The sequence below is a fragment of the Alteromonas sp. DY56-G5 genome, from assembly GCF_041414725.1.
In the GTDB taxonomy this organism is placed as follows: domain Bacteria; phylum Pseudomonadota; class Gammaproteobacteria; order Enterobacterales; family Alteromonadaceae; genus Alteromonas; species Alteromonas macleodii.
In genome coordinates, this window is record NZ_JANHZQ010000017.1 from 1 (window position 1) to 57,671 (window position 57,671).

The following is a 57,671-nucleotide window of genomic DNA, read 5'->3' on the forward strand; positions in this document are numbered from 1 at the left end:
TGAACACTCCGAATTTCACTATGCCTATTAGATCAAAGCCCCAGACTTTCGTCTAGGGCTTTTTCAACAGTCTGAGCTGCCTCAATGGAGGCAGCTTTTTTATTGGTACTCTTTTCAATGACAATCTGTGTAGTAACCGTTATGCTTTAACAGCTACCACACCGACTAAGTCAGCAGCGTTACTGTCATCCACCTCAATGCCGATTCGGCTTATGTACTGATCGCGCTTTTCAGCCTGGGTTGGCGACAAGTCACTACTTAAGAGAAGCTTCGCCGCTTTATGGGCCGCTTCCATCTGCTCGTCTGTTAAATTATCCCCTAAGTGGATTTGAGTAATAACTTTTAACAAGCTAAGTGCAACTTGTTTGTCTTTAGGCGACAGTGTTAGTGCCTGACGTAAATTGTTGAAAGCTGGCGACAACCGGTTCTCTTTGTAGTTAACCGCAGCCATTTGCTTAAGCTCTTTTGTGGTAAATTGAATTTCAGTACGTTCAATCGACTCTTGATTCAGGTATTCATTTACCACTTGAGAAGTAAACGTGTCCCCTTCAATTTGCTTTCTAAGCTTATCTAAAATACTCACACAGTGTTCACGCATTCCTAACTCGTGAAATGCTTTCATTTTATCGAGGCTATCTTCCATTGAGAGGCCGTCGGTAGATGCCGAACGATTCTTCATCAACTTTTCAGCCCCTTTTTTGTCGTCTCGCAAGCAAAAGACACGCGCTTTTACGACGTCAATCTGCTCGCCAAGCTGAGACTGCATGCCCTTTTGTTGCTTCAATTCTTCCAGTTCAGATTCTGCGCGTTTCATATAGCGTTCGCCTTCTGTACTGCCAAGACTTGTGGCTAAATCAATGGTTGAACGAATAACATTGAGCGTTAGCTGAGGTGAGTCATGGATAGAATTTTTAGCAAACTTTGCCATATTTTGAACGGCTGAAAGTTGTCCTGCCTTATCGTGGTTCAATCGAGCAAGATCCCATAACCGTTTGTTACGCTCAATATTGCGAGGTGCTAGCCTACTCGCCTCTTTCATTTGTTCGTAGGCAATATCGAACTGCTCTTTTTCAATAAAATACTGAGCAAGCAAGTCAAAGGTTAAGAATCGCGTGTCGTGGCGCTGCAATAAGTCATCAACCAGTAGCTGGGCTTCTTCTAATTCATCTTGTCGAAGCAACGACCGGGTTAAACCAATGTGAACCCACGCATGATCCATGCTCTGCAATAAGCTTCTAAAGTAGTCTTCCGCAGTTTGATAATCGCGAAGCTGCAATAAGCAATCACCAATTAAGCGTTTAATTCTGGTGTGATACTCCGATAGCGAAGGATCTTTTAACTGGCGCTCTGCATAATACATAGCAGTGGAATAGTCCCCTACCTGCATACAATGAAGCATTTTATGTAGCTTTAACCTTATCTGGATAAGGTATTCCAAACGCAGCTCAATTTTGTTGCGCTGAAGAGGTTTGACCCAAAAGTCATCCGGTTGCAATTCAACAATACAATTAACCAATTCAGGCGATGTCTCTGCACTGAGAAAAATGACCGTGGTGGTGTCGTTGATGTGATTGAGGTGTTTTAATTCTTCAAAAAGGTGAAAGCCATCTTTGTCGTGACTGACGTTAAACGCCAGTAAAACAAAGTCGTATTGTCTTGCAGCACATAACCTTTTCGCGTGAAAGGCATTAAAAGCACTGCTTACGTTTTTTATTCCAATTTCATGCAAAGCTGATGACACTACATCATGTACAAGCCCCTGGTTATCGATAACCAGCACATGTAATTCTTCTCTTGGGGTTGGGGCAGGTATTTTTTCCAGCATTTACCAATCACTTCTAACGTCTTTTCCCTAAGCGTCGTAATAGAATACTTGCTATTGCGACGGCACAATGTTGCGCGAGCTGTGCGCGAGAGGAGCTGGCCCATAATTCAAACCAGTTTTGTAATAATAGCGCGCATACAGCCTAAACTTATTATACATAAGTCTTGGTTTTTAGATACACGTGCGTTTCACAACGTGATTAGTGCTTTTAGCGAGGCGGATCAATCGCGTCGTTAACGCTTCCGTTAACCCTAAACCAACCTGCAACCGAGTGACGGCTGCGGGCAGCAGGTAATACTTCATGAGGGAATTGTTCGCTCAAAAAGACAACAAAAGTGCCTTTCGTTGGCAGCACCCTTGTTCCAATTAGATCACTTTCATCAGCGTAGAGCACGAGTTCTCCCCCATCTTCTGAAGTCCAGTCGTCATTCAAATAGGCGACTAAAGACAACACGCGATTGCCCTGACCTTTAAACGCATCTACATGGCGTTTGTAAAATTTACCTGGCTCATAGCAGGCAAAATGACTTTCAAAAGAAAAAAGCCCCATAAAAAGCGAACGATTTACATATTGCTGCATGGCTTCACACCATGAAAGCCACAAAGCGCCTTCGCTAGATGAACCTGTAATCCAGCAAATCTCGTCCCCTCTTACTTTTTCAGCTTTTTGATAATTCTCTGCGCGACCAATACCTGCCGCTTGATATTCAGCTTCAGAGATTGAACGCTGGCAGGCCAAAAGTGCTTGTGTAATGAAATCAGGTAAACCATGCTCTTGAATAGAAAAGCCTTTCGTGACTAAGTCATCGACGATATTTTCAAATATGGCTTCATCGAAAACGTGAAGAGGCTGATACGATGCAAGTTGTTCTCTATTCATCAGAGCATTTCTACCTTTGAGCGGTTAACTAATCGTGTAGTTAGGAGCGGGTTGTGTAAGTTAAAAAACTAGCGAACTTATACGCGGGGTTGAATCCTATAGCAATTGCATCACCACGCATTTTCCGCGCTATTTTTTTATCGATAAAAGAAAAATTATTTGTCGTTAAGAAGTCGCACGCTTCTTGCTTATTTAATATCAATTATAAAGTGAGCAAATGACGGTAAAGGTAAACTAAATCAATAAGTAAACCGAGGTGTATATTTTAAGAGGGTTGATTGAAAGACTTTTCTTCTGCCCTTGTTTCCGTTGCCATTACGTCTGCACATACGGATTGTAATTAACAGTTGAAAAACGCATGGCAAGGCGGTTTAGTAAAGATATACGCAATGTACGTATTAAATTTTTTAGCAAAAAGAGTAACCCATGAGTCAAGATCAAACACAAATAGAAGAAACGGAACATCATCTAGACTTAAGAAACTTGAGACTGGACGACTACAACGATGTTAAAGCGTTAATGGATGAGGTATACGCCAACGTTGGAGGCGCATGGCCTTACTCTAACTATAAAGCCCAAGTTACTACATTTCCCGATGGGCAAATATGTATTGAAGATAAAGGCAAAGTGGTCGCTTTCGCCATTTCAGTGATTGTAGATTATGACCAGTTTGGGGATAAACACAGCTACGATGAAATTACTGGTGATGCTTATTTGACCACACACGATCCTAACGGTGATGTGCTTTATGGTGTTGAAGTAATTGTTTCACCCGAGTATCGAGGTCTACGCCTTGGTCGTCGTCTCTACGAAGCGCGTAAAGAGCTCTGTCGTAATTTGAATCTAAAATCCATTATGGCAGGCGGTCGAATCCCGAACTATAAAAACCATGCGCATGAGCTGTCGCCTTATGAATACATTGAGCAAGTAAAGCTCAAAGACATCTACGACCCCATTTTAACTTTTCAACTTTCAAATGGATTTGAAGTCAAGCAAGTCATGTCGGCTTACCTTCCAGAGGATGAGGCCTCTCAGGGTTATGCGACGCTACTTCAGTGGCACAATATTTATTATGAACCGGGCACGCCTTCCCTCATCGCCAGCAGGAAGACCAGCGCGCGAATCGGATGTATTCAATGGCAAATGCGTTACTTCAATAATGTAGAAGAACTTTTACAACAAGTAGAGTACTTCGTCGATGCCTTGTCTGACTATTCTTGCGACGTTGCCCTGTTCCCTGAGTTTTTCAACGCGCCATTAATGGGCCTAAGCCCGTCAGATTCATCAATTGATGCAATTTGGCATTTAGCGACCTATACCGATGAGATTTTAACTGCCGTGTCTCATTTGGCCGTATCGTACAATATTACGATTATCGCAGGTTCGATGCCTGTGGTAGAAGAGGAAGAGCTCTATAACGTCAGCTACATTTGCAAACGCGACGGCACGATTGAAAGCCAGTATAAACTTCATCCAACACCTCACGAAAAAGAAGATTGGATAATGAAAGGCGGAAACAGCCTTAAGACATTTGATACCGACTTCGGCAAAATCGGCGTTTTGATCTGCTATGACGTGGAGTTTCCAGAGCTTGCGCGTATTCTTGCCGATCAGGAAATGCAAATTTTGTTTGTCCCCTTCTGGACAGATACCAAAAACGGTTATTTGCGCGTGCGACGCTGTGCGCAGGCCCGCGCTATTGAAAACGAATGCTACGTGGCAATTGCAGGTAGCGTAGGTAACTTACCCAAAGTGGACAATGTAGATATTCAATATGGGCAAACCGCGGTTTTCTCGCCAAGTGATTTCGCGTTCCCACATGACGCAATTGTCTCTGAGACCACGCCAAACACAGAAATGACGCTCATTGTTGATTTGGATTTGGATAAACTCACTAAGCTTCAAAATGAAGGTTCTGTGCGGAATTACCTTGATAGAAGACGAGATTTGTATCGCGTTGAATGGATCGGCGATAAGCAGTAGCGCTACGCTTTAAGGGAATTCTCGGATTTTATGGCTTATGTATAATTGACATTGAGCATAAGCCGTAGAATTTCCTTTAATTTAGCGATAACATGCCTGAGCGCGCAAATATAAATGTGCTGTCTTCTTATTGAGTTAAAGCATCTAAATGCGATGAAGTTAGCACTACATAACGAGATTATAAATTTACTATGGCAAATAATTCGAAAAACGATGAGTTTCCAACCATTAGATTGGATGAAGAAGACCGTCGTGATTACCAAACAAAACGTCAGGCGGCGCCAACAAAAGCAACGCCTCCACCTTCATCTGCCCCATCAGCAAACCGCCAACCCTCTGGTGGTGGAAACGGTAGTGGAATCTGGGTTGTACTCGTTGCCGTCGTCGCCTTGGCTGCCTGTGGTGGTTGCTATTACCTGTACACCATGCTTGAGCAACAGAAAGCAGTTGCTGAGCAAGCGGAGCAGCGCATTTTGCAGTTAGAAAACAAATTATCTGCTACAGGTGAAGAAATTGGTGAATCTACTGTTGCCCTGCAAGTTAAAGTTACTGAGCTAACCAACAAGACAAACGAGCTTTGGGAACAAATGGATAAGTTGTGGGCGTCAGCTTGGCGTCGTAATCAACAAGAGATTGCTGATCTTGGCGACCGCGTAGGTAACGTTCAAAACGCCTTGAATAAGAACATCAACTCAGTTTCAGAAAATGTAAAATCGCAAGCGGCGGCCATTGGCTCGGTTAAGAATCAACTTGCTTCGTTAGCTGATGAACTGCTCGCTGTTAATGTTCAACTTGAGCAAGCAGCAAGCGATAAACAAAGCGCTCAGCAAAGCGTACGCAATTTAACCGACAAACTGTCTGTGTTAGAGCAACGCAATACGACCTTATCTGGCCGCATTACCAGTTTGGAAAACGAAATTCGCGATATAGCCACCAAAGTAGTATCTAGCGGTGGTTCAACGGGTGGAAGTGGCTCGGCTCCTTCAGCTGCAGGTAACCAGTAAACCTGATTAAATCTGTTGTAATAGTATACAGCCGAGAATAAAAACCACGGTTTAACGCATAAAAAAGAAAGGGGCGAATCGCCCCTTTCTTTTTGCCGTGATAATATTCCCTCTTTTGAAATCAATAGGACCTAATGCACAATGAGTGAGCAAGCGCCCAAACGTTTAAATAAATATATTAGCGACACTGGCCTGTGTTCTCGCCGTGAAGCGGATAAACTCATTGAGCAAAATCGCGTTACCGTTAATAACCAACCACCTGAACTGGGTACGAAAGTGGGGCCTGGTGACACTGTAAAGGTAGACGGTAAAGTTGTGGGCGCAGTTGCCTCAGACAAGTCAGATCGCGTATATATTGTCTATAACAAACCCATTGGTATCACCTGCACGACTGAGCGTCATGTCAAAGGCAACATTATTGACGCTATCGGTCACAAAGAACGTATTTTCCCCGTAGGAAGGTTAGATAAACCATCGGAAGGCTTAATCATTTTAACCAGCGATGGGGACATCGTGAACAAGATCCTGCGCGCTGAAAATGCTCATGACAAAGAATACGAAGTTACGGTTAACCAACCAATCAGTGAGCGCTTCGTCAACCGTATGTCTCGCGGAGTACCAATTTTAGGGACGGTAACGAAGCCTTGTGTGGTTAAACCCACGGGCAAAAATACATTTACCATTATTCTAACTCAGGGTCTTAATCGACAAATCCGCAGAATGTGTGAGTTTTTAGGGTACGAGGTCACCAAACTAAAACGAACCCGAATCATGCACCTTGAACTCGGTTCACTAAAACCTGGCCAGTGGCGTAACCTTACAAGCCGTGAACTAGCTATTATGCAAAATGCAGTTCGCTCTTCTACAAAAACAGCGAGCAAAGTTGAGTTGCGTAAATAAATGAAACTACTACATTTAGTAGTAGTTTATTGATAAGACAATTTAAGACTTTGAAAAACTGACATTATCATTTTTTTTCGGTAAAGGACTTTCCCCCTAGTGCTGAAATATTGGCTAACTACGATGTATTTTTCGTGGTGGCTTCTGTTGTTATTGCGATATCTGCCTCCCTTATCTCTTTCGTTCTTTCTGCAAAGATGTCGCAAACAGAATTACAAAATGAGCGAGCATTTTGGTCGCTGGCATCAGCGTGCTTTCTCGGTTTTGGCATTTGGGCGATGCATTTTGTTGGAATGCTTGCCTATCAGCTTCCTCTTGAGGTTTCGTACGACCCTTTCATAACCCTACTCTCAGTGTTACCCGCGATTCTTGCGAGTATTGTTGTGATGAGTAAACTGCCACATAAAGCTAACTCGCTTTTGCTTCGCAGTTTGTATATGGGGCTTGGCATTGGCAGCATGCACTACATCGGCATGATGGCAATGCAGATGAATGCCATCATGGCGTACGATGGCTGGTACTTCTCTTTGTCTATTGTGGTTGCCGTCGGTCTAGCAGGTATTGCTTTAAAAACCCATGAATATGTCACCACGTCGCAACTGCGAATACTTAAACAAATTGTTCCCGCCATTATAATGGGCAGTGCTATATCCGGTATGCATTACACCGGTATGCTGTCTATGCACGTATATTCACTGCCCTCCACGCAAATACTACAAGAGCCAGAAACCAAAAACCTCGCTTATTTGGTCATGCTAATGGTGATGCTTTTCGCGTTTACTATTCTTATTTTTATTGAGCTACGAGCACGTACGTTACTGCTGGAACGCTATAACGCGGTGTTAAATACAGTACAAGAAGGCGTTTTGACCTTCGACAGTGCCGGCATGGTTGAATTCGCCAACCCTGTCGCGTTAGGCATGTTTGGTCTCGACAGTTTTTCTCCTCAGACCATTCACATACGCGAGCTTGTGTGCCCTTCTGAGCATGCTCATGAGCCACTCCTGATAGGTTTAAAAAAAGCGGCAAAGAATAGCGCAGCGCACAACGTGCCTTTAACTCTGGACGGTATTCGGAAAAGCGGAAAGGTTTTTCCTTTGACACTTCGCATTAATTTGCTGCCGGGAAACCATATTTCATATGTGTGTACAGTTAAAGATTTGTCTGACGTAAAGAACCAAGAAGTTTTTGCACAAACGGTGTTTGACGCACTCCCCAATATGTTGATTGTGAAGCGTGCCGACAGCCTTTCGATTACCCATGTAAATGATGCGGGAAGTAAAATATTGGGCACCGACAAAGCGTCACTCGTGGGGCTATCTGACTTTGATATATTCGACGAGGCGGAGGCCAGGAAATTTATATCTGACGACAAGCAATTACTTTCAAGTTCTGAAAAGCAAATCGTTAACGAATTCAAACTCAATATAGGTGGTGTTACGCGCTTTTTTGAGACGAAAAAGATCGTCATTGATGACAACTACGGCACCCCTCAATACATATTGGCACTATCCGAAGACGTAACAAAATGGCGGGAAGCTCAACAGACGCTTAAAACGTTGAACCGCCGCATGTCTATGGCCGCTGACGCAGCACACATAGGTGTATGGGAGTGGGACATTGCTACTAACGAGCTCATTTGGGATGAGTGGATGCATAAAATCTACAATGTCTCCAAAGCTGGTTTTAGTGGTCAATTTAGTGACTGGGAATACACAGTTCACGATGACGATATTGCCAATGTGAAGCAAAAGATAGAGCAATCAATAAAAGATAGCTCAGGATTTCACGCAATTTTTAGAGTGAAAGCCGCTGGCGACAAATATCGTCATGTTAGCGGTTATGGTCGCATTGAAGGCAACAAGATGTTTGGTATTAATGTTGATATCACCGAGCAAGTGGAAGCAGAACAGAAAATTAGAAAACTGGCAAATAGCGATACGCTAACAGGTTTAGCGAATAGGCTTGCCCTATCTACCTATATGCGAAATGAGCTTCCTCGATTAGAGAGAAACAATAAGGTGTGTACGCTACTTTATCTGGATCTCAATCGATTTAAGCCCATTAATGACGAATACGGCCATACAATCGGTGACGAAGTTCTTGTTGAGCTTGCACAAAGGCTTCAATCCATGTGTCGCGTGTACGATATTGCATCACGGGTTGGTGGTGATGAGTTTATCGTAGTAATCACCGAGCTAAGCACTGAATACAATGTAGAGACACTTAAAGCCCGACTTGCTAAAAAGCTTACACAGCCTATTACTACCACACAAGGCGCGTTCAGCGTTGGCGTCAGCATAGGTCACGCGAGCTATCCAGAAGAAGGCAAGACGCTAGAAGAGTTAATTTACATTGCAGATGAGCGGATGTTTGAAGATAAAAAGCAAAACATACCGTCGAACTAACGCGTCGCACAAACACAAGGTTAATTGGCTGGCTTCATACATGTACTAGGGCGTATTGCACTTTGCTGTACATTTTTGCAAAAAAAAAGCGCCCATTGGGCGCTTTTCTTGAAACCTAGTCTTATCGACGTAGACCTAGACGCTTGATAAGGTCAAGGTAACGCTCTGCGTTCTTGCCTTTAAGGTAGTCTAGAAGCTTACGACGTTGGCTAACCATACGTAGAAGACCACGACGTGAGTGGTGATCTTTCTTGTGATCAGCAAAGTGACCTTGAAGCTTGTTGATGTTGTGAGTAAGCAAAGCAACTTGAACTTCTGGTGAACCAGTGTCGCCTTCTTTAACGCCGTACTCAGCAATGATTTTTGCGGTTTCTGCTTTAGTTAGTGACATATCATTCTCCTAATATTAATGCTTCGCCGATCACTAATTCAGCAAAGCGGAATGAGCGCCGTATTATAATGACGTTTACAGACTTAGCAAGGACGGAACGACGTAATTTCATTAATTAACCCGTTTAAGGTTCGATTCCACCTTATTAATACGTTTAGCTAACTCACTTTTGTATTCGACACCGTTTAGAAAATCCCTTGCCTGCTGGTCACTTTTGTATCCGTATGCAGAATATACCGAGTGAGCTATGCTTATCTTAGCGTCGTGATCTACGACTAAATCTAAATTCTGCTCTACAAATTGCGGTGATCTGTAAACTGCTCCTTGTAATAAGGTAATCACTACTTGCTTAGTATCAATATTCGTTTGACGTTGTGCCCAACTTAGCGCAGTGTCGGGCTCAAAGTAAGCGATAGTTCTGGCAGCGTGTTCAACATCAGATTGATAGTTTTCACTACTGCTATGTCTTACAAACCAGGAAGCAGCTTCACTAGGTGATTGGTTTACATAACTATCAAAGACAGCGCGCTTTATCTCTTTTTTTCGTTCGTTGTCATCTAGCGTGTCGAACCAAGCTTTAGTGCTTTCAACGTCTTTGCGTACCCAAACACTTATTAAATTAGTTTCTAACCGTTTATCATCCGAACGTTTTATTAACGATAACGTGTCTCGAAACTGCTCTGATGTTTCTAAGACACTAAAAATGCCGCTATAGGCCGCACTTTTTAAATTCTCTGATTCAAGCAGAGCGATAGACTGAAAGGCGCTATCAATATCCTCACTTGCCATTTCTCTAAAAATAAGTAAAGGGTAAATGTTGTTTTCGAGCATGCCTGAGGTAAGTGAGGAATTATTAATATACCAATCAAGGGCGTCAGAAGGCGATTGATTAGCCCAGTTAGCTATAACTGATATGCGAAACTGCTGCTTCGATTCCAAGTTAATGTTCATGTTATCAACAAGGTCCCAGGCTTTTTCGGGGTTCAGCTCTACTAAGCGAGAGACCATTGTTGACAAAATCATGGCAGCATCTGGGTCGCTAATAGACGTATCGATGCTTGATAACATATCGATAATCGCCTGCTCGCCCATCGTGCTTATAGAGATAATTAAGGCGCCTATTTGTTTTAAGCTAAGCTTGGGCTTGTCGGAAAACCAGGCTTCTAGGCTAATATTATCAGATTTACTCGCAGAGTCTTTGGGTGACTGAGCACGCTTGGTCTCCCCTTGCTGAGGGAGTAAGGCTGTTTGTGAGACGTGTTGCTCTTTACCGTCGCCTACATTGGTTATGTGAACAGAATCTTCTGAGGGGACTGTAGGGCGTTTATCATTGACATAGTAACCCGCAGCAAATACTAGGCATAGCGAACAAAGCCATAAGCCAATCCATTTGATCATTAATAATCCCTTAATTAAAACACCACGCCAGCTTAAGACGTTTCGCAGAAAGTAGAAATCTGTATGAGTGATAAAGAACCTACCACTAAATAGTGCACCTTTTATACTACTTTATTTGCCATTAAGAAAGCCTTGCGTTAACCGCAAGGCTTTAAACGAGTATAATCTGCTAGATATAGGTCATTGCAAAGTACTAACTATAAACAACTCGACGTTTTGGGTTAACAAACACTTCCTGTTTAGGGATACCTTGGTCTTTCGGGTCAAGAACCCCTTCCCCTACGCCTAAGAAAATACCACTGGTATCGACGCCATGGTAAACGCGGTAAGACACGCCTTCACTCAGCACTTCGCTACAAATCCCTTTTACAGATTGGCCGTTATCAAAACGGTTTCTTTCAGCGTCGTTAATGGTCACAAATGGCAAACGACTTACAGCGGTATCCATAGGAATCAATAAGTCATCCAGCGCTTTAAAGTCACCTTCTTCCAGTGATTCCTGAATTTCAATTAACTTATCCAGCGAGACCATTTTATCCGTAGGATAGTCTGCTACTTCCGTACGGTGTAAGCGAGTCACGTAGGCGCCACAGCCAAGGTTCTGACCTAAATCATCTACGATAGAGCGAATATAAGTGCCCTTGCTGCATTTAATGCGCATTTCTACAAACGGCAGTTCAATACGCAGGACATCTAATTCATACACTTCAATATCACGAGGTTCACGCTCAATCTCTATACCTTGACGTGCATAGTGATAAAGTGGCTTACCTTGATGTTTAAGCGCTGAAAACATGGACGGGATTTGTTTACTCTTACCTAGAAACGCCAAGCACGCATCACGTACTTGTTCTTCGCTTACATCAACAGGCTTTTCTTCAACCACTTCGCCATCGGCGTCAGACGTGGTGGTGCGAACACCTAGTTGAGCAGTTACCTCGTAGGTCTTTTCTGCATCCAGAAGAAACTGAGAAAACTTTGTAGCTTCCCCCAAGCACAGCGGCAACATGCCACTGGCAAGTGGATCAAGTGCGCCTGTATGCCCAGCCTTCGCAGCTTTGTACAGCCAGCGCACTTTTTGAAGCAGTTGGTTAGATGACCCACCAAGCGGTTTATCAAGCAATACTATGCCGTTAATCTCACGGCCTTTACGACGTCTTGCCATTTACTCCTGCTCTTGTGGATCGTCTTTATCGCGCTTTGACTCATCTTTTGCGATGGTCTGAGACACAAGATTAGAGATACGCATACCTTCAACAATCGACTTATCCTCAAAGAAGTGAAGATCAGGCACTGAGCGCATGCGAATACGTTTAGCTAGAATACTGCGGATAAACTTTTTGTATTCTGCCAGTTGTTTAATTTGCGCTTTACCTTCTTCTTCGGTGCTGTTGTAGATAGTCACAAAGATTTTTGCATGCGCTAGGTCGCGCGACACATCTACGTCAGAAACCGTGATCAAAGGCATGTCGCCAACGCGGTGCTTGTATTCATTTTGCAGAATGCTCGCCACTTCTTTATGGACTTGCTGAGCGACTCTGTCGGTACGTGAAAATTCACGGGCCATTATACTCTCCTTTCCTTATTTAACGCAGGGCATGCGTGAAATCTGCTTACTGTATACAGACAAAAACGGGAGCACTCGGCCCCCGTTTTTCACATGCCGAATTAACTAAGGCAATTAAATTTCGCGCTTAACCTCAACGATTTCGAAGACCTCGATTTGGTCTCCTACTTTCACGTCGTTGTAGTTCTTAACGCCGATACCACATTCCATACCGTTACGTACTTCTTGTACGTCATCTTTAAAGCGACGCAGTGATTCTAGTTCACCTTCGTAAATTACTACGTTGTCGCGAAGTACACGGATCGGGTTGCTACGCTTAACGTTACCTTCAGTAACCATACAGCCCGCAATTGCGCCCAGTTTCGGTGACTTAAATACGTCACGTACTTCTGCAAGACCAATGATTTCCTGCTTGAATTCTGGTGCAAGCATACCACTCATGGCCGCTTTCACTTCGTCAATTAGGTTATAGATAACGCTGTAGTAACGTAAATCAATTTCTTCAGCTTCTAGTACGCGACGCGCTGTTGCATCGGCACGAACGTTAAAGCCTAGTACGATAGCGCCTGATGCAGCCGCAAGGGTTGCGTCGGTTTCAGTGATACCACCTACACCACTACCTACAATGTTCACTTTCACTTCAGACGTAGAAAGCTTCACAAGTGACTCAGAAATTGCTTCTACAGAGCCCTGTACGTCAGCTTTAAGTACGATGTTAAGTTCGCTAACGTCACCTGATTCCATGTTCGCAAACATGTTTTCAAGTTTCGCTTTTTGCTGACGAGCAAGTTTAAGTTCACGTTTCTTCTGATGACGCTTAGCTGCAACTTCACGCGCTTTACGCTCGTCTTTAACAACGGCTGCGTCTTCACCCGCTACTGGCACACCTGAAAGACCAAGTACTTCCACAGGCGTAGAAGGGCCCGCAAGTTTAATTTCATTACCGTTCTCGTCACGCATTGCACGAACACGGCCGTACTCTTCACCACAAAGTAGAATGTCACCAGCGCGTAAATGGCCTTCTTGAACCAATACAGATGCTACTGGACCACGACCTTTATCAAGGCGAGATTCAATAACAATACCGCGACCTGGGCCCTCAGCTACTGCTTTAAGGTCAAGGAGCTCAGCTTGTAGAACGATAGCTTCAAGCAGTTCGTCTACGCCCATACCTGTTTTCGCAGAAACGTTACAGAACTGGTGCTCACCGCCCCACTCCTCTGAGATAACTTCTAGTTGAGATAGCTCAGTTTTAACGCGATCAGGGTCAGCTGTTTCTTTATCCATTTTGTTCACTGCAACGATAAGAGGTACACCAGCAGCGCGAGCGTGCTGTACCGCTTCTTTCGTTTGAGGCATTACGCCGTCATCTGCAGCAACAACAAGAATAACGATATCCGTCGCCGTAGCACCACGAGCACGCATTGCGGTAAATGCGGCGTGTCCAGGTGTATCTAGGAACGTGATTTCGCCATTTTCTGTTTCTACTTTATATGCACCAATGTGCTGGGTAATACCACCGGCTTCACCGTCTGCAACTTTCGCGCGACGAATGTAGTCAAGCAATGACGTTTTACCGTGGTCAACGTGACCCATGATGGTTACAACAGGTGCACGTGTGGTTTTTTCACCGCCAGTGCCATCTGCCAACAACTCATCTTCAAGTGCGTTGTCGTTTACAAGCTCGTACTTATGACCCATTTCTTCAATTACTAGTACCGCTGTATCTTGGTCTAGTACTTGGTTAATGGTTGCCATTTCGCCCATCTTCATCATCGTTTTGATAACTTCGTTAGACTTAATTGCAAGTTTACTTGCAAGTTCGCCAACGGTGATGGTTGCGCCAAGCTTAACTACACGCTCTACAGGTGCAGCTGGCTTGTTAAAGCCTTGCTTAAGATGCTCACCCGCATTTTTCTTCGACTTACGACGACGGCGTGATGAACGCTCAACCTGCATGTCTTCTTCGTCTTCAGCTTCTTGAGCATAACGGTTAGAGTGCAAGTGAACTTCTTCAGCTTCTTCTTTCTTACGACGCTCTTCTTCTTCCTTCCAGCGACGCTCGTTCTCTTCAGCAAGTTTGCGCGCTTCATCAGCCGCTTTCTTCGCGTCTTCTTCAAGCTTCTTCTGCGCTTCTTCTTCTTGCGCTTTGCGCAGACGCTCTTCTTCCTGACGAGCCGCTTCAGCTTCCGCTTTTTCAGCTTCAGTTAGCTCAGGTTCGTCGGCCTTACGTGCTTCAGCTTCTTTTTTCGCTTGTTCTGCACGACGAGCACGCTCTTCTTCAGCAGCTTTCTTCGCTTCTTCAGCTTTACGTGCTTTCTCTTCAGCTGCTTTTTTCGCTTCAGCTGCTGCTTTTTCTTCCGCTTCGCGCTTCAGACGTGCTTCTTCTTCAAGACGCTTCGCCTCTTCTTCCGCTTGACGCTGCTGTTCTTCAACATCGCTACGCTTAACGTAAGTGCGCTTTTTACGTACTTCTACTTTCACTTCTTTAGACTTACCAACACTTAGCGTGCTGGTTGTCTTACGCTTAAGTGTCATACGTGTCGGTTCAGCTGCGCTGCCGTGTTGCTTACTTAAATGATCCAATAGTTTTTGTTTCTCGTCTTCGTTTACCTGATCGCCGGCATTCTTAGTGATACCCGCGTCTTTAAACTGGCCAACCAATCGGTCAACGGTCGTACCAATGTCGCTGGCGAGCTTTTCAATAGATACATCTGCCATTACGTAATTTTCCCCCTGTTGACCTTACTCTTCTTCACTGAACCATACGATGTTACGAGCCGCCATGATTAACGCTCCGGCTTTCTCTTCGTCTAGTTCATCGATATCACTGATATCATCGGTACCTTGTTCTGCTAATTCTTCCAGGTCGGTAACACCGCGGCTGGCCAACACATAGGCCACGTGTTTACTCATACCTTCAAGATTTAATAAGGCTTCTGTAGGCTCTGCACCTTCAAGCGATTCTTCGTTCGCAAGTGCACGCGTGGTTAGGAAAGCGCGCGCTCTGTTGCGCAGCTCTTCAACCATTTCTTCATCTAACCCTTCAACCGCTAGAAGCTCACTTGCTGGCACGTATGCCACTTCTTCTAACGTTGTAAAGCCTTCATCTACCAAGACAGACGCGAATTCTTCGTCAATGTCCAAACCAGCAGTAAATAGATCAAGTACCTTCGCGTTTTCTTCTTCGTGCTTCTTGTTGAGATCTTCAACCGTCATCACGTTAAGTTCCCAGCCTGTAAGCTGGCTAGCTAGGCGAACGTTTTGACCACTACGGCCAATTGCCTGTGCTAGGTTGTCTGCTTCAACCGCTACATCCATGCTGTTGCTGTCTTCATCAACAACGATTGACGCCACTTCGGCGGGAGCCATAGCATTGATAACGAATTGCGCTGGGTTTTCGTCCCACAACACGATATCAACACGTTCACCGCCAAGCTCACCTGATACGGCTTGTACACGTGAACCACGCATACCAACACACGCACCAACTGGGTCTAAGCGCTTGTCGTTAGTTTTAACCGCAATCTTTGCACGAGAACCTGGGTCACGCGCTGCAGATTTAATTTCTAGTGTCTCTTCCGCAATTTCTGGTACTTCCAGACGGAAAAGCTCAACTAGCATGTCTGGGTGCGTACGGCTAATAAATAGCTGTGCGCCACGTGCTTCTGGACGAATAACGTAAAGAAGACCACGTACACGGTCGCCCGGACGGAAAGTTTCACGAGGAAGCATGTCATCGCGGTAGATAACACCTTCAGCGTTGTTACCTAAGTCGATGATGATGTTGTCGCGGTTTACTTTCTTAACCGTACCCGTAACCAACTCACCTACTTTGTCTTCGTACTCAGCAATCATCTGCTGACGCTCAGCTTCACGTACTTTTTGTACAATCACTTGCTTTGCGGTCTGCGTAGTTATGCGGTCGAATTTAATAGATTCAATCTGTTCTTCCACATAATCGCCGAGTTGTATCTCTGGTTCGTCGATTTGTGCAGCAGAAATCGTAATTTCAGCAAATGGGTTTTCCTGTTCTTGATCATCAGGGATAACCAACCAGCGACGGAATGTATCAAAGTCACCAGACGTTCTGTCGATGCTTACACGAACTTCAATTTCGCCTTCGTTTTTCTTTTTTGTTGCACTAGCGATCGCAAACTCTAGCGCTTCAAAAATTTTCTCTCTAGGCACTTGTTTTTCATTTGAAACGGCTTCCGCCACTAACAAAATTTCTTTATTCATTTTCGCCTCTCTTTTGCTTTCGTCGATGAAAGCAGAGCTGTTCCGTTAATCGAACGTGGGAACAACGTTACCTTTTTCGATATTCGCCACAGCTAACTGGAACTGCTGGCCATCCACTTCAATACTTACGATGCCATTTTCGCACGCGAGTACTTTGCCTTTAAAATTACGTCTGTCATCCATTGGCATAGACAAACGAATTTGAACCACTTCCCCCACAGACTCGATATAGTGCTTCTCTTTGAAAAGCGGTCTGTCCATACCCGGTGATGACACTTCCAAGTTGTATTCAGTGCTAATTGGATCTTCAACGTCCAAAATTGCGCTAACCTGATGACTTACATCTGCACAATCATCAACGGTAATACCGTTTTCATGATCAATAAAAACGCGAAGAATAGAATGCTTCCCCGCTCGTACAAACTCGATCCCAACCAACTCAAAACCCAGTGCTTCAACACCTGGCTCTAGCATTTCGGTTAGTTTCTCTTCAAGTTTTGCCAATGCAAACCTCCAAAAACGAAAAAAGGGCCTAAAGCCCACCTGTCATCACCCGGCTCAGCGAGGCTGACTCCAGGTTTTAATACAACAAAAAGCCCCGGACTAGCGGGGCTTTTTTTAAAATTCTGAACCCATACCTGCCAACAAGGGCAGTTGCAAACCTATGGGTAAAACCACCGTTAGGTGATAGCTTGCTAATGATAAGTGCGTTACTTTCCTGTTCTGAGGGAGCCCGCTCTCATCACCTTATGAGCACATTATACGTATAGCCGTCGCATTAAGCAACAGCCAATAGGCGCAGACACTGGAGGGTGTCGATTTTTTCTGTGCAAAATTCGGCCTGCATGAAAGTATTTTAATTGCGGTTTAGTCCTGTAGACTTAGTCTTCGTCTCTAAATGTCGCTTTAATATCAAGAATTTTAGGCATAATTTCTATCATCAAATCGACAAGTCTGGGTTCGAAATGCTTTCCTTTTTGGCTTTGGAGAAAATCGACCGTTTTTTCAATACTCCAGGCGTCTTTATAAGGACGTTTGCTGGTTAAGGCATCAAACACGTCTGCAATGGCGCAAATACGCCCCTCAATGGGAATATCTTCACCCGCAAGCCCTTTAGGATAGCCTGACCCGTCCCATTTTTCATGGTGGGTTAGCGAAACAGACTTTGCAACTTTCAACAACAAAGAATCGCCGCAATCGCCAATGATTTCCGCACCAATCTCAGGGTGGTTTTTCATGGTGGCAAACTCTTCGTCTGTCAGCTTCCCTGGTTTCAACATTATATTATCAGCGATACCAATTTTGCCGATGTCGTGCATCGGTGCAGCATGAAGCAGAATTTCAGCCTGTTTATCTGTTAGCCCATAGGCAAGCGCAAGCTCTTTCGAATAATGGCTCATGCGCATGACATGCATGCCCGTCTCATTGTCTTTATATTCCGCTGCTCTACCTAAACGCTGTACAACTTGTAAACGGCTATCAAGTAGCTCGTCAGCTTGCACCAAACTGAGGTGGGTTTTAACCCGCGCTTTTACGATGGCCGGAGATATAGGCTTAGTAATGTAGTCCACAGCACCTGCTTCGAAGCCTTCCGTTTCTTCGTGCTCATCGTTTAAGGCGGTGACAAATATAACGGGGATGTGCCTTGTATCTGCTTGCTGTTTAAGCTGGCGGCATACTTCAAAACCCGTCAGTCCCGGCATCATAACGTCAAGCAATATCAAATTTGGCTGTCTAGTCTCAGTGAGCTTTAACGCTTCTTCGCCATTTCTCGCAAAAATAAGCTGATAATCATTAGCGAGAAGTTGCTTTAAAACCCTTAGGTTTACTGGCTCATCGTCAACGAGTAATAAAGTAGGTTTTGTGATTTCAATGTTTAACATGCCGCGTCTCTTGGCTACTTTAATTCTTGTATCAATGTAGAGATGCGCTCATGCGCCAACTCGAACTCAAAATCATCGATATCTAAGAGAATTTGAGTTATCTGTTCTTTGTGACTAGCACACCCAACCTCGCGTAAAAATGACAATTCATCTTCATCTACCATGTTTTGCTCTACACTATCGAGCATAGCCTCCAAATGACTCAGCAGCAATGCATTATCGATACTTTCATTAATGGCATTTTCGGCATACAGTGGCGATTCGCTAAGCATCAACTCGATTTTATCTAAGGCATCACGAAGACGGTTAACGTCTTCAATATTCACCTCTGATTTCAAAGCCTGAGCTTCAATTTCCCTGGTCGTATGATAGAAGGTGGTTAAGCAAAGATTACCCGATGTACCTTTCAAACCGTGTGAAAGTGTAGCAACCGTTTTATAGTCTTCACGAATTGCCGCCCCCATTAAGTCGTCGACTTTATCCCTGCAGGTAGTAGAGAATTTATCCACCTCTTGTAGGACGGCCTCTTCACTCCCCCATAAATCGACGGCCTTCTTCAAATCCAACACGTTTTTATCAACTTTAAGCGTAGATGCTGGAGCATTTACTTCTAATGTGTCTGGTACCGAGTCGACCTGAAGCGTATCTATGTTAAGCACGCGAGCAATCTCGTCCATCAATTGAGGGAAATCGACGGGCTTGTTGGCGAACCCTTCCATTCCCGCCTGCTGCGCGGCATGTTTGTCCTGTACTAACACGCTAGCGGTCAGCGCAATAATGGGCGTAGGTGGTAAGCTATTTTCTTTTTCAAACTCTCGACGCTGTTTGGCTGCCTCTAAGCCATCTAACTTAGGCATCTGTAAATCCATCAGTACCACGTCATACGACTTAGCGCGCATTTTATCCAATGCAACCTGTCCATCTGTTGCCGTTTCTACACTGTGGCCAGCGCGTTTTAGCAGCAACGAAAGTAACTCAAGGTTTTGCTGCACATCGTCAACAACCAGTACGGTTAACGAGGTTTCAATACGTGCTGCTTTAGAGGAGAGCTCACAAGATACGTAATCATCAATTTCTACAACTTCTAGAGGAAGTCTGAAAGTAAAGGTCGTTCCTTTACCTTTTTCACTAGTTGCACAAATATTACCGCCCATCAGTTCAACTAACTGCTTGGAAATAGTTGTTCCCAGCCCCGTGCCGCCGTACTTTCGACTCATCGATGCATCTGCTTGAGAGAACGGGTCGAATACTCTTCCTACTTGCTCTTGCGTCATACCAATGCCGGTATCTGTCACGTCAAAATACACAAACTTTTCATCACTTTTGACATTGATAGTCACTTCACCATCGTGAGTGAATTTAACGGCGTTGCCTATCAGATTATTAAGTACCTGTCGCATTCGCTCCGGTACACCTCTGTATCCGTTAGCTACCGAATCATCGACATTAAGTACAAGTCCAACTTTTTTGCGTTTGGCTTCTAACCAAAATGTTGAAATAACCAAATCCAACTCTTCGCGAATAAGGAAATCGCGATAATCTAAATCAAGCTTACCTTTATCTAACTTCGCGCTATCAAGTATGTCATTAAGAAGATGCAACAATGAACGTGCGGAACGGTTTATCGTGGTTAAGTGAGATTTTTGCTCTTCGCGTAGTGCTTCTCCTAACATAAGGTCGCTAAAGCCTATGATTGCATTCATAGGCGTACGGATTTCATGACTCATATTAGCAAGAAATGCGGTGCGCGCAGCGGCAGCTTGCTCTGCTTTTTCCTTAGCCGCTTTTAACTCATTTTCCATCACTTTTCGATGTGTTATGTCAGATATGAAGCCGTCAACATAAAGCACCATGCCATCATCGTCCTTAACCTGCACTCCATGCTCGATAACCCACTTCACCTCTCCAGATTTTGCGACGATTCTATATTCATATGAAAAGGCATCTACATCAGGACTAATAGATGATAGGCGCTCTACGTCATCAGGATGGTAAAGATCTGTGAAAGAGCGCTTAGGATTGGGCAGTATGAAATCTTCAGGCGGGTATCCGGTTACTTCTATTACAGCGTCACTAATAAATACCATGGGCCACCCTGGCATACTTAAACAGCGATAAGCCATACCAGGAATATTTGAAATGAGGCTTCTAAATTTAGCTTCGCTCTCGCGCAATGCATCTTCCATTTCCTTGCGTTTACGTAAATCAGAAGCGAAAGAGACAAAAACGGGTTTACCATCAATTTTTGTGTAGCCAACACCTAGGCGCACTGGTATGCGCTCACCATCTTTGCGAAGTACTTCTACTTCTCTTCCTGTACCGATAATTTGCTCAGTTGGCACTACTCGCTGACTGAAAAAGTCATCACCGTATAAATGACGTCTTTCAGGAGTTACTACCTCAGCTGCGTGCATACCGATTATTTCTTGCTGGGTATAGCCATAGATACGCTCAACAGCGGGGTTAGCGGTTTTGATAATGCCTTTGTCATCTACGGTTAGGATGGCGTCGACGGCTGTATCGGTTATAGCACTTTGAATTCGCTCACTTTCAATGGCGCGTACCATTACATCGCGATATTTAAACAGAAGACTAATGCCCAATACCATGGTAATTAATACCAACGTAACGATAGCAATCGAAATTGCTAGAAAAACAGCAATATCTGAAGACTGACCCGACGTTTCCATTCCTGGTGGCAATACGAATCTTGCTGCCGCCATCCCAGTATAGTGCATGCCAGAAATAGCTAGTCCCATGACGATACTTGCAAGTAATACATGTTTTCCTAACAGCTTTTTACTTTTCGTAGCAGCTGTAATGCCGAATTTAATCCACAGCGAAAGCATGGCTAAACACACAGCGACCACAATAGAAAGGGCAAACATACCAAGGTCATAACGCAGGAGAGGTGCCATTTCCATAGCGGCCATACCACTATAGTGCATGGTGCCAATACCGGCACCTACCAGTACACCACCAAATATTATTTCAGCGAGGCTAATACGGGACTTAGTTAAAAGGTGAAGCGCCACCCAAGCAGCGGCAATCCCGGGAATGGCAGAGAGTCCAGTAATCAGTGGATCATAGTCAACGGGCAGACATAAATCAAAAGCGGTCATCCCCAAGAAATGCATAGACCAAATACCACCGCCTAATGCAACGCTGCCGGTGCCTAATAAGATATTTCGTCGAAGTTTGTCTTCGGTGATCGCGGCTTGCCCTGCCACATTAAACGCCATAAATGAGGCAAAAATTGCTACCATCAGCGAAAGAATAACCAAAGGAAAGTGATACGCACCTTCTAATAACGTGGCGTGTTCTTCAAAAGTAAAAAAACGGGATATCATAACGCGGCCATACTACCTATTGATCTAATTTCTAATGGTGCGACAGCTATAACTTAGCACACTCAGATATGAAGTGCGGTTATTAATTCGTAGCAATTAATTCAAGATTATCGTGTAAAACAAGAAGTCACAGTGTTTTGTTTGCTGAAAAGAAAAAACCCAGCAAAAGCTGGGTTTTTAAAGTGGTTGCGGGAGCAGGATTTGAACCTACGACCTTCGGGTTATGAGCCCGACGAGCTACCAGACTGCTCCATCCCGCGACTGTACGGTAAAGCTTGCGATTGCAATGCTTTGTAATTCTGGTTTTCAAATTGGTTGCGGGAGCAGGATTTGAACCTACGACCTTCGGGTTATGAGCCCGACGAGCTACCAGACTGCTCCATCCCGCGCTTGTACGGTAAAGCTTGCCTTTGCAATGCTTTTAAATTCTGGTTATTTTCTGTGGTTGCGGGAGCAGGATTTGAACCTACGACCTTCGGGTTATGAGCCCGACGAGCTACCAGACTGCTCCATCCCGCGCCAGAAAATTATTGTTGTGAGCGCTTCATTTAATGCCTCGCTTCAACGTGGTGCGTATTATACATAGGGACTTCCGCAACACAAGTACCAGCATGCGAAATATTTCATTTTTCTGACTGTTAGCGGTTTAATTGACCAACATGAACAAAGTTAATACGAATTAACCGATTTTTAGCTCCTATTTACACGCGTTGGTTCAAGCTATTTAAATTTTTCCATTTTTTCAGCCAACGAAAAATCTAATTCTGTGAGCCCACCAGCGTCGTGCGTAGTCAATGTTACCTCTACTTTATTATAAACATTGAACCACTCCGGATGATGTTTTAGCTTTTCCGCCCAAATCGCAATTTGAGACATCCACCCAAAAGCTCGGATAAAGCTCTTAAACATAAACGTCTTTTTGATAGTGTCTCCACTTTGCTCCCATGGTGTGTCATCGGAAACCAGTTCATTGAGCGCTTTCAATTTTTCGTTAATTTCATTATCAGACAGCTTTGTCGCCATTCTTATCTCCTTCAATCACTGATGATTACGTAAAAGTCTTACCTACTACGAGGTACTTTAATCGATTGGTTTAACATTAGAAGAGACTGGAGACAAAATCACAAAGAGGAGTGGAGGCTAAGGTTTACAAAAAAGCCACCCTTTAACTTCTATAGTCAAAGGGTGGCTATACTTCTACCTTATTAACCGATTAGAACTCGATAGCTAAGCGCGCATAGATTTGACGACCTCGTGGATCGTGAACCTTAGAGTCAAACCCGCTGTTAGTGAATAGCTGTGGAGGCTCTTCGTCGAACATGTTAATTGCGCCTAACGTCAACACATAACTTTGTTCTGTATCATATAAGCCGCCTAAGTCGATGTTGTATTGAGCATCTACCGTCAAGTGACTATCCACTTCGTAAAAGCCACCTGAACAACCACCCACATTTGCAGTACCGTCCGCACAATTTTGATCATCATCATATGATGAGATGTAGCGAAGGAAGATATTGGCTGCATGGATATCGTTTTGCCAAGCCAGCCCCAAGTTCGCGCGCAATTCAGGAGAAGACACACCAATGTTATTGAAGTTACGGCGTCCCGCACCATCAATGTTCCCTGCCTGTGGGTCCATCAAGTCATACTTAGTGATGTAGGTCGCATTCAACGTAGGTGTAAAGTTACCGAAGTCTGTCTCTATTTTATAACTGGTTACAAAATCAAGACCCGATGTTTCCAAAGAACTCGCGTTAACATACGTGTTATTTACTTGAAGAACAGGCCCAGTCAGCGGGTCTCCAGCACGGATGACGCGGTCTGGGTTAGTCGGATCATCATTTAGTACCGCCTGCGCGTTCTCTTGAATGATCAAGTCTTCAAACTCGAAATTCCAATAATCAACTTCAACAGAAAAGTCTCTGAAAGGCTCGTATGAGAAGCCAATATTATAGGCTGTCGACTCTTCAGGTTTTAGCTCTTCATTACCCGATGTTCTAACAGCCACAAATGCCGTAGCACCTTGAACGGGGTCAATAAGCTGTTGCAACGACGTTGCACCACCTTGTGCTAAGAACACTGTTGGCGCTCTAAACGACGTAGATATCGAGCCCCGAAGTGAAAACTCATCAGTCGCACGCCACGAAATCGCTAACTTTGGATCCACCGTACTTCCAATGGTACCGCCGTAATCTTCATAACGAACCGCTAGCTGAACATCTAATTCGTCATTTATTGGTAATGCAAGTTCACCGAACGCTGCCCATACATCCTGGCTACCATCAATATCAGGGTTGCCGATAACGAATGTGAAACTGTCTTGGTTAGCAAGGTCATCGTAATCTTGGCTAAGCTGGTTTTCACGATATTGAACACCCAATGCTAACGCAGCAAAGCCACCGCCCATTTCGAACACATCAAACGATGTAAACGCTTCGAAAACTTCAAGGTCAGCTTTAGAGTCAATCACTTCGGTTCCCGTAAAGGAGCTAACCACGTAATCAGAGTTAGGTGCCGTTGTGTAAGACGTTGCAAATGGATTGAAGAATTCGCAATCCCCTACCCCTGGCGTTCCAGCGATAGGGTCACAATTAGAGCCACCTAGACCGTATAGCGCAAGCTGAAACTCGGTATTTAGTACGTCAGGAACCCTAAATACAAAATCGTTAACCGCACGTGTATAGCTTACTTCCCAGAATCCAGTGTCTGTCACACCTTGTAAACTGGTGCTAAAGCGAAAGGTATCTGATTCGGTATTCGCTGGGTCACCAGGGAAGCCGTTACCTTCAGCGCGGCCGAAGAAAGCGACAGGCTGACCAAATGGATTCTGCGGATGATAATCAGGAACAATTGGAGAAGTTAAAATTGGGAAGCTCGGTGCTCCACCACGTTCAGCACGGTTTCTCGCTAAACTGAATTCAGCCGACCATGTAATATCGTTATCGAACTCGTAGTCTGCACGTACATAAGCATTTGTTCGGCTCTCATCGGCAACATATGAATAGAATTTACCGAAATCAAAGCCACAAAAACCAATTTCTAAACCTGGCACTGTACCACTTGGCGCAAGTAAATTGGGTGCACCACCAAACTCCTCACATCCGTACGGGTCGATAATGGGCAGTGCCCCTGCACCTGGAATATTTAAGAAGAAAGAGCCTGGGTTACCCAGAGCACTTGTATCGTCTTGGGGACGACTTAGTCGTCTATCGCTGAGAAAAAGCGGCGAACGGTTGGTATAGCTTATCGCCGCTAGTACGCTTCCGTTATCACCGGTTGCGCCCCATAAACCTTGTAAAATGTATTCTTTGTTGTCGCCATGCGCACCATCTTGATAGTCAAGGCTTACCATTGCTCCGTCATAATTGCGTTTGGTGATAAAGTTAACGACACCTGCAACGGCATCAGAACCATACAGAGCCGACGCACCATCTTTAACCACTTCCATACGATCAATGGCAATCATTGGCACAAGTGAACTGGTATCGACGAAGTTCAGGCCTTCGTTCGTTGGTTGCGCTGTAACGACCTGACGCTTGTTGTTAAGTAAAACCAGAGTAGACGCTACGCCTAAACCACGAAGGTTAATATTCGACGTACCCGCTGTTGCGTTTTGCGTAAAAGCATCTGGGTTGTTTTCAGCACCCGTGTTAATAGTGAGTGTTTGTGTAATATCCGCAATATTTTTTGCGCCAATCGCGTCGATAGCCACGCTATCTACCACCGCTAGTGGAGAAGGAGATTCGAAGTTTTCGCTACGGCGAACAAAACTACCGGTAACCAAAATGAGTTCTACGTCTTTCTTAGCTTCTTGCTCACTTTCAACGTCTGCTTCTTGGGCTGATGCGATATAAGGAGAGCAAAATAAAGCAGTACCGACCATTGCCGCCACTGCTGTCTTACGCGTTTTAAATTTCATAGTGTGATTCCAAATCTGGGCTTATCACTACCGGCATTACTACCCACACTTTCCGCTAGCGACAGGCTGTTCGATTTCGTGTTGTTATTGTCTGAGGCCATGAACAAATATTGACCTACGCAATTGATACTATGCTTGAATTTCACCTTTGTAAATTTATTGTGAATAATATGTTTACATTAATTTTACACATGGTCTGACCAGATATCCTTTAGGATAAATCGAAGCCTTTCCACCGAATTTAGCCATATCCCAATTGAGAATATGTTTCCCAATATGGGAAATTTATTCATTACACTTGATTGATCGCGCACCTCAAAAATCAGGCATACCCTCTAACTTTCAATACGTTACAAGATTATTTTGAAAGGAATGATTCTTGAAACATCAGGAACACTTTATATGAAGGTGCACGAGGTCTATGGAGTTTCCAAAAATAGATGAGGTTTATAAATTACTCAGCGAAAAGCTAGAGTCTTGGGTAGAGGGCGGCATTACGCTTCTTCCTAACATTGTTGTCGCATTTTTTATTGCAATAGCCTTTGGCATTATCGCCAAAGTGATCGGCAACGTTGCTGGCAAGATTATGCGCAGAACGTTTGAGTCTCGACAAATTGCAAGCCTCCTCACCTCCATAATCAAATCTATCGTTTTAATAGCGGGAATTTTCATTGCGCTAGACTTTGTTGGCCTCAAAGGTACTGTCACCTCTTTACTTGCAGGCGCAGGTATCGTCGGGTTGGCCATTGGTTTTGCGTTTCAGGACATGACGGAAAACTTCATTGCCGGTGTGGCCATGGGAATTCGAAAACCCTTTGAAATTGGTGACGTCATTGAGGCAGAAGGTGTATTTGGTAACGTAAAGGAAATAAACCTTAGAAACACCTTAGTTGAAACCTTTTATGGTCAACTTGAAGTTATACCCAACAAGATTCTTTTCCGAAATATATTGACCAATTATTCATATCTTGGTTATCGAAGAATAGAGGTCCCTGTAGGCATTTCTTATGCTGATGATATAGAAGAAGCCGCTAAAGTTATTACGGATGCTATGAATGAAAAAGATTATGTCATCAAAAAAGAAGAAACCGCGGTATACGCAGAGTCTTTTGGCGATTCAAGTATCAACCTATTACTGTGGTTTTGGATTCGATATCCAGGAGAGCCTGGATTTATGGTCGTACGCCACGACGCGATCAGTACAGTAAAAACGGTATTAGAAGAAAACGATATTCTTATTCCTTTCCCTATCAGAACATTGGATTTCAATGCTAAAGGGGGAGATAAGCTTAATAGCATGCTTAAAAAGCAGGATGAGAGAAGTTCAAGTAAAGGTAATACAAATTCATCAACTGAGCAGTCTGATGTGAAAGCGGGTGATAACCCTGAGCAACCCGCAGAAGAATGAAACTAACGGAGATGCAAATGGAAATGTTAAATTCAAAAACACTTAAACACGCTTTTTTAGTACTTATACTCGCAGCCAGTTTTGGGAGTTTAGGCGGTTGTGCAACAGTTGAAGGGGCCGGTAAAGATATTCAAAGTGCTGGAGAAGCCATTGAAGAAGGTGCCGAAGAAGCGTCTAACTAACTCGTTTCTGTCGACATAGGTCTTGCCGATAAAGTAGGACTGTGTAGGTAAAAGCCTGACGATCGCTAAACTAGGCCCTGTTGACCTTTGCTATATATCAAAGGTCAACAAACGCCAGCATCTCAGGCTTTTTTATTTTGTGGCACCATGTTTTTGCAATACACGGTGCGACATATCAACTAGACAACGACGTAGCACACGCATCGTCATACGCATTTGGCAATATGCCGTACCAGTTTGTACAGCCACTTTTACTGCGTGAAACAACAATCTATCAAGGCTTAAGCACCGCGAGCATGAGAAAGCCACCTATTAGCGCTGGGTTCCCATTCGATTTAAGTAAGCAACTTGCCTCTACTTTATAAAGCTTCCCTTGCGCCTTTTCAGTGATTTCGACAAGTTTGAATCGGTATTTAACGGCATCATTACTTTTTACTGGTTCAAGAAAACGTAACTTATCAATGCCATAATTGATCATAGACGCGATACGTTCGTCTGGCGCGATTACCTCAGCGAATGCTTTAGGCATGAGACTGGCAGTCAAGAAGCCGTGAGCAATTGTTGTTTTAAAGGGACTTTCTTTTTCACAGCGCGCAGCATCTAAATGTATCCACTGGTGATCGCCGGTAGCGTCTGCAAACTGATTGATCATGTCCTGCGTAACCGTCAGCCATTCAGGTTGTTCAAGGGTATCTCCCACTGCTAAGTCTAAAAGTGTTCTCATTTTTCAGTCCAATCTCCATTTATTGACGATAAAACTACTATTATTACCTTGAATGTTTCAATTAACTTTTAATAATAGGTATTTATAAATATTCTTGTTACACTAACGTAAATTATTCGTAGATGCTATGTAGCATTGGATCACAGTTTTCTATTAAACGCACCGTGATACAAACTAGCGCCTCTTCATCTATTGGCTTTTTTCAGGGCACTCGCTCTTAAAGGATTAGTTATGAATCTCAATAGAATCGATTTGAACCTTTTTGCAGTATTCGACGCCATTTACACGGCAGGAAGCTTAACCAAGGCAGCAGATGTCTTATGCATTACTCAACCAGCGGTAAGTAACTCTTTAGCGAGACTAAGGGAAATGCTTAACGACCCGCTGTTCGTTCGTACTGGCCACAGTATGACGCCTACCCCCGTAGCGCAAAATATTATTGTTCCAGCTCGACAAGCTTTAGCCTTACTACGCAGAAGCGTGCAAGAAAGTCATACATTCGACCCTCTCACAGCCGAGAAGTCCTTTAACTTTGCCAGCCGTGATTTGCTTGAAGTAAGCATTATGCCTCGACTTATTTCACGTTTGCAGAATCTGGCGCCAAATATTGGGTTGACCAATTACGAGATTCCTAGAAGCCAAGTTGTTTCGGCGATGGCATCGGGCACGTTGGACTTTTACTCAGATGCATCGACATTTACAGACCCTCATTTGTGTAAAGAAAAAATCGCCCAAGACAGACTTGTTGTGTTAGCGCGTAAAAATCACCCCGCGCTCAAAAACGGGCTTAACTTAGATACCTTTCTACGATTAGGCCATATTAATGTGTCACAGCGTAAATCTGGTGTGGGTCCAATAGATATTGCGTTAGATAAAATGGGCAAAAGACGCAAGGAAGTTATGCGAGGTCAACATTTTTTGACCGTTCCAAGTACGATAGTAAAGACAGACCTAATCGCGTGCCTGCCGTATCACCTTGCTAAACATTACGATCTTGCGTTGTACGAGGTTCCTTTTGATTTACCGCCTGTAGAGTATTTCCTTTATTGGCATGTAAGCGCCGACCATGATCACGCTCATATGTGGATGCGTGAACAAATAATGGAAGTAGCGAGCAACTATAAACCTCACTAACGCCACTTCTCCAAACAGCGCTCGTTATGGGCGCTTTTTTGTCTCCATAAACTTATAAAACCACATACCTAAGTATCGCTTAGAACGTTTTCAAGATTTCATTTTTGTCGTTTAATCCTCCCGAACAAACAAACAATCTATAGAAGTACTTGAGGAATTAACCATGTTGAAAATTGTTAAAACTTCTCTTGTTATCGCAGCGACATTAGGTGTGTCGGGCGTAGCACAGGCTGATGTTAACGAAGCACTAGCGAATATCTGCACTATCGTTCAAGCGGACGATAAAGGCGAACTACGTAAGAAAATGCGTTCAGTCGAATCAGACTACCGTATGAAACTTAAAGACTACTACTCAGCAATTAGCTGTGGCGGTAACAGCCTAATTCGTACAGCACTGCTAAACAATGCTTTAGAAGCTGGCGAGTTACTTGTTAAGAAAATGCCAAAAAGCGATTTAGAAGCACCTGAAGCTGACGGAAAAACACTTCAAGCTTGGGTTGCGGAAAACGGTCTGCAAGATAACCCAATTGCTGCGGTTATCAACGACCGACTATAAAACAGTTTCACACCATGTGAACCAGTTCAACATGGTTGCAGAGAAATCTGCACTTTAGAAAGCGACCTTCGGGTCGCTTTTTTCTTTTGTATCAGCTGATAAAATTCAATGCATAAAAAGGAGAGTATTCCCTACTCCCCTTCGTACTAATGCAGATTACCAATACAATCTAACAAGCTCTGGCAAGCTCGAGTTTATTGTTTGCTACCTTTTCGCTAATCAGCAACACCGGCTCTTGTTGATACAAGCGCTCTACAAAGACCTGGAAACTAGCGGTAAAACGCGCTTCATCAACCAGCTTACCAAATACTTCTTCTAGCATTAAAAAACTAAGGCTGTCTATTTGGTTATTACTAGCCGCGTTGTGTAACTTATCAGCTAACACATCGTTGATTTCAAGTGCCCTCCCGTCTTGAGAGGCATGCCTGTCTGAATAGAAGGCCCAGCAAGCAATAACTAAAGCACTTATATCGGTGTCTCTGTTGGCCGCCAAATTATCTCGCACGGTGGGCAATAAAAACACCGGAAGCTTAGCCGAACTTTCAAGGCAAATTCGCGCTAGCGTATCTTTAATGAAAGGATTGGAGAAACGAGATAGCAGCGTATCTCTGTATTCATACACGTCAATCCCCTCTACTGGGTCGAGTGTTGGCATAACCTCTTGTTCCATAAAGATTGATAGAAGACGCTTTAACTGTTTCGCTTCAACACTTTCATGGATAGTTTCAAGCCCTGCTACAGAACCAACCAAGCCAAGTACTGAATGGCCCGCATTGAGCATACGAAGCTTAAGCTTTTCGTACGGTGCCACATCGCTTACAAACTGCGCGCCGACTAAATCTAAACACGGCTTGGTATTGCAAAAGTCATCTTCAATAACCCACTGGTCAAAAGGCTCACACACTACAGGCCAAGCATCTTCTACGCCCTGAGCCCTTAACGTTGCGATATCTTCATTTGTGGTTGCAGGCGTTATTCTGTCTACCATTGAATTAGGGAAACTCACGTTTTCGTCAACCCAAGTAGCAAACGCTTGGTCAAACAGTTCAATATACGCAAGCAGCATTTTCTTTAACACATGGCCATTGTGTTGAATATTGTCACATGACATAACGGTAAAAGGCCTAACGTTATTTTCTTTGCGTTTTTTAAGCGCTGCAACTAAATAGCCGAAAACCAGTTTAGGCGTTTTGGGGTTTTCGATATCGTGAATGACATCGGGGTTAGTGGTAATAAATTCCCCTGAGGAAGCATCAAAATTATAGCCACCTTCGGTAATGGTTAACGATACGATGCGTACTTCGGGCTCAGCCATTTTATCAATGACTGCCTGAGGATCGTCCGGCGCCATCAAAAACCCCGTCATTGCACCGATAACTGATGCACTGCGGGAACCGTCATTGTGCTTTTCAACCAAGGTATATAAGTTATCTTGTTCGTCGAACACTTTTTTCATTGCACGGTCGTTCTCGCGAAGACCCACACCACAAATGCCCCACGATAGATCGCCGGTTTTTGCCATTAACCTGTCTACATACATGGCTTCATGTGCCCGATGAAAACCACCTACACCAATGTGAATAATACCCGTTTGAACGTTCTCCACATCATAAGCTGGACGCCTTATGTCATTTGGCAACGACGATAAGTTCGCTCTGTTCAATAAAATAGACGTTTGAGATTGCATAAGAACCTTATTAGCTTTGTAACGCTTTGTGGCGACGCATCGCCCAATACGCAGTAACGAAATAGATAACGGTGCACGCGAACCCAACATTAAAGAATAGGTCTCGGTTCAATTCGTAAGCGGCAACCGTGTCACTAAGAGAAAAAGTTTTGATTGCCAATGCTATGGACACCAACAAACTCGCTAGCGAAGTAAGACGCAGTAATTTAGATACGGCAGTAACGTCTTCAACGTGTTCGTTTTCTAACGCCGCTTCTTGCTGCTGATAAGCTTCAACACGTGCATTGAAAGCATCTACTTGTGCTTCTTGCTCAGGATAAGCTTGTTTTGCGCCATACTTGGCGGCCAGCGCTGTATAGACAACTATGGTGAAGAACCACGTGGGTATGAATAGATAATAGAAAGACATGACGTCTAAGGCGTTTAAACCAAAGCCAAACACAAGCCCCAAACCCCAACTCGCTACCGCTGGCGTGCTGTGAGTAAGGCTTTGATAATGTGCCCAATAACGTGTGAATCCAATTCGCGGAAAAATCATGTGCTCTGCGAACACAATTGCTCCTACAGGAACAACAAGTAATCCAGCATACGTTAACAGTGGCAGTAATTTAGTAAACACGAACGGGAAACACGCAATTGCAACGGTGACCATACCGACGACCGCGGTCGTTGTGGTACGTGATTCATCTTTAAAAATGGCTTGCGCGGCAAGTCCAGCGCGATAGAGATTCGCGTTTGCTGTAGTCCAACCTGCAACGATAACAATAACGAGTCCAGAAAGACCTAATGCGTGGAATGCCACATCGCCCGGGTCTAATTCACCAATGGACTTTTGAACAATAACCGCTGTTCCTGCGCCCATAATACCGGCTGAAATCCATGCTATATAATGACCAAATAACATACCCGCCGACGTACATAAACCGTAACGTTTACGCTTGGCAAAACGCAGTAACGCCATATCAATAAGACCGAAATGCGTTATCGTGTTAGCTGCCCACGAAAAGCCAATCACTTCTAATAAGCCAATACCAGGCTCACCACTTTGGGTGAAGCCCGTCCACACCGATGTACTACCGATATGAATAAAGTCATTCCACGATGTAAGAAACGTTTGCCCAATTACAGATTCAGCGAGTGCAGGCATTAGAATAAGTGGACCGCAAATGAACATGGTGAACAACCAAGGCGCACAAATACGAGAAAAATTGGAAACGGCGTTAAAGCCATACATAGCGACAAAGACAACTATCACACCGACTGCAAGCACGACGGCAACAAAAGCTAAATTAGTCGGATACCAATTTAACTGCGCCGGAATATTCAATGCAAAACGCACGGCGGTTGCCGACACCGTAATCATAGCGGCCGATATCACTGTAAATATGATGACATTCGCCCAGTTATAGAGCTTGGTCATAGAGTCGCCAGCTATTTTCTGAAGATACGAGTACAAGCTCAAACGGGTATCTACAGCGATAGGCGTAGTGATAAGTGTCCAGCTTAGGACAGCAAGTAGATTACCAATTAATAAACCCAACAGAATGTCGGTCATGGTGGCGCCTAGCGCAACAAAGGTTGCACCAAATACGAATTCAGTGGCTGCAACATGTTCACCGGCATATAAGCCCATGAAATGTTTCCACCCTTTTAACTTATGTTTAGCGACGGGGAGTTGCTCGTCACTAACTTGTGAAATATCAATATCACTAGACGTCGACTTCATCTTCAAATCTCGTGTTGTAGGTGTATTTCCCACTGGTTTCAAAATACATCAAGAGCATTTGCCCAGACATTGGGATATATCTCAATTTTTGTCAATATTTGCATATACCCTCTACTTTGTAAACAGCCATTAACAAAATAAACGGAGGCTTGTTTATTTAATTAACACAATAAAAATGCACAATTAACCAATCAAAATAAACGCGATATAATCTATCCACTTGATACTATGAAGAAATTTTAGAGTCGAAATTTGAGGCCGAAAACCGCGTATGTAGTCGTAGGACTTAAGAACTGCTTGTTAAGGTAGAACAAACGCCATCAATTACCTTACACTTAGGCAAATGTTCATATAATTATGGGCCTGTTGACCTTTGGTGTACGAATACGGAATTGGCAAGGGGACGTTGGTTAAATGTTAATACTTAAAGGAAGGTGACTCTTGCAGGCACACAACGTGGAACTGGTGATTTTTGATTGTGATGGCGTACTGATTGACAGTGAAGTGCTGTCGATGCAGGCGTGGCAAGCACTTCTGTCTAGTTTCGATATTGCATTATCGAAACAATATTTTATAGAGCATTTTCTTGGCAAGAGCATGGAGCACGTTCAGGGTAAGTTAAAAGATGACTTTGCGCTCACACTTACCACGTCCATGAAAAATAAATTCCATGGATTATTGTTCGACAGCTTCGAGTGCCATTTACAAAAGACTACCGGTATCACCTCTGTACTTTCTGCACTTAACTCACTAGGTATTCCATTTTGTGTCGCCACAAGCAGTTCACCTGAAAGAACAACAAAGGCGTTAACCAGCACAGGGCTTCTTTCCTATTTTGAAGACTGCATTTTCACGCGAGCACTCGTTAATAAAGGCAAGCCAGCACCAGATTTATTTTTATATGCGGCAAATGCTCTCAACGTTGCTCCTAAAAACTGCCTAGTTATTGAAGACTCTCAGCCGGGGATCGCTGCCGCTAAAGCCGCAGACATGCGCTACTTCCACTATACAGGTGGCGCACATCTACAGAATTGTATTGTGACATCGGACAACACCATTAATTCATGGGACGAGTTTTACTCTCGAATCCCTGACATTTTTGACATGAGAAAAATTAAATGAGTAAGAAAGCACAAAACGAACTCAATAAACTCGACGAGGCCGCCAGAGCAGGATGGATGTACTATGTTGGTGGTAAGACGCAAGATGAGATAGCTAAAACGCTCAAAACATCACGCCAAAGTGCACAACGCTTAGTGGCGTTATCCATGTCGGAAGGTCTTGTGAAAGTGCGCTTAGAACACCCGATTGCTAGATGTATGGAATTAGCGCAAGGCATAAAGAAAAAATTCGGATTAACTTTCTGTGAAGTCGTGCCCAGTGTTGATGACGATCCCAATTCAACGCTTGGCCTTGGTCAAGCGGGTGCAGCAGCAATAGAAAGAGCTTTAAAATTCGACGCTCCACAAACCATCGCGTTTGGCACTGGCCGTGTACTGCGTGCCTGTGCTGATGAATTGTCAATACTTCACTGCCCTCAGCATAAAATCGTTTCCCTTGTTGGTAATATTGCTGATAACGGAGAGGCGACGCGTTATGACGTGGCTGTTCACGTAGCCGACAGAGTTAAAGCACAGCATTATCCTATGCCTATCCCTGTTATAGCATCTAGTAAACTAGAACGGGAAATTTGGCAACAGCAACAACACATATCTAGAATTCACACGCTTGCCGAACAAGCGGATATTAGCTTCGTAGGCATTGGTAACTTAGGCAGCGTGTCTCCATTGTATGAAGACGGATTTATCGACGATGATCAATTAGCAACCCTCGCTGAATCTGGTGCAAGTGGCGAAATCATAAGCTGGATCTTTAATGAAGAAGGTGCGCTGATTAGTTGCGATATTAACGAGAGAGTAACGAGCTTTAAGTTGAAAGCAACGCCAGAAAAGCCTGTAGTGGGTGTTGCAGCGGGCGACAACAAACTGCACGCTATAAGAGGCGCTCTGCGATCGAAATTGCTCAATGGGCTCATCACGACAGAACGTACTGCCTCAGCACTGCTCACTTCTTAATTTCGTTCTTTTCTTATTAATACAATGCCTATTGCGTACATTTTTAATACGCATTAACTTCAACAAAAAGCAAAAAAACAGCATTAACGTTGTTTTTTTGCACTTTATTTGGCTATTTATTGATCTTCGATTGCAATTCAACTTAGTTTGCCTGCGCCCTTTAATACTAAGGCTACAGCGTATTTCACACCTCTTACATCTTTAGTCTAACGTATTATTCGATATACCTTGTTATTTGAATGAATGTTTTTCATTCGACCTGATTGTTTTTTAATTAATCCCGAACAGACAAACCGATTAATTAAACAAATATAACGAAGGAAATTTAACCATGTTGAAAATCGTTAAAACTTCTCTAGTCATCGCAGCATCAACATTAGCTTTTTCAAACGCAGCACAAGCAAATGACGTAAACGAGGCACTAGCAAACATCTGTACTATTGTTCAGGCTGACGACAAAGGCGAATTGCGTAAGAAGATGCGTCGCGTACAGTCTGACTTCAAATTAAAGTTACGTGATTATTACTCAGGTGTTTCATGCGGTGGTCAAAGCCTTATCCGCACGGCCTTAACGAACAACGCAGTTGAGGTAGGTACACTGCTTGTTAAGAAAATGCCAAGCAAAGACCTTTCTGAGCCCGAATCAGACGGCAAAACACTTCAAGCGTGGATAGCAGAGCAAGGCTTACAGAGCTCGCCAATTTCTGCTGAGCTTAACGATAGAATCTAAGCACTAATTCACATAGCCATGTGAGTCGATTCAACATGGTTGCAGCGTCAGCTGCAATGAAAGGCCCCGTTACGGGGCCTTTTTACTTTCTGTCTCTTTAAATTTTCACGTTCTTCAACCCAGTGTCTTAGGTAATCAAGCTACGGTATGCGTGAGCTCGTAACGCAAGCTCACCCTTTAGGTATGGTTTGACATACCATGTTATTTTACAACATGTTTTTCAAATAGTTAGATTCGGGTTTAATGCATTTCAACGAACGAACACAATCTTAATAACAACAACCGAAGGAATTTAACCATGTTGAAAATCGTTAAAACTTCTCTAGTAATTGCAGCATCAACTTTAGCTTTTTCTAACGCAGCTCAGGCTAATGACATTAACGAAGCACTTGCAAACATTTGCACAATTGTTCAAGCAGATGACAAGGGCGAACTACGTAAGAAAATGCGTAGCGTTCAATCGGACTACAAACTTAAGCTTCGCGATTACTACTCTGGCATTTCTTGTAACGGCCAAAGCCTAATTCGCACTGCTCTTACTAGCAATGCGGTTGAAGTAGGTACTCTACTGGTTAAGAAAATGCCAAGCAAAGACTTAGCAGAGCCTGAGTCAGACGGTAAGACACTTCAAGCGTGGATTGCTGAACAAGGTCTTCAAAGCTCTCCTATTTCAACAGAGCTTAACGGCAGAATCTAATATAACTAATTAATCACACCATGTGATGTAACGATTCAACATGGTAGCGGCAGGACGCCGCACTGGAGGCCCCTTTTAGGGGCCTCACCCCTTTCTAGAACCCTATAAAATTTATCACTTCTTTTTGTACCCATTCAGGTTTTTCCCTGTGTAACCAGTGCGACGCGTTCGGGATAAATAATGAAGGCTGGCTCCCTCAACATTCACGTACTTTGAAACAACCACTGTGCTCACTTCCTCTATGTTGTTTTTAAGAAACAAAAAGGCCAAGCAAAATAACGTATCCAATGATGACTAGGTTAAATCATTATCTCGGCTACATTATTTGCTCGGCCTTTCGTACGTCTTTTAGTCACGCACGTGCATTGCTTTTATGTCGTTACTCGATAGCGAACATACTCTCTGTCATAGACATCAAGTTGTCTGCGCCTGATTGCATTGCCGAAACCAGTGAGCGAGTACGGGTTAACAAACGGTCAAAGTAGAAGCCCGTTGTTAAGATTTTACTCTTATAAAACTCGGTTTCGGTGCTACCTGCATCAAGCTGTTCTTGTGCTTTCACTGCCATTTTTAGCCAGAAGTAAGCAACGGTGACATAACCTGAATACATTAAGTAATCGACAGACGCTGCACCAATTTCATCTGGGTTCGATGCTGCTGCCTTACCGATATCCATAGTGATCTGCTGCCACTCGTCAAGATGAGAGTTTAGCGCGTTAGTCCAAGCACTAAACTGAGCGTTATCGCGCAATGAATTACAGTAGTCGCGCACTTCTTGAACAAACACATTAAGCAATTCGCCATTAGAGCCCATTACTTTACGACCTAATAGGTCAACGGCTTGAATACCGGTAGTACCTTCATACATAGTGCAGATACGGGTATCGCGAGCTAGCTGCTCCATACCCCATTCTTTGATAAAGCCGTGGCCGCCATAAACCTGCATACCGTAACTCGTGGCTTCTTGCGCGGTTTCAGTTAAAAAGGCTTTTACGATAGGCGTTAAGAATGCAAGTTTTGCATCCGCAAGTTGCTTCTCAGCCTCGTCGCTACCATACAAAGTAACGTCAACTAACTGCATACAGTAAGCGGCAAGCGCTCGGTTGCCTTCCGCGAACGCTTTCTGCGTTAACAGCATACGACGTACATCAGGGTGCACAATAATAGGATCAGCTGGGCCATCAGGATTTTTACGCCCTGTTAATGAACGGAACTGAATGCGGTCTTTTGCATAGCGAAGCGCACCTTGGAATGCTGCTTCAGATGATGCCAAGCCTTCAAGACCAGTGCCAATACGTGCGGTATTCATGAACGTAAACATGCAGTTTAGGCCGCGGTTTGGTGGCCCAATCAAATAACCTTTTGCGCCATCGAAGTTGATCACGCAGGTTGCGCTGGCTTTGATACCCATTTTATGTTCAATGCTTCCGCAGCCTACTGCGTTTCTATCTTGCTTTTCGCCATCTTCAGATACGTTAAATTTAGGTACAACAAATAGTGAAATACCTTTGGTCCCCTCTGGCGCATCTGGCAATCGAGCTAACACAATGTGTACGATATTTTCAGACAAGTCGTGTTCACCTGCCGAAATAAAAATCTTCGTTCCTGTTAAGCTGTAGGTACCATCTTCTTGAGGCTCCGCGCGACATTTCAACATGCCAAGGTCTGAACCGCAGTGTGCCTCGGTCAAACACATAGTACCTGTCCACTCACCGCTAACCAGTTTTTCAAGGAACATTTTTTGTAGTAATTCAGAGCCATGGGCTTTTATTGTTGCCATACAGCCTTGGCTTAGACCTGGGTACATCGCCCAAGAATGGTTTGCGCCTGAGAACCACTCAGCAATGATAGATGACAATGAATATGGTAGTGCCTGACCGCCAAATTCTTCAGGGTGAGACATTCCTGGCCATCCGCCCTCAACATACGTTTGATAAGCTTCTTTAAAACCTTTAGGCGTTGTTACTTCACCATCAACCCACTTACACCCTTCTTCATCGCCTGATGCATTGATGGGTGCCAGTACGTTCTCTGAAAACTTTGCAGCTTCAGCGAAAATCGCCGACACCAGATCTTCTGATGCTTCGTCGAAACCTAGCTTTTGATAGTGATTTTGATAATTTAGTAGCTCATGTGTTACAAACATGGCGTCACGTTGTGGAGCTTTATAACCTTCCATACCCAATACCTATATTACTTCAAATAGACCAGCAGCGCCCATGCCGCCACCGATACACATGGTGCAAACAACATATTTCGCACCGCGTCGTTTACCTTCGATGAGTGCATGACCCACCATGCGAGCACCGCTCATGCCGTATGGGTGACCAATAGAAATGGCACCACCGTTTACGTTTAATAATTCGTCTGGAATGCCTAACTTATCGCGGCAATAAAGTACCTGTACCGCAAACGCTTCATTAAGCTCCCATAGACCGATATCGTCCATGGTCAATCCATGCTGCTTTAATAGCTTAGGAATGGCGAACACTGGGCCAATTCCCATTTCATCTGGCTCACAGCCTGCCACTGCAATACCGCGATAAATACCAAGAGGTTGAGCATTGCCTTTTGCCGCTGAGTGCTCATCCATAATCACTGTCGCGCTGGCACCATCAGAAAGCTGGCTTGCATTACCTGCGGTAATACAACCACCTTCTATCACTGGGTTAAGCGCTTTAAGCCCCTCTAGCGTTGTTTCTGGGCGATTTCCTTCGTCTTTCGACAAGGTCACTTCACGCTCAGAGGTTTCACCTGTTTCTTTATTAAATAAGGCTTGCGTTGCTGTGATAGGTACAATCTCATCATCAAACTTGCCCGCTTCTTGAGCCGCTGCTGTGCGCATTTGGCTTTGGTAACCGTATTCGTCTTGTACGTCACGGCTAATGTTGTAGCGCTTACCCACCACTTCCGCAGTTTGAAGCATTGGCATATAAATATCTTTGTGCTTAGCAACCAGTGCAGGGTCTACTGCACGAAACATATTCATATTTTTGTTTTGCACTAAAGAGATAGAATCTAAGCCGCCCGCAACCATAATGTTGGTATCGCCTGTACGAATTGAATTCGCTGCGGTAGCAATGGCATACATGCCAGAACTGCATTGGCGGTCGAGTGTCATGCCCGCTACGGTGACCGGTAAACCACCCGCTAGGCCAGCCAAGCGGCCAATATTCATGCCGCCACTGCCTTGGGTTAGCGCTGCGCCCATTACTACGTCGTCGACACTGGCAGGGTCGATCCCTGCGCGTGCTACTGCGTTTTGAATAGCATGGCCACCTAATGAAGGGGCTGGTAAATTGTTCAGTGCACCTTTATAAGCGCGCCCGATTGGCGTACGTGCTGTACTTACGATAACTGCATCGCGCATTTTCATATTCCTTTCAGTTGGGCTGAAAGTTCAGCCAAAGTTTAGCTAGGCCTACGTGCTTCCTCTCGAAGTTACCTAGCTTTACCAAATTCGGATGTCGGGTAACGAGAGCTAGCGCTAGCTCTCACCGTCGATTAACTCTCGCTAACGAGAGCTTTGTCTACTTCGCTTTATAGCTTTTAAACGTGCCGCCGCTTTGGGCCAATTTCACCAACAAATCACTTGGTTCAAGCCACATCTTTCCGTAATCACCCAATTGATCACGATAGGTAGTCAGCTTATCTAAAATAGTGCCTAGCCCTACTTCGTCGGCATATTGCATAGGGCCGCCGCGATACACAGGGAAGCCATAACCGTAAACATAAATCACATCGATATCGCTAGATTTAGCTGCAATGCCTTCTTCTAAGATGGCAGCACCTTCGTTAATCAATGAGTACATGACGCGAACTAGAATTTCCTCATCGCTAATGTCTGAACGCTGAACCACGCCTAAACGTTCTGCTTCTTGCTTGGCAATTTCTAGTACTTCTGGATCTGGGACAGGAACTCGACTGCCAGGTTCATAGTTGTAAGCTCCGCGTCCGGTTTTGAGTCCGTTGCGCCCCTTTTCTACCAAGCGATCTGCCACTGCACCGTAAGCGGGGTCGTGTGCAATGTGCTCTTGTCGAGACTGTCGTACATAGTAACCAATATCTAATCCAGCCATATCACCCATAGTGAACGGCCCCATTGGCATGCCAAACTCGGTTAAAACACGATCAACTTGCTCAGGTGTTGCTCCTTCAAGCAGTAAGCGGTTAGCTTCACGGCCGTAAGGCTCAATCATGCGGTTACCTACGAATCCGAAGCAAACGCCTACCAACACCGCTACTTTCTTGATGCGTTTAGCCATCTTCATGCAGGTTTTAATGACTTCAGCAGATGTCTTCTCTGCTTTAACCACTTCTAGCAGTCTCATCACATTCGCTGGCGAGAAGAAGTGAAGACCAATCACATCTTCAGGACGGGATGTGGCTGTCGCTATTTCGTCTATATCCAGTGTTGACGTATTTGAAGCCAAAATGGCGCCTGGCTTACACACTTTATCCAGCGTCGAGAATACGGTTTTCTTTACTTCCATCTTCTCGAAAACGGCTTCGATGACGAGATCAACATCAGCTAAGTCGTCATACGACGTGGTACCTGAAAGCAGTGCCATGCGGCTCTCTACCTGCTCTTGGGTTAACTTGCCTTTTTTCGCTGAGTTTTCGTAGTTCTTTCTAATAAGCGCTAATCCCTTCTCTAGCGCTTCTTCTTTGAGCTCAAGCATTGTGACTGGAATGCCGGCATTGGCGAAGTTCATAGCGATACCACCGCCCATTGTTCCGGCGCCGATAATCGCAACTTTATCAATGTTGCGCTCAGGAGTATTTTTGTCGAAATCGCTCACATGACCTGCTGCGCGTTCAGCAAAAAAGAAATGCTGCTGGGCACGCGCCTGTGGCGTATTCATACACTCCATGAAAAGCTTGCCTTCATTTTTAAGGCCATCTTCAAAAGCAAGCGTGTATGCGCCGCGTACCGCTTCGATACATTTTAATGGAGCAAAGAAACCACGAGTCGCTTTTTTAGTTTGTGCAGTTACTGCGTCAAACACCGCCTGCGTTTCATCAGACATGGACAGCGTGATATCACTGGTGCGTTTAATCGCTTTATCTGGCGTTAATGCTTGTAAATACGCTTTTGTATCTTCAAGTAAATGCTCAGGCTTATCAGAAATTTTGTCGAAGACACCTGGAAGTTTGACCACCGACGTAGGCTTGCCTGTTACGATCATTTCTAACGATGTTTGTACGTCGGCTAAGCGAGGAAGGCGCTGAGTACCGCCTGCGCCCGGTAATACGCCTAGATTTACCTCTGGAAGACCCACCTTATTGTCGGCAAAGGTGATGCGATGATGGCAAGCTAACGCCACTTCTAAGCCACCGCCGAATGCTGGTCCAGGGAGAACAGCAACAACCGGCTTAGACGCATTTTCAATCTTGTCTAGTACCTCAGGCAGCATGGGAGACAAATCGCCACCAGAGAATTCGCTGATGTCAGCTCCACCCGAAAAAATAGGTAGTGAAGAAGTAATAACAATGGCACGTACGCTGTCGTCATCTAGTGCATTGTTTATGCCTTCTATCAACCCTACTCTGATAGCGCGTGACAGCGCATTAACGGGCGCACTTTGCATTGTCAGCGTGGCAACACCCTGTTGTACTGCATATTCTACGGCTTTATTTTCCATCTCAGTCATAACCATGTCCTGTTTATCACGTTAACTGGATGTTATTGCAGTGTTGTCAATCATCCAAGTTTATTGGTGTTATAGACATTTATCATAATATTTAATATTGACCGCCAGCCCCTTTGTGAATTCATTTCTCTGCGCAGAGCCTGTCCTACCTTGCCTAAGGTTTATTTGACAGAAAATAAAACCGGTGTTTTTGTTAATCAGGCAACACTTGTAATTACATTTTATTTACAAAAGGATGATTGGCTATGCAAGTGCTTAAAACACCGGAAAGCGCCTTCGACACGATCACTGACTTTCCCTACTCCCCCTGTTTCACTGAAGTAACAGACACAGTAAGCAGTGAAATAACAATGGCCCATTATCAATGTGGACCGAAAGATGGACATACCGTGCTATTAATACACGGCGAACCGACGTGGGCTTATTTATACCGCAAGATGATGCCTATATTGGCTGATGCGGGATTCAATGTCATCGCGCCGGATCTCATTGGTTTTGGGCGCTCAGATAAACCAGTAAGAAAGGAGGACTACTCCTACGCTCGTCATGTGATATGGTTAAAAGACTGGTTTTCACAGGCTACTAAGGGCCCTGTTACACTCTTTTGTCAAGACTGGGGAGGTTTACTAGGCCTGCGACTTGTCGCCGATATGCCTGAGCGTTTTTCGGGTGTAATGGTGTCTAATACCGGATTGCCCACTGGCGACCACCCGCCAAGCGATGCTTTCATCAAATGGCGCCGTTTCTCACAGGATGTCGCCGTATTTCCCACATCTTTGATCATTCAAAACGCCACAACCACTGTTCTAGACGAGGCGACGCTTGCAGCTTACGACGCCCCTTTTCCAGACGAAAGCTTTAAAGCAGGTGCGCGTATGTTCCCTATTCTTGTTCCTACAAGCCCAGACAATGCTGAGGCACAGGCGAATAGACAGGCATGGGAAAAGCTAAAGCAATATAACAAACCTTTTGTTACGGCTTTCGGTGATAGCGACCCTGTCACTAAAGGTGGCGATAAGGTATTTCAAAAGCTCATTCCGGGCAGCAGCGGCATGGCTCATACCCTTGTGGAAAACGGTGGTCACTTTATCCAGGAAGACGAAGGGGAAATGCTAGCCAAATTACTCATTCAATTTATAAACCAAACGCAGCTGAAATAGCCACGTTTCAAAAAACATTAAACAGTTACCAACAGGAGATTACCATGGATGCTCTACTCGACTTTTCAGGGCAAGTTGTATTAATCACCGGCGCAGGCAGTGGCTTTGGCCGCTTGTTATCGCTAGGTCTTGCCAACCGAGGAGCAAAACTCGTTCTTTCAGACATTAACGAAACCGCCCTTGAGGAAACGAAAAAGGATGTAAAAGCACTCACTGATGTCGTGGTGCTAGCGGGTAATATTGCTAGCGAGTCGCTAAATAAGGCGCTGGTTGAAACAGCCATTGAAACCTTTGGCAAACTGGATATAGCCGTAAATAATGCAGGCATAGCGCATAACCCTGCACCAATTCATCAAATGACAGAGGAAATCATGGACTCGCAGTTCGCTGTGAATGTAAAAGGCGTTATGTTTGGAATGAAGTACCAAATACCCGTTATGCTTGCACAAAAGCAAGGGCACGTTTTAAATGTAAGCTCACTTGCAGGACTAGGTGGAGCCCCTAAAGGCGGTGCTTATGCTGCAGCAAAACACGCGGTTTCGGGGATAACCCGCACAGCCGCGGTGGAATACGGCCGAAAAAATGTTCGCGTTAATGCAATTTGCCCATTCTATAGTCCTACCAATATTTTGAACGTAGACGGGTACAACACCCCTGAAGCGCGCGAGCAACTAGGCATGGGAAGTCCTATGAAACGTTTAGGCGAACCGCAAGAAATCGTTAACACCATGATGCTGATGCTTTCCCCTGGCAACTCTTACATGAACGGGCAAACCATAGCAGTAGATGGTGGTGTTACAGCGTGGTAATTTTTATCTCGCAGTTTCGAAATACATGCAAAGGTATTTTTTGACATACCTTTGTATGACTCATCATGTTTCTCTTTCGTTCTACTTCAGGTGTAATGAAGAGGAACAAACAAAATCGATGAATGAGGCGAGTGCAACCGCCTCTGCAATCGAACCCCTATCAAGTAAAACCCAATAATTTTATTTAGCGATTAAGTTGAACAAAAAGAGAAAAATGTGATGAAAAAGCCAAGTAAAAACATTTTTTTAGCTACCACACTTTGTATAACCTATTCGTTGATTAACGTTAGTATTGCGCAAGAAGCCCAATCTACGCTTGTAAATATGAAGGAAGTGCCTTCTTCGCAACTATTAAAGAAGCAACGTCAAAATAAACCGCTAGCACTAAGCACGGTGAAGCGCGGTACTGATGTTTCGCTTCAAACCACCAAACAATCCAAAAGCCAATACCTTATTCATAGCGCACTGCCAAGTCACCGCTTCAGCGCTAAGTAATTTTTAGGCGAGTACTCGTCTATCGGGTTAATCCTTTATTTAAAGCCGTTCTTTGCGTTTATTATTCTTTTTTACTCTATCGCACACGCAGCAATTGTATTCTACGAATCAAATATTTATACCAACCCGCATAGATAAGTGCTAACCGACGACATAGCGCTTTTGAAAAAGCAACGCCCTCGTAATGACATTAGCGACATGTGAGTTAATTATACTAATTATGAATAGCGCGACACCTATTTGAAAACTATCTTCAAGATTACCACAGGTAGAAGAAGTCACAGGAAAGAGGTGAACATGCTTTTAAAACCAAAACACATCGCGTTATTGTTCACGCTGGCAATTGCAGTATCTGCAATGGGATAAGCACGAAGGCGTTTCAACATGGAAACGCCCTTCGAAAGCGATCTTACGTCGCAGTTTTTCTTGCTAGACGTAACGTAGGATTCTTTAGGTTAACGTTTAAAAAACTCAAAGCTTAGCGGGTACACCCACAACTCCCCTTTGTTCGCTTTGACTGCTGCCACGATAGCAAAGACGATGTTCATTAATCCAAGAGCGATGAAGCCTAGCGCTCCTATGATAATCAGCGTCAAGACAAAACAAATAACAGAGTAAATGAGCAAGCTTATTAACCAATTCGCTGTCACCCTGCCGTGCTGATTGATGTCTTCGTTTTGATCTTTGTGAGCAATCCATAGCACGATAGGCAATATGATACCTAAGCCAGGTATAATGAAACTGGATAACTGAGAAACATGAATGAGTGTACAGTAGCTCCGAGCGTTCAAGCCCCAGTAGAGTGGTTCTTCCGTTGACATAATGGTCCTTTTTATTGCGTTGGTTTGATTTGATAAATATAGGCGTTTTCAGTGTGACCGGCATCAAGCTTAACAGAAACAATGACCCGCTCATATTGGTCACCTTCAAACTCATCCAGCATGGCCCAGTTTTCGGCAAGTTGAGAAGACGTTAGCATCATGCCCTTCACCTCTTCTTTTGCTTTAGTTAGATCAGAAATAACAATTCCTGGAAACCCCATAACTGCTCCCCACCCTTGTTGAACTAAGTGCCCTTCTACCGTACCAGACTGCCACTGGCCACCAATATGAGCGACGATATGGTGATTTGGACAATTAGGAGCAAGGCTTCCGTAGATAAACAACCTTTCTAAATCAGGTGTAGCAGACGTTACATTGTCATTGGTTTGCATTACTTTGACCCATTATTAAAAAACTTTTCGTCAGGTGTTGAGGTAAATTTAAAAACAGGCCCCAACCGTTCGCATTGCTAGTTATAACTTGCCTAAAAAAGCTAGTGCTTTTGTGAGAGTAATATCGAATTTATTTTACAAAAGCAACACAGCGTTACACAATGCAAGAGCATGTCTATGTGAACGTCGATTCACGTAAAAAAACACAATAATTAAAGGACAAAGTATGCTCAATCACAAACGTACTCTGATAGCAGCATTGGTAAGCGTTTCGCTTATGGGGTGTGGCGAAAGTACAACACAGACAGAAACTAAACCACAACTCACTGCACAAGACGCCAAACAGTTTTTAACACAGGCGCAAAATGATATTGCAAAAATGCAAGTTCCTGCCGCGCACGCCGAGTGGAGCTACGCCACGAATATCAATTTCGATACAGCAGCAGTCAGTGCTTACTTTAATGAAGTGCTTTCTACCAAGGTTGCAAAGTTAGCTAAAGAAGCGGCGAAATTTAACGATGTAGACGTAGATGCCGACACCCGCAGACAGCTTGATCTACTTAAAAACAGTTTAACAATGCCGCCGCCGGCAGATGCCGAAAAAGCAGAGCGGCTTGCAAAAATTGGTTCTGACCTAAGTGCCATGTACGGCTCTGGTGAGTATTGCAGCGAAGATGGTACGTGCAAAAGCTTGGTTGAAATGAGCTCTGAAATGGCCACCCTACGCGATGCAGACAAGCTACTAGAATATTGGTCAGGCTGGCGTGAAGTATCTAAACCAATGGCAGGACTCTATGCAGAACAAGTATCGCTTGCCAATGAAGGCGCTGCAGAGCTAGGTTTTGAAAACGTCAGCGCCTTGTGGCGTGGAAAGTACGATATGCCAGCAGATGAATTTCCCAAGGAATTGGATCGCTTATGGACGCAAGTAGAGCCTTTCTACGAGTCACTACATTGCCATGTGCGCGCTAAGCTAGGTGAACACTATGGCGAAGACGTAGTACCTCAAGACAAACCAATCCCAGCCCATTTATTAGGTAACATGTGGGCACAGTCGTGGGGGAATATTTACGATATCGTTAAACCTCAGCAAGAAATGAAAGTTCCTGATGTTACAGGCGCATTAGCTGAACAGGGGTATGACGAAATCGCCATGGTTAAACAAGCAGAGTCATTTTTCTCATCGCTTGGCTTTGAAGAACTTCCAGATACCTTTTGGGAACGCTCTATGTTTCAAAAGCCTGAAGGCCGTGACGTTCAGTGTCATGCCTCTGCGTGGGATTTAGATGACAAAGACGATCTTCGTATAAAGATGTGTATTCAAAAGACTGGCGAAGAATTTAACGTTATTCACCACGAATTAGGTCACAACTACTATCAACGCGCTTATAAAGACCAACCACTTCTTTACCGTGGTTCGGCAAACGACGGCTTCCACGAGGCTATTGGCGACACCATCGCTTTATCAATAACACCTAAGTACCTTAAGCAAATCGAGTTAATTGATGAGATCCCAGACGCATCAAACGATATCGGTATGTTAATGCAAGTTGCGTTAGACAAGATTGCCTTCATTCCCTTTGGTCTGATGGTTGACCAATGGCGCTGGAAAGTGATGTCAGGTGAAGTAACACCTGAACAATACAATCAACTATGGTGGGAATTGAGAGAAAAGTATCAAGGTGTAATGGCCCCTGTTGAGCGCAGCGCCGACGCGTTTGATCCGGGTGCAAAATATCACGTGCCTGCGAACGTACCTTATACACGCTATTTTCTAGCGCATATCCTTCAATTCCAGTTCCATAAAGCACTGTGTGACATTGCAGGTGATGAGGGCCCGCTTAACCGTTGTTCTATCTACGGCAGTGAAGAAGCCGGTAAAGCACTTAACGAAATGCTAGAGATGGGTATGAGCCAACCTTGGCAAAATGCGTTAGAAACACTGACAGGCTCACCGCAAATGGATGCCAGTACTATCGCTGACTACTTTGCGCCACTAAAAACGTGGTTAGATGAGCAAAATGCTACACGCCAGTGTGGCTGGTAACTATATCCGTTATGATTAGCCACTGGCCAACATAATTAATGCAGTCCAAAAAGCCTCGAATTTCGAGGCTTTTTTTGTTGAATTTAAACTTTTGTACCATTGTAAGAGCGGTAGATTAGCGTAACGTTAGTGTATAAATTTTATGTAATTTTTGATTATATTATGCGCACCCTGTTGGTACTCTCGCTTTTCATAGTTTTTACTGCAACTTGCAGCCTACTTGCACGCGCGAAACCTATTGCCCCAGCGTTTCACTCCTACAATATGGATAGTGGTATCGCCCACGTATCCATTTCAGATATTGCGGAAGATAAGTATGGTTTTCTGTGGTTGGCATCGCAGTCTGGTGTCGATAAATTTGACGGCTATACATTTCGAAACTTCGGCTTGTGGGGTGAAGACAAGTCAACAGGCCTCCAGACCCTGTTCGCCCTTCAGATAGAGGCAAGCTTAGACGGTCAATACCTGTGGGTGGGGACATACAGCGGGCTGAGCCGTATAGATGTTGATACTGAGTCGTTCAAGCACTACACGTTACCGGCGTCAGAGCCTTTCAATAAACAGGTAATTAATAGGATCAAGACCACCCACAATGGCCAGCTTTGGATTGTCTCTGAACGAAACCTTTACACTTACTCTCCAGACTCAGACAGTGTAGAGCTGGTCAGCTACCTTCCCAGTACCACGAGTACGCTGACAGACATAGAACTTATCGGTAACACGCTTTATGTCACTTCCACCTCGGGTCTTTATAAACTTGATCCGTTTAAGAAGACTCTTGAGTTAGTGGCTTTTGAAAGCATGAACTTTACTCGACTGGTGGCAGCAGAGAAATCTCGATTCTGGTTGGGCACCGCTACCCACGGCGCATGTTTGTTCAATCCCGACGAACAAAGCACTACCATCGACAAAAGCTGTACCTCTGAAACTCACGGATTATCTGATAACTACGTTACAGACATCTTATTAAAGGACAACGGTGATATATGGGTTTCTACTCAGCGTGGGCTGAATATTTTAACGTCACATAACCCCAACTCTGTGCTGCGTGCACCGATTAACGAGAAAGATGCGGCCAAAGAGAGAATTTCAAGCCTTTATCAAACGAAAGCTGGGCTGGTTGTCGTTGGCACCAGAGACGATGGGTTTGCGATCAGTAACCCTCTGCTTAGCAACTTCTACTCTCAGGAAATAGGCGAAGGACGAATCATCTCCTCTTTATCGAATTACAAAGATAACCAAGTATGGGTAGCGAACGAAAAGGGCCTTTGGCTTTACGACACGATAAGTAAAACTCAAGAAGGCCCATTTACTTCCAATGGTACATTTGCGAGTAGCGAAGACACTAACGACAAGCTGTTGAGCGTGTTTTATCATACAAAGAGCGATGCATTATGGGTAACCACACGCACAGGCCTCGCCAAACTGAACCCTCAGACCAGAAACCTAGAATTTGTTGCGCTGAATGGTAAGTCGGGTTACAGCATTAATATCGATGATGACGGAGACATTTGGTATGGCGGCTACAGCGATGGGCTGTTTGTATATCGCCCGTCAGAAGATAGGGTAATAAAGCAATGGCCATTGTCGCTGACAACGAGAATTGTTTTGGACGACAATGAAAACGCTTGGTTAAGTACGGTATCCGGTTTATTTGTTGCGAATAAACTGACTGGAGACTTAACCAGCATCAGTGAGTTAACGGACAAGATTTCAGATCAAACTGTAGTGACATGGATTTCTCAGTCGAAACGCGGTGGTTATTGGATTGGAACGCAAGCAGCTGGACTCTTCTTTATGTCTAAAGAAGGCAGTGATTTGTCAACGATTAAAGTGACACAAATTAAGCCTGAAAGTCGATTGAGCAATGTATCCATTGGGGCAATTGTTGAAGATGATGAATATGGGCTTTGGATCTCTACAATTGAAGGGATTGCGTATTTAGCACCTGACTTGTCTACCCTTTCTTATTTCGGTGCAGAAAACGGCGCACTGTCTACGGGTTACTATATTGGCTCTGTCACCGTAACTGAAAATAACACAATAATGTTTGGTGGAGCGGAAGGCTTAACACAATTTACTCCCTCACAAGTGGCAAATGTAAAGTGGTCACCTGGAGTGCACCTCACAAACGTTGAAACGGTGAGTAGGAACGAGCAAAACGGAACAACCTATCAGCAAAGACAGCGCCTAGACGAGGTAATCGAACTTAAACATAATGATATTGCGCTCACGATTGAATTTGCCGCCACTGATTATATGAATGCAAACGAACTTACGTATGCCTATAAACTCGCAGACTTTGAGAACAGCTGGCGCTTTACTGACTACAAGACAAGAACGGCCACCTACACCAACTTGGACCCAGGACGCTACCGCTTCACTGTTAAAGCTATAAATCAAGAGAATGAATGGAGCACCAATGCAGCGCAACTTGAAATAGTTGTAGTTCCACCATGGTGGGATAAGCCTATATGGCGTGTGGCGATTACCCTGCTAGGCATGCTGTTGATTTCATCGATGGTGTGGCTGAGGATAGCATCGTTGAAAAAGCGCTCTGCTGAACTTGCACTAAAAGTTGAGGAAAAAACCCGAGACTTAGAGGCGGTCGTAGAAAAGTTAACGCAGCTTTCAACTCAGGACGCATTGACGGGTCTCAAAAATCGTCGCTACTTTACACAAAGAGCCAAGGCAGCATGGCAAAATTATAAACGCCATAATCATACTTTCTCCTTGCTAATTGTTGATATTGATTTCTTCAAGCGTATTAACGATGAATACGGTCATCATGTGGGTGACACAGTACTGGTCAAAATAGCTAGGATCCTGGAAGATAGTTTAAGAGAAAGTGACGTTATTGCGCGATGGGGCGGTGAGGAGTTTCTTATATTGCTGCCTTCATTAAAGGTACAAGAAGCATTTTGGGTGGCAGAAAAGCTACGTAAAACTGTCGCGGATTACGAAATCGATGCTCCCCCCTACTCTGTTTCGGCTACCATAACCTGTGGTGTAGCGGATATACGAGATTACGATAGCGTCGAGGCTTGCATCCACGCCATCGATAAAAAGCTATATGTCGGCAAAGAATCAGGCCGAAATGCGGTGATAAAATAGCCGCTGGCTCATCATCATACCCTTTAGTTTCTCTTCCCCCCATTGCATTGCCGTTTAAATGGCAATGCATGCAGGCAAACGTTTTGTCATGCATTTTATCGCAGTAATTGATCGCTTTCCTTTTTACCCGCCTATGTATTGTGAATTCTTAAGTAGCTTAAGATGAGCGAAATCACCCACAAGGAGGATGAAAACATGGCAAATGTATTAGTAATCGGCGCTTCAGGCCAAATTGGTAAGCAAGCAACAGTGAAATTGTTGGATGCTGGTCACAAAGTCGTAGCGCCAGTAAGAAGCCCAGACAAACTGTCAGATATCCAAAATGCCAACCTCACAGTGGTTGAGCAGGATTTAGAAAAAGATTTTTCAGCACACTTTGAAGGTGTGGACGTTGCGGTATTCACAGCAGGTTCAGGCGGTAGCACTGGCGCAGATAAAACACTTATGATTGATCTTTGGGCGGCCCGCAACGCGGTTAACTATGCAAAGGCGGCGGGGACACCCAAATTTGTTATGGTTAGTTCTATTGGTGCAGACGATCCTGATGCCGTGGAGTCAGCAATAAAACCATATTTGGTTGCCAAACACATGGCCGACGAGCATTTAATTAATAGCGGCTTACATCACGTAATTCTTCGACCTGGCACTTTATTAAATGAACCGGGCACGCATTTAGTACGAACCGATATGCCAAGCAATAGGGACGATGCTGTAATACCAAGAGAAGATGTAGCGACAGCTATTGTCGAAAGCGTTGCAAGAGAAAGTAATGCTGACTTGATCACCTATTTATTTAAAGGTGATACACCAATTTCCCATATTTTCTAGGTGATCGACTTTTCTAGGTGATCGACGCCCTCTCATTTGCCAATGCGTTATCGCGTCTATTTAAGCTAGAGAGGGCTTACTTTTTGCTTAGGTCGCCGGTTTGTATACTGCTGACTTAGGTGGTGCCCAGAATAGGCAGTATCATGCACTCAATATGTGCCTACTTAGAGACTAGAGGTGGTTACCTACGGTATCAATGACTGGCTAACCCAGTTGCCATTTCCGTCTTTTTGATGCCACTCTCGACTTTGAGGGTTACCTCTCAAATTCAGGTAATCTACGCTATCAATAGCCAGCATGATCACGCAAAAGTGAGGTGGAACTACACCAAAATCCCCTTCAACCTGTAGTGCCGAACCATCGTTTCTTGGCGTGCCGGGCTCGCCCCACAAAAACTGCTTTTTGCCTGCATCTGACAATTTATTCCAGTGCTGAGTAACTAAGTCAGCATCTTGATGTAACGTTATTATTGTTGCAGTACAAGAGAAGCGATATTGCTCCCTGGTTTTAGAAAAATACCAACACACCTGCGAGTGAGGATTCTGGCCAAGCTGGTCATATTTATCTGAGCGGGTGTCAGAAATAACCACCAGTTGGTTGTCGTCGGTGATCCCTCTAAAAACCACGGTACGGCAGTACGGTACACCACTACCGTCCACAGTAGCTAACTGAAAGTAACGACTTTCTGGCATACTGCGGGTTTGGTGAAGACTCTTTGTCAACCCTTGTCGCCACTGGGGCATAACCACCTCCGAGAGTAAAATCGCCTATACTTACCGCTACGCGGCTTTCTTCTTCGCAGCTAAAGAAAACAGCGTGTAGAAGTTTTGCGTGGTAATTTCCGCTAATTCTTTTACCGTCACGCCTTTAAGCTCAGCAATAAATTCTGCCACTTCTACCACGTAACCTGGCTGGTTTTGTTTACCTCGATGAGGAACTGGCGCAAGCCATGGTGAGTCAGTTTCAATAAGTAGTCGCTCTAAAGGGATCGCTTTTACCACTTCACGCAATTCATCTGCTGAATTAAAGGTTACGATGCCTGAAATAGAGATATAGAAGTCCATCTCTATTGCTGCCAGCGCCATGTCTAATGACTCAGTAAAGCAATGCAAAACACCTTTAGTGTGCGCAGCTTTGTGTTGGCGGAGTAAGTTAATGGTGTCTTCCCTTGCATCCCGCGTATGAATTATTAACGGCTTTTTAGTTTCGTTAGCTACTTTGATGTGGTCGACGAAAGACGTTAGCTGGACTTCTTTACTTTCCGGACTATAAAAATAGTCCAGCCCAGTTTCGCCAATGGCTACCACTTCTTCACGCTGCGCCTTCTCTAGCAGTTCTTCATAGCTACACGCTTCATCTTGATGTAGTGGGTGCACACCACAAGATACTGATACATCTTCAAACTGACTTACAGCTGCTAACATGCTGTCGTAATCACCAACAGATACGCACACACAAAGGAAGTGTTCAACACCTCGGGTTCTAGCGAAATTTAAGGTTTCAGCCAGCTCTTCTGGCCCTTGCTTAAGTCGGTCTAAGTGACAATGAGAATCTACGAACAAACTACACCTGTTTTAAAAAATTGCTGTCAGACAAAAAGGCTTCGACAAGCCTGCGTTTGCCTATTAACGTTGAAATTGTTTTAGTAACCCAAAAAGTACCATTGATTTGTTTACACCTGCGTGCTGCAGCGTCTTTACCGCATCAACACACGCTTCATAGCGTTTAAAATCAACAGCCTGTTGACGTTTCATGTATTCGTCATGGGCCATCTGTTGACACCACAATGCGATTTGAGGCGCATTGTCCTGCCACTTATTCGCAAGCGTTTGTACTTGCAAATTTGCATCGCCTGCTAAGAGCGCTTGCATACCATCGCTAAAATTGCGATAGCTAATGTCTTCTTCACCACTGAGGGCCTCTTCTACGCGAAGAGGGGCATAACCATAAGCTGCCAGTAACGCTTCGCTTGCATCTTCTACGCCCTTAGCGTTTAAGTAGTTCAAACTATCTGACACTGACGGGAGTGAGAGTATCTGCCGTTCACATCGACTTAATATGGTCGGCATAATTTTATTGATACTGTCAGTGATCAGCAGCAAGAAGGTATTATTTGTGGGTTCTTCTAAGGTTTTCAACAGTGCATTAGCTGCCGCTTCCGTCATGGTATCGGCACGGGGAATCAACAACACTTTATTGCCCCCCATTTGCGCAGTACCTGATAGCTTGCCAATACCCTCGCGAATTTTATCCACCCCTAACTGCTTTTCACTTTCTAAAACATGAAAGTCTGGGTGGTTTCCAGCTTGCCTCAAATGGCAACTTTGACACTGTTCACATGGCCCATTTATGCTTGGCTGCTTACACAATAGCGCATTGCTTAACCCTAACGCGAGTTGGTATTTTCCAATTCCCTTTGGCCCTGTCAGCAATAAACCATGGTGTAGTTTCTTGGCCATATATCGCGACAGTAACGTCGAGAACGTTGTAGCAAACCAAGGCATTACTTGCATTAACCTTTCCCCTGCTGGCTTTCGCTACTTGTGTTCGTCACATAGTCATTGATAATCGCAATCACGTCTTGATGAACCTTTTCCATAGGCTGCATTGCACTGACCACGACGATAGATTCATCTTGCTTAGCAAGAGACAAGTATTTTGCACGAGTTCGTTCGAAAAAGGCGAGCCCCGCTTGCTCAATGCGGTCAAGCTCCCCTCGCCCACGGGCGCGCTCTAGTCCAACCGCAGGCTCGACATCCAGATATAAAGTTAAATCTGGCTTAAACCCTTTAAGGGCGATATCGCTGATGGCCGACATTGTTTTTCCACTGACGCCCCGACCACCGCCTTGATAGGCTTGAGATGACAGGTCGTGTCTGTCACCTACCACCCACGCACCAGCATCAAGTGATGGTAAGATTTTATTGGTAAGTAATTGCACACGCGCCGCATACATAAGAAGTAGTTCAGTCTCCTCACTCACGGTCTCATCCCAGTCGTGTTTTACACATTCTCGAATGGCTTCTGCCATCGGTGTGCCGCCTGGCTCACGAGTTTGCTCAACGCGCTTTCCTGCACCTTTTAATGCTTGAACAATCAGCCCAATCACTGAGCTTTTTCCTGCCCCTTCAAGGCCTTCAACTACAATAAACTTTCCGCGCATTACTTTTTAAACTCTGTTTTTATTTAGCTATAACGTATCGGTTGTCTGCATCAATACGGCTATCGTTTTAACTGGTATTTTCGCACAGCTGCATTGTGTTCAGCTAGTGTCGTAGAAAATTGATGGCTGCCATCGCCCTTCGCCACAAAATAGAGTGCATCCGTTGTCAGTGGGTGCAACGCAGCGTGAATGGCGGCCTTGCCTGCCATCGCGATAGGCGTAGGTGGGAGCCCTTTAATAACATAGGTATTGTAAGGCGTTGCTGTTCGCAAGTGCTTACGGGTAATGTTTCCGTCAAACGTAGGACCGATACCATAAATCACGGTGGGATCAGTTTGAAGACGCATATTTCTGTTTAGCCTATTGACGAAAACGCCTGAAATCATGTCACGTTCCGCAGGCACAGCCGTTTCTTTTTCAATGATACTCGCTAAGATAAGAGCCTCGTAAGGTGTGGCTAACGGCAGTTCGGCATCCCGTAATTCCCATTCGCTAGAGACAAAGTCAATTAGCGCGCGGTGTGCTCTTTTCAATACCTCGCTTGCGGTTGTGCCTTTGGTAAAGAAATACGTATCAGCCAAATATACGCCCTCTGTCTGCGAAACGTTTTCGCAACACCAATCTACACCATTATCCTGAGTGAGCTGGTTTAATTTCCCTTCATTTAAATCAAACACCAAATCTGTGTTTTGTTTAAGCGCCTCAAGCCACTGTGCAAGAGTTAGCCCTTCAACTAGACTCACTGCGAAGAGATGCTCATCGCCCTCAGTAAACAAGGTAAACACATCTACTAGTGACTGCCCTGGGCGCAGCATGTAGGTGCCAGACTTAACAGACGTACTGCCTGCAAAGAATTTGAGCCACACCTTAGCAACAAAGGGCGACACATCGGTCATGCCTATTTTACGCAAGTGTTTCACGGTACGATAAGCGTTACTGCCGCTCTCTATCGTAAATAAGGTTTCACTTTTTAATGCTAGTTCATCGGTAACCTTGCTCGAGACATACATTACGCCAGAGGCTGCCCCAACAACGGCAAGCATGAAAAGAGATAATAGAATAACAATTACCCGCTTCATGCTTGAACTTCCCCTTTCTTCATTGCTTTACATTCCATTTTATTTCTTTTTACTACTAATCTGGTGAAGCTCGTAAAACGTTGACGAACCCCGTTGTGAGAAGTGCGTTTTAGTTAATTTTGAAGCGCAGTCTGAAGCCGTGTCTTTAGCGCTACAATCGCATCGCTTCTTACATCAAAATCGACATAAGAGAAATCCGGCATTTGTATTTTCTGTACCGGCATTACGCCCATTAGTGCATTGGTAATTACCACTGCACTCGCTTTTCGCAAATAAGAAAGGTCATATTCCCCCACGTGAAGCGAACAATTGTCGTTTAACAGCGAATCAATAAGACACTGCCTGACTACGCCATTGACACCGCTTCCTTTCAAAGACGGGGTATACCATTGTTCATTGAGGTAGAAAAATACATTGCCAGCACTCGCTTCAATAATGTTATCTTGGGTATCGCAAACAATAGCATCGTGTACGCCAGCGTCGTCTACTTCGTGCTTAATTAAGACTTGTTCTAGCCTGTTCATATGCTTTACACCCGCAAGCAATGGTTGAATGGCTAACCGCGTTTGAGCGCATATTACCGTTGCACCTTCATTCGCAAGACAATCGTAATGGACAGGGTAAGGGTGCTGGCTAAATCTGACTAATGCTTCACTGTCTTCGCTTCGCGCATACCCCCTTCCGGCTTGACCTCCCGACACGTGAACTTTTAGCACATATTTTGGAGAAGCGTTATCACCTGAACCGCTCTTTATCGTCTTAACCTGTTCAGCAATTGCGGCTTCAAGCGCGCGGATATCAATATTGAGCTTGATGGCTGCCGCATCGTGCTCTAAACGTGAAATATGATAAGGCAATAATTCTACTTGATGTTCACTTACCAACAATGTGGTAAACACACCGTCGCCATAATTAAACGCCCTGTCACTTGATGAAATAGGCGTAGCGCTAGGAATAATTCTCACTGCCTACTCTTGTTCGCCGTTATTGTGATTGTTGGAAGTATACCAACTTGCGTTGGTCAGACAACGTCTAGCTGAATTGATTTGGCTGTAGCTGTGCTCAAAGAGACCTGAGTTTTATGATATTTACTGCGAAATTTAACTGTATAAACAACAAAAGGCAGCCGAAGCTGCCTTTTAAATATACGTGAAGTTCACTTAATCAGCGATAAGTACGCTATATTAGTTACGCCGTATTAGATACGCTTGAAAATCAATGATCCGTTCGTACCGCCAAACCCGAATGAGTTACACAGTGCGTAGTCTTCATTGAATGCTTTCGCTTTGTGTGCAACAAAGTCTAAGTCGCAGCCTTCACCTGGTTCATCCAAGTTAATGGTTGGCGGCGCCATTTTGTCACGCAGTGCCAAAATAGTGAAAATTGCCTCAACTGAACCGGCGGCCCCTAGCAAATGGCCTGTCATTGACTTGGTAGAGC

General features: G+C 44.4%; 46 protein-coding genes and 3 tRNA genes (1 of these 49 running past the window's edge). 18 read left to right on the top strand and 31 right to left on the bottom strand.

The window, feature by feature from the left end; translation table 11 throughout:
- Positions 1-139 precede the first annotated feature (139 nt).
- Entirely contained in the window at positions 140-1,825 is a 1,686-nt protein-coding gene (locus tag NO989_RS10215; protein WP_371342488.1) for a response regulator, read from the bottom strand.
- Positions 1,826-2,033: 208 nt separating this feature from the next.
- Positions 2,034-2,705: a 2OG-Fe(II) oxygenase gene (locus NO989_RS10220; RefSeq protein ID WP_014949263.1), complete on the bottom strand. Its 672-nt coding sequence runs from the start codon at positions 2,703-2,705 to the stop codon at positions 2,034-2,036.
- Positions 2,706-3,131: 426 nt separating this feature from the next.
- Between NO989_RS10220 and NO989_RS10225 the strand changes: the two genes are divergently transcribed.
- The 4 genes from NO989_RS10225 to NO989_RS10240 all read left to right on the top strand — a co-directional run bounded on the left by NO989_RS10225 (position 3,132) and on the right by NO989_RS10240 (position 9,000).
- Complete coding sequence (locus NO989_RS10225) at positions 3,132-4,688, top strand: bifunctional GNAT family N-acetyltransferase/carbon-nitrogen hydrolase family protein (RefSeq protein WP_014949262.1); 1,557 nt, start codon at positions 3,132-3,134, stop codon at positions 4,686-4,688.
- Between the two features lie 191 nt (positions 4,689-4,879).
- Entirely contained in the window at positions 4,880-5,692 is an 813-nt protein-coding gene (locus NO989_RS10230) for a hypothetical protein (RefSeq protein ID WP_061485734.1), read from the top strand.
- 141 nt (positions 5,693-5,833) lie between these two features.
- Positions 5,834-6,592 (top strand): 23S rRNA pseudouridine(2604) synthase RluF, encoded by a 759-nt coding sequence (gene rluF / locus NO989_RS10235; protein ID WP_061485732.1) that lies wholly within the window; start codon positions 5,834-5,836, stop codon positions 6,590-6,592.
- Positions 6,593-6,702: 110 nt separating this feature from the next.
- Positions 6,703-9,000: a diguanylate cyclase domain-containing protein gene (locus NO989_RS10240; protein ID WP_061485730.1), complete on the top strand. Its 2,298-nt coding sequence runs from the start codon at positions 6,703-6,705 to the stop codon at positions 8,998-9,000.
- 121 nt (positions 9,001-9,121) lie between these two features.
- Here the strand turns inward: NO989_RS10240 and rpsO are convergent, their stop codons facing one another.
- The 14 genes from rpsO to NO989_RS10310 all read right to left on the bottom strand — a co-directional run bounded on the left by rpsO (position 9,122) and on the right by NO989_RS10310 (position 25,750).
- Positions 9,122-9,391: a 30S ribosomal protein S15 gene (rpsO, locus tag NO989_RS10245; RefSeq protein ID WP_012518257.1), complete on the bottom strand. Its 270-nt coding sequence runs from the start codon at positions 9,389-9,391 to the stop codon at positions 9,122-9,124.
- 111 nt (positions 9,392-9,502) lie between these two features.
- Positions 9,503-10,789, bottom strand: coding sequence for a hypothetical protein (locus NO989_RS10250; RefSeq protein ID WP_061485728.1), 1,287 nt, complete (start codon positions 10,787-10,789; stop codon positions 9,503-9,505).
- A 193-nt stretch (positions 10,790-10,982) separates the two neighbouring features.
- Positions 10,983-11,954, bottom strand: a complete 972-nt coding sequence (gene truB / locus NO989_RS10255; RefSeq protein WP_061485725.1) for a tRNA pseudouridine(55) synthase TruB — start codon at positions 11,952-11,954, stop codon at positions 10,983-10,985.
- The gene (rbfA, locus tag NO989_RS10260; protein ID WP_014949257.1) at positions 11,955-12,356 is read right to left on the bottom strand and encodes a 30S ribosome-binding factor RbfA; all 402 of its coding nucleotides are present in this window, start codon (positions 12,354-12,356) and stop codon (positions 11,955-11,957) included. It lies immediately after the preceding gene.
- 114 nt (positions 12,357-12,470) lie between these two features.
- Positions 12,471-15,077: a translation initiation factor IF-2 gene (infB, locus tag NO989_RS10265; RefSeq protein WP_061485723.1), complete on the bottom strand. Its 2,607-nt coding sequence runs from the start codon at positions 15,075-15,077 to the stop codon at positions 12,471-12,473.
- A 24-nt stretch (positions 15,078-15,101) separates the two neighbouring features.
- Complete coding sequence (nusA, locus tag NO989_RS10270; protein WP_014949255.1) at positions 15,102-16,598, bottom strand: transcription termination factor NusA; 1,497 nt, start codon at positions 16,596-16,598, stop codon at positions 15,102-15,104.
- Positions 16,599-16,643: 45 nt separating this feature from the next.
- Complete coding sequence (gene rimP / locus NO989_RS10275) at positions 16,644-17,102, bottom strand: ribosome maturation factor RimP (protein ID WP_014949254.1); 459 nt, start codon at positions 17,100-17,102, stop codon at positions 16,644-16,646.
- A gap of 377 nt (positions 17,103-17,479) precedes the next feature.
- Positions 17,480-18,481 (bottom strand): two-component system response regulator, encoded by a 1,002-nt coding sequence (locus NO989_RS10280; protein WP_061485721.1) that lies wholly within the window; start codon positions 18,479-18,481, stop codon positions 17,480-17,482.
- A gap of 14 nt (positions 18,482-18,495) precedes the next feature.
- Positions 18,496-21,831: an MHYT domain-containing protein gene (locus tag NO989_RS10285; RefSeq protein ID WP_371342489.1), complete on the bottom strand. Its 3,336-nt coding sequence runs from the start codon at positions 21,829-21,831 to the stop codon at positions 18,496-18,498.
- A 183-nt stretch (positions 21,832-22,014) separates the two neighbouring features.
- Positions 22,015-22,091, bottom strand: a tRNA-Met gene (locus tag NO989_RS10290).
- Between the two features lie 52 nt (positions 22,092-22,143).
- Positions 22,144-22,220 (bottom strand) — tRNA-Met (locus NO989_RS10295).
- 53 nt (positions 22,221-22,273) lie between these two features.
- Positions 22,274-22,350, bottom strand: a tRNA-Met gene (locus NO989_RS10300).
- Positions 22,351-22,551: 201 nt separating this feature from the next.
- Complete coding sequence (locus NO989_RS10305) at positions 22,552-22,854, bottom strand: 4a-hydroxytetrahydrobiopterin dehydratase (RefSeq protein ID WP_014949251.1); 303 nt, start codon at positions 22,852-22,854, stop codon at positions 22,552-22,554.
- Positions 22,855-23,044: 190 nt separating this feature from the next.
- Positions 23,045-25,750, bottom strand: coding sequence for a TonB-dependent receptor (locus NO989_RS10310; protein WP_014976347.1), 2,706 nt, complete (start codon positions 25,748-25,750; stop codon positions 23,045-23,047).
- A gap of 421 nt (positions 25,751-26,171) precedes the next feature.
- Between NO989_RS10310 and NO989_RS10315 the strand changes: the two genes are divergently transcribed.
- A complete protein-coding gene (locus tag NO989_RS10315) occupies positions 26,172-27,158 on the top strand; it encodes a mechanosensitive ion channel family protein (protein ID WP_061485715.1) in 987 nt (328 codons plus the stop codon).
- A 17-nt stretch (positions 27,159-27,175) separates the two neighbouring features.
- On the top strand, positions 27,176-27,340 hold the full coding sequence (locus NO989_RS10320; protein WP_014949248.1) for an entericidin A/B family lipoprotein: 165 nt from the start codon (positions 27,176-27,178) through the stop codon (positions 27,338-27,340).
- Between the two features lie 274 nt (positions 27,341-27,614).
- On the opposite strand, the gene NO989_RS10325 is transcribed toward NO989_RS10320, so the two are convergent.
- A complete protein-coding gene (locus tag NO989_RS10325; RefSeq protein ID WP_014949247.1) occupies positions 27,615-28,064 on the bottom strand; it encodes a MaoC family dehydratase in 450 nt (149 codons plus the stop codon).
- Positions 28,065-28,295: 231 nt separating this feature from the next.
- Here NO989_RS10325 and NO989_RS10330 point away from each other — a divergent pair, with 231 nt between their 5' ends.
- Together NO989_RS10330 and NO989_RS10335 are read left to right on the top strand one after the other, a co-directional pair.
- A complete protein-coding gene (locus tag NO989_RS10330; protein WP_014949246.1) occupies positions 28,296-29,198 on the top strand; it encodes a LysR family transcriptional regulator in 903 nt (300 codons plus the stop codon).
- A 163-nt stretch (positions 29,199-29,361) separates the two neighbouring features.
- Positions 29,362-29,754: a DUF3718 domain-containing protein gene (locus NO989_RS10335; protein ID WP_014949240.1), complete on the top strand. Its 393-nt coding sequence runs from the start codon at positions 29,362-29,364 to the stop codon at positions 29,752-29,754.
- A gap of 169 nt (positions 29,755-29,923) precedes the next feature.
- Here the strand turns inward: NO989_RS10335 and NO989_RS10340 are convergent, their stop codons facing one another.
- Together NO989_RS10340 and NO989_RS10345 are read right to left on the bottom strand one after the other, a co-directional pair.
- Positions 29,924-31,441, bottom strand: coding sequence for a mannitol dehydrogenase family protein (locus tag NO989_RS10340; protein WP_342340690.1), 1,518 nt, complete (start codon positions 31,439-31,441; stop codon positions 29,924-29,926).
- A gap of 10 nt (positions 31,442-31,451) precedes the next feature.
- Positions 31,452-33,167, bottom strand: coding sequence for a hypothetical protein (locus NO989_RS10345; RefSeq protein WP_342340689.1), 1,716 nt, complete (start codon positions 33,165-33,167; stop codon positions 31,452-31,454).
- Positions 33,168-33,608: 441 nt separating this feature from the next.
- Between NO989_RS10345 and NO989_RS10350 the strand changes: the two genes are divergently transcribed.
- The 4 genes from NO989_RS10350 to NO989_RS10365 all read left to right on the top strand — a co-directional run bounded on the left by NO989_RS10350 (position 33,609) and on the right by NO989_RS10365 (position 36,669).
- On the top strand, positions 33,609-34,289 hold the full coding sequence (locus tag NO989_RS10350; protein WP_061485706.1) for an HAD family phosphatase: 681 nt from the start codon (positions 33,609-33,611) through the stop codon (positions 34,287-34,289).
- Complete coding sequence (locus NO989_RS10355; protein WP_371342490.1) at positions 34,286-35,242, top strand: sugar-binding transcriptional regulator; 957 nt, start codon at positions 34,286-34,288, stop codon at positions 35,240-35,242. The genes NO989_RS10350 and NO989_RS10355 overlap by 4 nt, the downstream gene beginning before the upstream one ends.
- A gap of 331 nt (positions 35,243-35,573) precedes the next feature.
- A complete protein-coding gene (locus NO989_RS10360; protein ID WP_014949235.1) occupies positions 35,574-35,972 on the top strand; it encodes a DUF3718 domain-containing protein in 399 nt (132 codons plus the stop codon).
- A gap of 298 nt (positions 35,973-36,270) precedes the next feature.
- Entirely contained in the window at positions 36,271-36,669 is a 399-nt protein-coding gene (locus tag NO989_RS10365) for a DUF3718 domain-containing protein (protein ID WP_014949234.1), read from the top strand.
- A 379-nt stretch (positions 36,670-37,048) separates the two neighbouring features.
- On the opposite strand, the gene NO989_RS10370 is transcribed toward NO989_RS10365, so the two are convergent.
- The 3 genes from NO989_RS10370 to NO989_RS10380 all read right to left on the bottom strand — a co-directional run bounded on the left by NO989_RS10370 (position 37,049) and on the right by NO989_RS10380 (position 42,323).
- Positions 37,049-38,848: an acyl-CoA dehydrogenase C-terminal domain-containing protein gene (locus tag NO989_RS10370; RefSeq protein ID WP_371342491.1), complete on the bottom strand. Its 1,800-nt coding sequence runs from the start codon at positions 38,846-38,848 to the stop codon at positions 37,049-37,051.
- 9 nt (positions 38,849-38,857) lie between these two features.
- Positions 38,858-40,039: an acetyl-CoA C-acyltransferase gene (locus NO989_RS10375; protein ID WP_014949231.1), complete on the bottom strand. Its 1,182-nt coding sequence runs from the start codon at positions 40,037-40,039 to the stop codon at positions 38,858-38,860.
- Positions 40,040-40,199: 160 nt separating this feature from the next.
- A complete protein-coding gene (locus tag NO989_RS10380) occupies positions 40,200-42,323 on the bottom strand; it encodes a 3-hydroxyacyl-CoA dehydrogenase NAD-binding domain-containing protein (protein WP_371342492.1) in 2,124 nt (707 codons plus the stop codon).
- 245 nt (positions 42,324-42,568) lie between these two features.
- On the opposite strand from NO989_RS10380, the gene NO989_RS10385 reads away from it, so the two are divergent.
- The 3 genes from NO989_RS10385 to NO989_RS10395 all read left to right on the top strand — a co-directional run bounded on the left by NO989_RS10385 (position 42,569) and on the right by NO989_RS10395 (position 44,787).
- The gene (locus tag NO989_RS10385; RefSeq protein ID WP_371342493.1) at positions 42,569-43,483 is read left to right on the top strand and encodes a haloalkane dehalogenase; all 915 of its coding nucleotides are present in this window, start codon (positions 42,569-42,571) and stop codon (positions 43,481-43,483) included.
- Between the two features lie 44 nt (positions 43,484-43,527).
- Positions 43,528-44,292 (top strand): SDR family NAD(P)-dependent oxidoreductase, encoded by a 765-nt coding sequence (locus tag NO989_RS10390; RefSeq protein WP_014949228.1) that lies wholly within the window; start codon positions 43,528-43,530, stop codon positions 44,290-44,292.
- 219 nt (positions 44,293-44,511) lie between these two features.
- On the top strand, positions 44,512-44,787 hold the full coding sequence (locus tag NO989_RS10395; RefSeq protein ID WP_014949227.1) for a hypothetical protein: 276 nt from the start codon (positions 44,512-44,514) through the stop codon (positions 44,785-44,787).
- A 455-nt stretch (positions 44,788-45,242) separates the two neighbouring features.
- Here NO989_RS10395 and NO989_RS10400 read toward each other — a convergent pair whose 3' ends face one another.
- Together NO989_RS10400 and NO989_RS10405 are read right to left on the bottom strand one after the other, a co-directional pair.
- Complete coding sequence (locus NO989_RS10400) at positions 45,243-45,608, bottom strand: DUF4870 domain-containing protein (RefSeq protein WP_014949226.1); 366 nt, start codon at positions 45,606-45,608, stop codon at positions 45,243-45,245.
- Positions 45,609-45,619: 11 nt separating this feature from the next.
- On the bottom strand, positions 45,620-46,000 hold the full coding sequence (locus NO989_RS10405) for a gamma-glutamylcyclotransferase family protein (RefSeq protein ID WP_239301416.1): 381 nt from the start codon (positions 45,998-46,000) through the stop codon (positions 45,620-45,622).
- Between the two features lie 226 nt (positions 46,001-46,226).
- On the opposite strand from NO989_RS10405, the gene NO989_RS10410 reads away from it, so the two are divergent.
- From NO989_RS10410 to NO989_RS10420, 3 genes are all read left to right on the top strand, one after another.
- Entirely contained in the window at positions 46,227-48,047 is a 1,821-nt protein-coding gene (locus NO989_RS10410) for a M2 family metallopeptidase (protein ID WP_131136122.1), read from the top strand.
- A 264-nt stretch (positions 48,048-48,311) separates the two neighbouring features.
- The gene (locus tag NO989_RS10415; RefSeq protein ID WP_371342494.1) at positions 48,312-51,161 is read left to right on the top strand and encodes a diguanylate cyclase; all 2,850 of its coding nucleotides are present in this window, start codon (positions 48,312-48,314) and stop codon (positions 51,159-51,161) included.
- Positions 51,162-51,356: 195 nt separating this feature from the next.
- The gene (locus NO989_RS10420; RefSeq protein WP_014949222.1) at positions 51,357-51,989 is read left to right on the top strand and encodes an SDR family oxidoreductase; all 633 of its coding nucleotides are present in this window, start codon (positions 51,357-51,359) and stop codon (positions 51,987-51,989) included.
- 185 nt (positions 51,990-52,174) lie between these two features.
- Here the strand turns inward: NO989_RS10420 and NO989_RS10425 are convergent, their stop codons facing one another.
- The 7 genes from NO989_RS10425 to fabF form a co-directional block, all read right to left on the bottom strand.
- Positions 52,175-52,732 carry a pyridoxamine 5'-phosphate oxidase family protein gene (locus NO989_RS10425; RefSeq protein ID WP_156086316.1) on the bottom strand — a complete coding sequence of 186 codons (558 nt, stop codon included), beginning with the start codon at positions 52,730-52,732 and terminating at the stop codon, positions 52,175-52,177.
- 36 nt (positions 52,733-52,768) lie between these two features.
- A complete protein-coding gene (locus NO989_RS10430) occupies positions 52,769-53,551 on the bottom strand; it encodes a TatD family hydrolase (RefSeq protein ID WP_014979120.1) in 783 nt (260 codons plus the stop codon).
- Between the two features lie 63 nt (positions 53,552-53,614).
- Positions 53,615-54,502, bottom strand: coding sequence for a DNA polymerase III subunit delta' (holB, locus tag NO989_RS10435; RefSeq protein ID WP_371342495.1), 888 nt, complete (start codon positions 54,500-54,502; stop codon positions 53,615-53,617).
- On the bottom strand, positions 54,502-55,152 hold the full coding sequence (tmk, locus tag NO989_RS10440) for a dTMP kinase (RefSeq protein ID WP_014949218.1): 651 nt from the start codon (positions 55,150-55,152) through the stop codon (positions 54,502-54,504). Before tmk ends, holB begins: the two co-directional genes overlap by 1 nt.
- 59 nt (positions 55,153-55,211) lie before the next feature.
- The gene (mltG, locus tag NO989_RS10445) at positions 55,212-56,231 is read right to left on the bottom strand and encodes an endolytic transglycosylase MltG (RefSeq protein ID WP_014949217.1); all 1,020 of its coding nucleotides are present in this window, start codon (positions 56,229-56,231) and stop codon (positions 55,212-55,214) included.
- A 113-nt stretch (positions 56,232-56,344) separates the two neighbouring features.
- Positions 56,345-57,196 (bottom strand): aminodeoxychorismate lyase, encoded by an 852-nt coding sequence (pabC, locus tag NO989_RS10450; RefSeq protein ID WP_371342496.1) that lies wholly within the window; start codon positions 57,194-57,196, stop codon positions 56,345-56,347.
- Positions 57,197-57,429: 233 nt separating this feature from the next.
- Positions 57,430-57,671, bottom strand: partial view of a beta-ketoacyl-ACP synthase II gene (gene fabF, locus NO989_RS10455; RefSeq protein ID WP_014949215.1) — the 3' end only. It continues 997 nt past the right edge of the window; 242 of the gene's 1,239 nt are visible here — the last part of the coding sequence; the start codon falls outside the window, past its right edge; its stop codon occupies positions 57,430-57,432.

Bases quoted from the DNA above. Each gene is read 5' to 3' on its own strand.
- tmk (WP_014949218.1), bottom strand. From the start codon at position 55,152: ATGCGCGGAAAGTTTATTGTAGTTGAAGGCCTTGAAGGGGCAGGAAAA.
- NO989_RS10305 (WP_014949251.1), bottom strand. From the start codon at position 22,854: ATGGCGACAAAGCTGTCTGATAATGAAATTAACGAAAAATTGAAAGCG.
- NO989_RS10405 (WP_239301416.1), bottom strand. From the start codon at position 46,000: ATGCAAACCAATGACAATGTAACGTCTGCTACACCTGATTTAGAAAGG.
- NO989_RS10220 (WP_014949263.1), bottom strand. From the start codon at position 2,705: ATGAATAGAGAACAACTTGCATCGTATCAGCCTCTTCACGTTTTCGAT.
- NO989_RS10215 (WP_371342488.1), bottom strand. From the start codon at position 1,825: ATGCTGGAAAAAATACCTGCCCCAACCCCAAGAGAAGAATTACATGTG.
- rpsO (WP_012518257.1), bottom strand. From the start codon at position 9,391: ATGTCACTAACTAAAGCAGAAACCGCAAAAATCATTGCTGAGTACGGC.
- NO989_RS10345 (WP_342340689.1), bottom strand. From the start codon at position 33,167: ATGAAGTCGACGTCTAGTGATATTGATATTTCACAAGTTAGTGACGAG.
- NO989_RS10400 (WP_014949226.1), bottom strand. From the start codon at position 45,608: ATGTCAACGGAAGAACCACTCTACTGGGGCTTGAACGCTCGGAGCTAC.
- NO989_RS10310 (WP_014976347.1), bottom strand. From the start codon at position 25,750: ATGAAATTTAAAACGCGTAAGACAGCAGTGGCGGCAATGGTCGGTACT.
- NO989_RS10230 (WP_061485734.1), top strand. From the start codon at position 4,880: ATGGCAAATAATTCGAAAAACGATGAGTTTCCAACCATTAGATTGGAT.
- NO989_RS10280 (WP_061485721.1), bottom strand. From the start codon at position 18,481: ATGTTAAACATTGAAATCACAAAACCTACTTTATTACTCGTTGACGAT.
- NO989_RS10225 (WP_014949262.1), top strand. From the start codon at position 3,132: ATGAGTCAAGATCAAACACAAATAGAAGAAACGGAACATCATCTAGAC.
- NO989_RS10320 (WP_014949248.1), top strand. From the start codon at position 27,176: ATGGAAATGTTAAATTCAAAAACACTTAAACACGCTTTTTTAGTACTT.
- NO989_RS10355 (WP_371342490.1), top strand. From the start codon at position 34,286: ATGAGTAAGAAAGCACAAAACGAACTCAATAAACTCGACGAGGCCGCC.
- NO989_RS10330 (WP_014949246.1), top strand. From the start codon at position 28,296: ATGAATCTCAATAGAATCGATTTGAACCTTTTTGCAGTATTCGACGCC.
- NO989_RS10285 (WP_371342489.1), bottom strand. From the start codon at position 21,831: ATGATATCCCGTTTTTTTACTTTTGAAGAACACGCCACGTTATTAGAA.
- NO989_RS10360 (WP_014949235.1), top strand. From the start codon at position 35,574: ATGTTGAAAATCGTTAAAACTTCTCTAGTCATCGCAGCATCAACATTA.
- rluF (WP_061485732.1), top strand. From the start codon at position 5,834: ATGAGTGAGCAAGCGCCCAAACGTTTAAATAAATATATTAGCGACACT.
- rbfA (WP_014949257.1), bottom strand. From the start codon at position 12,356: ATGGCCCGTGAATTTTCACGTACCGACAGAGTCGCTCAGCAAGTCCAT.
- truB (WP_061485725.1), bottom strand. From the start codon at position 11,954: ATGGCAAGACGTCGTAAAGGCCGTGAGATTAACGGCATAGTATTGCTT.
- nusA (WP_014949255.1), bottom strand. From the start codon at position 16,598: ATGAATAAAGAAATTTTGTTAGTGGCGGAAGCCGTTTCAAATGAAAAA.
- holB (WP_371342495.1), bottom strand. From the start codon at position 54,502: ATGCAAGTAATGCCTTGGTTTGCTACAACGTTCTCGACGTTACTGTCG.
- NO989_RS10325 (WP_014949247.1), bottom strand. From the start codon at position 28,064: ATGAGAACACTTTTAGACTTAGCAGTGGGAGATACCCTTGAACAACCT.
- NO989_RS10375 (WP_014949231.1), bottom strand. From the start codon at position 40,039: ATGCGCGATGCAGTTATCGTAAGTACAGCACGTACGCCAATCGGGCGC.
- NO989_RS10385 (WP_371342493.1), top strand. From the start codon at position 42,569: ATGCAAGTGCTTAAAACACCGGAAAGCGCCTTCGACACGATCACTGAC.
- NO989_RS10340 (WP_342340690.1), bottom strand. From the start codon at position 31,441: ATGCAATCTCAAACGTCTATTTTATTGAACAGAGCGAACTTATCGTCG.
- NO989_RS10410 (WP_131136122.1), top strand. From the start codon at position 46,227: ATGCTCAATCACAAACGTACTCTGATAGCAGCATTGGTAAGCGTTTCG.
- NO989_RS10380 (WP_371342492.1), bottom strand. From the start codon at position 42,323: ATGACTGAGATGGAAAATAAAGCCGTAGAATATGCAGTACAACAGGGT.
- NO989_RS10335 (WP_014949240.1), top strand. From the start codon at position 29,362: ATGTTGAAAATTGTTAAAACTTCTCTTGTTATCGCAGCGACATTAGGT.
- NO989_RS10315 (WP_061485715.1), top strand. From the start codon at position 26,172: ATGGAGTTTCCAAAAATAGATGAGGTTTATAAATTACTCAGCGAAAAG.
- NO989_RS10415 (WP_371342494.1), top strand. From the start codon at position 48,312: ATGGATAGTGGTATCGCCCACGTATCCATTTCAGATATTGCGGAAGAT.
- NO989_RS10395 (WP_014949227.1), top strand. From the start codon at position 44,512: ATGAAAAAGCCAAGTAAAAACATTTTTTTAGCTACCACACTTTGTATA.
- NO989_RS10425 (WP_156086316.1), bottom strand. From the start codon at position 52,732: ATGCCCCAGTGGCGACAAGGGTTGACAAAGAGTCTTCACCAAACCCGC.
- mltG (WP_014949217.1), bottom strand. From the start codon at position 56,231: ATGAAGCGGGTAATTGTTATTCTATTATCTCTTTTCATGCTTGCCGTT.
- NO989_RS10250 (WP_061485728.1), bottom strand. From the start codon at position 10,789: ATGATCAAATGGATTGGCTTATGGCTTTGTTCGCTATGCCTAGTATTT.
- NO989_RS10370 (WP_371342491.1), bottom strand. From the start codon at position 38,848: ATGGAAGGTTATAAAGCTCCACAACGTGACGCCATGTTTGTAACACAT.
- NO989_RS10365 (WP_014949234.1), top strand. From the start codon at position 36,271: ATGTTGAAAATCGTTAAAACTTCTCTAGTAATTGCAGCATCAACTTTA.
- NO989_RS10390 (WP_014949228.1), top strand. From the start codon at position 43,528: ATGGATGCTCTACTCGACTTTTCAGGGCAAGTTGTATTAATCACCGGC.
- infB (WP_061485723.1), bottom strand. From the start codon at position 15,077: ATGGCAGATGTATCTATTGAAAAGCTCGCCAGCGACATTGGTACGACC.
- NO989_RS10420 (WP_014949222.1), top strand. From the start codon at position 51,357: ATGGCAAATGTATTAGTAATCGGCGCTTCAGGCCAAATTGGTAAGCAA.